The organism is Paenarthrobacter sp. NPDC091669 (assembly GCF_044756725.1).
Taxonomy (GTDB): domain Bacteria; phylum Actinomycetota; class Actinomycetes; order Actinomycetales; family Micrococcaceae; genus Arthrobacter; species Arthrobacter bambusae_C.
On sequence record NZ_JBIVTK010000005.1, the window covers coordinates 70,808 to 128,478 of the forward strand.

The window sequence follows — 57,671 nt, forward strand, 5'->3', positions numbered from 1 at the left end:
GCTGGGCTCATAACCCAGAGGTCACAGGTTCAAATCCTGTCCCCGCAACTGGAGAAAAGATCCGGATCAGTAATCACTGATCCGGATCTTTTGTTTCCCCCCGGAGACCTATTGCATTCATTGTCCCGAGGTATCCGCGAAAGTGATCACGGAGGTCGACGCGCATCCGCCGGCTCCTGGGTGTGGAAGTGATCTGCGGCACCATGGCCTCCATATGGTCAGAAGCACCCTGGATGGTGCGGTAGAGTTGATCTTGCGACGCGGGGTGGAGCAGTTCGGTAGCTCGCTGGGCTCATAACCCAGAGGTCACAGGTTCAAATCCTGTCCCCGCAACTGGAGAAAAGATCCGGATCAGTAATCACTGATCCGGATCTTTTGTTTAACCGGCCTTCGGAATGACGGGTGCTAGCATCGGATCCGGATTTACTGAGCCATGAAAGGGTATGGGACGGGCCGATGGTCAATGAAGACAGCAATCCAGGCCTCACTCGTGAAGTCCTTCAGAGGGACAGCCCCGTTGCTGTCTACCAGCAGGTGGCTGACGTTCTGGTGGACCAGGTCAGCCGGCTGGAGCCAGGATCCCGGATACCTACGGAAGAGTCCCTGATGGACGAGTACGGCATTAGCCGCACCACAGTCCGGAAGGCGATCGAGACACTCGTGGTCAAAGGCCTGTTGGTTCGCAGGCAGGGCAAGGGGACGTTCGTGATGGCCCAACGTCCGGTCAAAATGCTGAACCGCCTGGCTCCTTTCATGGAGACGTTCACGGCGGCGGGGATGAAGACCGTCAAAGGCCTTATCGAATACAAATGGATGGAAAAGGACAAGTCAGTGCCGGCAAAACTGGTCTCTGATGACAACCTTGTCCTGGTGATCCGCCGATCGTATTCAAGCGCCGGCTGGCCGTATGCCATTGCGGAGATCTTCATCCCTTCGCACATCGGGCGCCACATCAGCCTTGCGGATGCCGAACGGAATTCCATCTACCAAGTCATCCAGGACAGGACGCTGAAGCCACTCCAGCGGGCGGAAATCACTGTCACCATGCATGAGCCCCCGGAGCACCTCGCAGACGCTCTCAACGTCCGTGGCTTCGCCATGGTGCCCCGACTGGAGCGGACCACGTTGGGCCCCCACGGCGAGGTGCTGGAATGCACGGTGACCTACTTCCATCCGAAAGGGTTCGAGATCCGTGCTGAAGTGGCTACCGACGTAAGCCCCGGGCAGGAACCCATGGTTCAAACTGCGGCGGGCTAGATACACGCATTCACAGAAAATGGGCCGGATCCTTTGGAGGATCCGGCCCATCGGCTTGGTTCAGCGGTACATCGCGGGCACTTTGCCCGCTAAGTGCTAGAGCTTGTCGAAGTCAGCTTCGTCGACGGTTGAGCCGGTGGTAGCGGCTGCGCCGGCGCCGATGGCCGGCTTGGAACCACCGGACTTCAATGCTGCAAGGCGGGCCTCGATTTCCGTCTGCTCTCCAAGGTCCTCCAGCTGGTTGAACTGGGCGTCGAGGCTGGAGCTGGCGAGCTCCTGCTGGCCCAGGACCTTGGCCTCTTCGCGACGGATCTTCTCTTCGAAGCGGCCTACCTCGCTGGTGGGGTCCATGATGTCGATGCTCTTGAGGGCATCGTGAACCTGGGACTGCGCCGCTGCGGTCTTGGAGCGTGCCACGAGCTCGTTGCGCTTGGCAGTGAGCTGGTTCAGCTTGCCCTTCATCTGGTCGAGCCCGGTCTTGAGCTTGTCCACTACCTCGGTCTGGGATGCGATGCTCGGCTCAGCTGCCTTGGCCTCGGACTCTGCGGTCATCTGGCGCTGGATGGCCACCTTGGCAAGGTTGTCGAACTTCTGGGCATCGACGGGGTCGCCGGCGGAGCGGTACTCGTCGGCCTTCCGGGATGCCGCGAGGGCCTTGTTGCCCCAGTCCTGGGCGTTCTTGATGTCCTCGTTGTAGTCCGCCTGCAGCATCCGGAGATTACCGATGGTCTGGGCCACGGCTGATTCGGCCTCGGCAATGTTGTTCGTGTAGTCGCGGACCATCTGGTCCAGCATCTTCTGCGGGTCCTCAGCCTGGTCCAGCAAAGCATTGATGTTTGCCTTGGCGAGCTGTGAGATCCGACCGAAAATGGACTGCTTAACCATGGTGTTGCCTTTCGTCCTGCTCAGTGGTGCCACTGAAATCAGTGATCAGTTGTTGTACCGCTTCTATGCGGGGCATGGACCCCACCTAGTCTGTCTGGCTAGAAGCTGCCGGAGTCTCCGCCGCCGAAGTCGCCTCCGCCGCCGCCGAAGTCGCCTCCGCTACCGGAATCACCGCCGAAGAAGCCACCGCCGCCTCCGCCGTCATTCCCGCCGCCCCAGCCGCCTCCGCCGCCGTTGAAGATGGAGTTGATGAGAATGCCGCCGAGGATGGCACCGCCGAGGCCGCCACCGCCGCCACCGCCGCCGAACATGCCACCGCGTCCGTATCCTTGCCCCTGGTCCGCGTAGCCGAACTGGTCCACGTCGGACTGTGCAAGCTGGGCAGCCTGGGCAGCGAGTGAATGGGCCTGCTGCGCGTAGGTGAGAGCGGTCACGGGGTCATTCCGTGAGATGGACAGAGCGTAGTCGAGGTTGCGCTGAGCTTCGGCGAGCCGGGTCCGTGCCTCGGTACCCACGCCACCGCGACGAGCTGTGATGTAATCGGACGTCGCGCTGATCTGGGCCTGGGCAGCCATGATGGTCTGCTGCAGCGATGCTTGTGCGCGGCGGGCCTGCTCCTGCTGGTTGCGAATCCCGGAGAGGGACTGGTCCAGTGCCTGATGGGCGGACTCCACACGGCCAAGGGTGGCAATGGGGTCGATTTTTCCGCCCTGAATCTCCGTTTTGACCTGCGCAAGTGCGGCTTCCACACCAGCCACAGGGCCGGCAAGTTCCGGGTGTTCGCCGGATTGGATCATGGCCCGGGCTTGGGCAAGGTCCTGACTGGTTTCAGCCACTGCGCCTTCCAGTGAAGCCCGGGCCTCGTCCAGGCTTCCGGCTGTCTTGGAGATGGCATCGATCAACACGGTGGTCTGGTGCAGGCTTTCCTCGGCAGCACGTACTGCCACGGCCGCAAGACTGCTCTCGCCGGCGGACAACTTCTCTTGGGCTGCGGTGACGGCATTCTGCACGAACGCAAGACGCTCTTTAGCCTGCAGGATGTTGTCGGAGACCTGTGTCAATGCGGACTCGGCGTATTTGGCGCGCAGTCCCTCGAGCGATTGCTCGGCGCTGGCGATCTTCGAGTCCGCGTCCTTGGCTCCCGCGGACACCGCTGCAAGGGCCTGGGGGGCGTTCTTTTCGAGCTCCCGCAAGGAGTCGAAATCGGCTTTCTGGTCACGCAGTGAAGCCAGTGCTGCTTCCGACCGGCGGATGATCTCCCCGAGCCAGCTCCGCTGCTGTTCTTCTGTGTCAGGGATATGGTCATCGAGCTGCTGCTGGAGTTTGAAGGACTCCGTCATGTGGCCCTTGGCTTCTTCCAGAGCTTTGGTGAAGTTGCCAATCGCGGAATCACCGTACTGTGCCTGGGCAAATCCGAGTTCCTGCTCACTGGACTTGATGGCGTCATCCGCCTCGATCAACAGCGAGCCGCTCTTCTGGCGCAGTTCCGGGATGCTCAATCCGGCGAGCGGATCAAGCTGTTCTCCTTGTGGCCCATAGCTGGCGCTGACGGCCTTGGTGCCGCCCTTCTTGCGGCGGTTTCGAAGGTAGAGGTAGGTTCCGGCACCACCGGCTGCTACTACGCCGACGCCGACGAGAACACCGACGCCTGCATTTCCGCTGGGCACTGTGCCACTTCCGCCGCCTGCGGCGTCGCCGATGGCCGCAGCCGTATCAATGGCTGCCTGGGGGAAGTCCTTCTTGCCGCCTGCCAGATTCGCGGTCACAGCGTTTTGCATGATGGTGGCCTGCTTTGAGCGGATCGAACTCTCGGAGTTCAGTACAAAGGTGTACTGGCCGGCAGCGGCAATTGCCAGAATCGCATCAGCCTTGCCCATGCCCCTGTTCTTGGCAACGGCATTGGCCCAGGCGGCAGGATCGGTCGGATTCTCGAACTTGTCCACTGTGACCACGTACAGGTTGTACTTATGGTCCTTCAGTGTCTTTTGGATGGCTTCCTGGACTTCGCCTGTCCGGCCACCCAAGAGGTTGGCGTCGTCCACGATGTTCTTGCCGGACGGAATGGTCACCGGATCGGCGGCCCAGGCGGCAGTGGCCGGGAAGGCCAACATTCCAGCCAGGCCGATCACGGCGAGTACGCGTTTAACTATTGACCGCATGTGCAACCCTTCAGCACGTCTGCGACTGGAACAAGGCGTACCAATCGTCACAGAATGCTCAGCGCCCCCACGCATGGTGTAAAGCCGCAGGTCGCTGTGGCAATTCCTCTTGATTCTATGGTGCACCCCATGACCCGTCCACAGGGGTGAATATGCCACCAGCGAAATATGGAATCGGGCTGGATTGTCCAGCCGTTGAAGGTAATCCAGTAAGAGTCCGGAGAGGCCGCGTGCGCCTTTCAGGAAGCTCCCAGCGAACGTCCGCTTTTGTTCCAGTTATTGGGTCCATAGTTGTTGGAGACAAGGACGAAAGGAAGACCCATGACGGAGAACCCAGCGCAGGGCACCGCACCGGAGGATCGCGAGCCATCAGAGCCGCGGGACACCACCAGCGACCACAGTGATGCCACCGCCACCCAGCAGCAGCCTGCCTGGACGTCAGAGCAAGGGGCAGGTGCGGAGAACGCTGCACAGCCCACTACGCCGCTGCCGGCCTTCCAGTCGAATGCCTCCCCGGAGCCCCAGCCAAACCCGGAGCCCCAGCCAAACCCGGAGCCCCGGCCAAGCCAGGAGCGCCACCCCGGGCAACAGCCCCAGCCCGGCCAGGAGAACGCCCCGGCGCAACACGCCAGCCAGCACGCGGCCCCGGCCCAGCACACACCCCAGCAGTACACCGCACAGCACGGAGGGCAGCACGCCAGCCAGCACGCGGCTCCGGCCCAGCCGTCCACCCAGCACAACGCCACCACGCAGCAGCCGCAGTACTACGGCGTGCCGCAGCAGGACCCGGCCCACCGCCCAAGCTACCCCCAGCACCAGCCGTTCTACGGCGGAGGCGCCAGCCCCCAAGGCCAGCACGGTCCTGGAATGCAGCACGCTCCCGCCGACGCCAATGGTCCCACCAAGCGCAAGCCTGCGTTCGGTGTGGGAACCCTGGTAGCCAGCATGCTGGCGGCAGGACTGATCGGTGGCGGCGTCGTGGCCGGAAGCAATGTGCTCTGGGACCAGCCGGCTCCGGCCGCGTCGACGAGTGGACAGTCCAGCACGGTCATCGTCAATAACAAGGATGACGTGAACGTGATCACCGCGGCTGCCGCCAAGGCTTCGCCCAGCGTGGTGACCATCAAGGCAACCAGTGGCAATGAAGGTGGAACCGGTTCCGGCATCATCCTCGATGACCAGGGCCACATCCTGACGAACACCCACGTTGTGACGCTCGACGGCGCAACGGCCAACGCCGCCATTGAGGTGCGGACCAACGACGGTAAGGTTCTCAAGGCCACCGTGGTGGGCACTGACCCGTTGTCAGACCTCGCCGTGATCAAGGTCAGCGACGCTTCCGGACTGGTTCCCGCAACACTCGGTGACTCTTCCAAGATCAACGTGGGGGACACCGCCGTCGCCATCGGTTCGCCGCTGGGCCTCACCGGTACGGTGACGGATGGCATTGTCTCCACGCTCAACCGGACCATCAGCGTTGCTTCGTCGGCGGTGCCGGAGGGAACGCCTGACGAAAGTCAGGGCGACGACGAGGGCTTCCAGTTCGCGCCCCCCAACGGCGGCCAGAGCCAGCGCACAGCCAATGAAGGCTCCATCGCCATCAATGTCATCCAGACTGACGCGGCCATCAACCCGGGCAACTCCGGCGGGGCGCTGGTGAACAACAAGGGCGAAGTCATTGGTGTCAACGTTGCGATCGCCTCTGCTGGCAGTGGCACCTCCGATTCCTCCACCGGCAATATCGGCGTTGGCTTCAGCGTGCCGATCAATCACGCCAAGCGCGTAGCCCAGGAAATCATCGACTCAGGGAAGGCCAGCCACGGACAGTTCGGTGTGTCGGTTCGCTCCAAGTCGTCTACGGGCAGCGATTCGGGATTCTCCGTGGGTGCCGAGGTTGCCGCGGTGACCACCGGCTCGGCCGCAGCGAAGGCCGGGCTCAAGGTGGGCGATGTCGTGACCAAGTTCGGCGATTACACGGTCAGTGACCCGAACCAGCTGACGGCCGCTGTGCGCGAGCAGCCTGCCGGTGCCAAGGTCAAGGTCACCATTCAGCGCGGTGGCCAGAGCCAAGAGGTCGAGGTCACCCTCGACGCTGCCCAGCAATAGGCAGGAACAGCGTACGACGGCGGGCGTCACCTCACGGGTGGCGCCCGCCGTCGCGCCGTTCCCGGTACTCAAGCGACGACGCCGGCCAGAGGAATCTGAAACAGGGGTTAACGCGGGGAGTGGTTTTCTGCGGGCAATATGCTTAGCTAGGACGAGCCCACGCGCTGGGCAATACACGGCCACGCTGTTGCGGTTGGCCGTCCACAAGCATGGAAGGCTGCTTCGAAGACAGTGGAAGAGACATTGAAGATTGTCGTTCTGGTCAAGCACGTCCCGGACGCGCAGTTCGACCGGCACATCACCGGACCTGGCAACACAACCGACCGTGACGAGAGCATCTTGTCCGAGCTGGATGAGTACGCACTTGAGGCAGCGTTGCAGCTGGCCGAGGAACGTGGCGGACCAAAAGCCGGCAACGAGGTCATCGCGTTGAGCATGGGACCGGCCGGCGCCGTTAATGCGGTGAAGAAGTCGCTCCAGATCGGTGCGTACTCGGGCGTGCACCTGAGCGATGATGCTTTGGCCGGTTCGGATGCCGCGGCCACCTCCCTGGCTCTCGCAGCCGCCATCCGCTACCTTTCTGCTGATGGCCGCCCGGTGGACCTGGTCCTGACCGGCATGGCGTCCACTGATGGTGAGACGTCGCTGATCCCGGCCCAGCTGGCCGAGCGCTTGCAGTTCCCGCAGGTCACCTTTGCCTCAAGCCTGGAGGTTGCCGGCAGCCAGGTCACGGCCCGCCGTGATGCCGGCGCTTTCTCTGAAACCGTGGAAGCGCAGCTTCCTGCCGTTGTCTCGGTGACAGACCAGATCAACGAGCCGCGCTATCCCAACTTCAAGGGCATCCTTGCGGCCAAAAAGAAGAAGATTGCCTCCCTGTCGCTGGCCGACATCGGTGTTGACGCCTCGCAGGTGGGCTTGGCCGGCTCCTGGACCGTGGTGGAGTCTGCGGAGGCCCGCCCGCCGCGGACAGCCGGCACCATCATCACCGACGACGGCGACGCCGGCATCAAGCTGGTCGACTTCCTCGCCGCACAGAAGCTGCTCTAAAGGGGATCGCAACTATGGCAAATGCACTTGTTTTCATTGATAACCCGGGAGCAGCTCTCAAGAAGAGCAGCCTGGAGCTCCTGACCATCGCCCGCTCAGTGGGCGAGACCGCCGTCGCGTTCACCGGTGAGCTGCACGACGACGTCGCCGCCACCTTGGGTGCCTACGGCGTCGCCACCGTTTACCAGCCGTCGGCGGAGGACCTCGACAACTACCTGGTGGGCCCGAAGGCCGCCTACCTCGCCGCTGCCGTGCACGCGTCGGGAGCAACAGCCGTGCTCCTGGACAACTCGCCGGAGGGCAAGGAAATTGCGGGCAGGCTTGGTATCAAACTCAACGCCGGCGTTATTACCGACGTCGTGGGCGTGGAGGCTGATGGCACCGCGCACAAGTCGGTTCTCGCAGGCTCTTACAACACCACGGCAAAGGCCACCACTTCGGTGACGGTTCTTTCGGTCAAGGCAAACAACGTTGAGCCTGCACCGGCCGGTGCAGCGGGAACTCCTTCAACTGTCACGGTTGACGTTCCGGCGGACGCCTTGGCGAACTCTGCACGCATCGCGTCGCGGTCCGAGAAGCCGGTCAGTGGCCGGCCGGACCTCAGCGAAGCCCGGATCGTCGTGGCCGGCGGTCGTGGCGTGGACGGCGACTTCGGTCCCGTGGAAGAGCTTGCAGATGCACTGGGTGCCGCAGTGGGTGCATCCCGCGCTGCTACCGACGCAGGCTGGATCGGACACGACGCGCAGGTGGGCCAGACCGGTGTCACGGTTTCGCCCCAGCTCTACATCTCGGCCGGCATCTCCGGAGCCATCCAGCAGAAGGCCGGCATGCAGACCTCCAAGGTCATTGTGGCCATCAACAAGGACGCGGAGTCGCCGGTCTTCGAAATTGCCGACTACGGCATCATCGGTGACCTCTTCAAGGTCCTCCCGCAGGCTGCTGCCGAGATCAAGAAGCGGAAAGGCTGATCCCTTTGTCTCCTGGCGTTTCGTCAGCAAAGAGCCCGTTCGACGCCTCCTCGGAGCGCGTTGAGCGGGTGCTTTGTTTTACTGCCCATCCTGACGACATCGACTTCGGCGCCGCCGGTACTATTGCGGCGTGGACCGCGGCCGGCGTCGAGGTCAGCTATTGCATCATGACTGACGGCGATGCCGGAGGCTTTGATCCGGTGGACAGGGAACGGATCATCGAGCTCCGCGCGGAGGAGCAGAAGCAGGCAGCCGCCTTGGTGGGCGTCAGCGATATCCACTATCTGCACGAGCGCGATGGCTATCTTGAACCGACGCATGGCGTCATCAAGCAGATTGTGAAACTGATCCGGGAAATCCGTCCGGACATCGTGGTGACCATGCACCCGGAACGTAACTGGGATCGCCTCCAGAAGAGCCATCCGGATCACCTCGCAGCCGGCGAGGCCGTCACCCGGGCTGTCTATCCTGCGGTGGAGAACCCCTTTGCCTACCCGGAACTGGCCGAGGCTGGCCTGGGCGCCTTCAAGCTGCCATGGCTGTGGTTTATTTCCAGCCCGGAGGCCAGGGAGAACCACTTTGTGGATGTCTCGGGCCAGGTCGATGCCAAGCTGGAAGCCATCCGTATCCATGCTAGCCAGCATCCCGATATTGACGGCATGGAGCGTGTTGTCAGGGGCTTGATGCTGGCCAACGGAGAACGTGCGGGGCTGCCTGCCGGGACCAGCGCTGAGGGCTTCCATGTGGTGTCGGTGAACGGATCGAGCACCATCGCCGGCTTCTGACGTTGCCGTGGTGTAACCCGTGTCATATGCTTGATCTCGGTTAAATCATATTTATTCGAGGAAGGCAGACTTTGATGGCGAAGACTGCGCAACAACCCGTACTGGTGATTATGGGAGTCTCCGGGTCCGGGAAATCGACCGTCGCCGGCGTTCTGGCCGGCAAATTGGGCTGGGACCTGGCCGAAGGCGACGACCTTCATCCTGCAGCGAATGTGGCCAAAATGCAGGCCGGGCAAGCCCTCAGTGATGAGGACCGCTGGCCGTGGCTGGGTATCATTTCGGACTGGATCCGGGAGCACGTGGAGGCTGGAACGCCGGCTATTATTACGTGCTCGGCACTGAAGAAGAAGTATCGCGATGTTCTCCGCGGCGAAGGCGTAGTGTTCGTCTTCCTGCAGGGGAGCAAAGACAAGATCTCTGATCGCCTGGCATCCAGGCACGGCCACTTCATGCCGCCGTCGCTCCTTGAATCCCAGTTCGACGCCCTGGAGGAGCCCACGGAGGAGGAGGACCACATCTCGCTGTGTGTTTCCGCATCGCCGGCCGAAGAAGCCGACGAAGTCATTGAGCGGCTGGGTCTTCGGCCTGCTGGTGCCGACACCGAATCGACCGTCTCGTGAAGGTCCTGGATACCGCGACGCAAGTGCAGGAATGGACCGGGCACGACACCCAACTCCTTGTAGTCGCCGCACTGGGCATTGCGCTGATCGTGGTGCTGATCGCGAAATTGAAGCTCCACCCGTTCCTGGCGCTGGTCCTGGGATCTGCCTTCGTGGGCCTGGCCTCCGGAGTGGAACTGGGCAAGGTCATCACCAACTTCGAGGACGGGGTTGGCAGTGTCCTCAAGGAAGTCGGGCTGCTGATTGCGCTCGGAGCCATGCTCGGCAAGCTGCTGGCCGATTCCGGTGGCGCCAACCGTGTGGTGGACACCTTGCTGGCCAAAGCCAGCGGCAACAAGCTGGTCTGGATGATCACCCTGGTAGCCGTGATCATTGGCTTGCCCATGTTCTTCGAAATCGGGCTCGTGCTGCTGCTTCCGGTGATCGTCCTGGTCACCCAGCGGTCCAAGATGAAGCTGATGCGCATCGCGATCCCCGCGCTGGCCGGTTTGTCCGTGCTGCACGGACTGGTACCGCCGCACCCGGGACCGCTGATTGCCATCAGCGCCGTCAAGGCCGAGCTGGGAACAACACTCGGCTTGGGCATCCTCGTGGCGATTCCCACCGTCATCATCTGTGGCCCGCTCTTCTCCCGGCTCGCCGCGCGGTGGGTGCCCGTTGATGCTCCGGCCGTAGCCGGCGGCATCGACACCCAGCATGCGGCCGACCTGAGTGAGGTCAAGCGCCAGCCATCGTTCCTGGTGACGCTGCTGACCATCATCTTCCCGGTGGTGCTGATGCTGCTGAAGGCTTTGGGCGGCATCATCTGGCCGAACCCGGAGACAGCGCCTGCCCTCCGGATCTTCTTTGATTTTGTGGGCCAGCCTTTGGTGGCCATGACACTGGCCGTGCTGTTGGCCATCGTCACCTTCGGCTACGCTGTGGGCTTCACTGGCAGCAGGATCACGGCCAAGCTGGGCGAGAGCCTGGGGCCGATCGCGGCGATCCTCCTCATTGTCGGTGCCGGTGGCGGTTTCAAGCAGACCCTGATCGGAGCCGGAGTAGGGGACTCCGTGAAGAAATGGGCCGAGGGCGCCAATATGTCGGTTCTGGTCCTCGGCTTCATCGTTGCGGTGGCACTCCGCCTCGCCACGGGCTCTGCGACGGTGGCCACAGTAACGGCCGCCGGCATCGTGGCACCCCTTGCCAGCAGCCTGAGCCCGACGCACGCAGCCTTGCTGGCCCTGGCCATCGGGGCAGGCTCCCTGTTCCTGTCCCACGTCAACGATGCCGGATTCTGGTTGGTCAAAGAACTGTTCGGGCTCACCGTCGGGCAAACGTTCAAGACCTGGTCCGTCATGGAGACACTGATCTCTGTGGTCGGGTTCGGCTTCGTGATGCTTCTGTCGCTCGTGTTATAGCTGCGAAAGCAACTGCGTAAAGCTCGACGGCGGCCGTCCCCAAGGTGGGACGGCCGCCGTCGGGCGTTAATTCCTGTTCAGCGTCAGGCGCTCAGCGCGACCACCAGGACAGGGTCTGTGGTGGGGGCACTTGATCCGCCCGTGGGTTCCACGGTGATGGCAACCGAGGATGCCGAGGAAAGGCCCTTGACCACGGCCGGCTTGGAAAGTGTCTGGGCGTCCATGGTGCCCTGCGGAACCGGGGCAGAGCCGTCCTTGGGCAGGGTCCACAGCTGGTAGACCTTGCCCTCCGGGGCGGGGGCAACGCCATCCATCAGAACCACGAAGGAGTCCTTGGCCGACGACGCGGAGATGGTGGCCGTACCACCGCCGGGAACGGGCGCGGACTTCTGCTGGACATCCTGTGCCTGCAGCACCTGGTTGACGGGGTCGTTCTGCACCGAGACGTAGGCGCCCACACCGATGCCACCGAGTGCGATCACGGCCGCAGCGGCCGCTCCGATGATCCATCTGCGGGCGCCCCCGGTGCGCTGGCGTTCCTCGCGCTTTGCCCTGGCGGCCGCGAGGTCGTCGACGGCGGGACGCAGCGCCGGCGGGGCAACCGGCCCGGCAGGCGCTTGGGCGGCAGCATCCGTGGTGATGCGTTCCATGATGTTATCGAAGAGCCTGGCTGGTGGCGCTTCCTCCGGGGCAAAGCTGACTGCGAGGGTCTCGCGGGCTTCGCGGACCCGCTCCAGGAATTCAGGTCCTTCGGGAGCATCCTTGACGTAGTCATCGATCATGGCCCGTTCGTCGTCACTGACGGCGTCCAGAGCATAGATCTCAGCCAGCTCGAGGACGCGTCCCTCGGCGAGGTCGGTAGCGATGTCGTTGGCAAACATTCGGCGGATAAAGCCTCCACTGGTGTTCTCGCTCATATCAAGCCACCCCCAGGCAGGTCTTGAGGCGCAGCAGCCCGTCACGGATGCGGGACTTGATGGTGGGGACGGCGGCGCCCAGGTGCTCGGCGACTTCCCGGTAAGTCAGGCCGCCGTAGTAGGCAAGGCGGACGGATTCGCGCTGGGTGTCGGTCAGTGTGCCGAGGCATCGGCTGACTGCTTCAGCTTCCAGGTTGGTGTCGGCTTCCTCTGCCACCAGGTCCCGATCGGGGTCCTGGCTTGCTGCGCCGTATCTGGCCTCGCGGTCGGTGGCAGCCTGCACGGTACGGACGCGGTCAATGGCGCGGCGATGGGCGATGGTCATGAGCCACGCCAGCGGGGTTCCGGCAGCGCGATCGAATTTGCTTGCGCCCTGCCACACCTGGAGGAAAACTTCCTGGGTGGCGTCCTCGCTCAGATCCGGGTCTATCAGGACGCGCTTGGCCATGCCGAAGACGCGCCGTGAGGTCAGGCGGTAGAACTCGGCAAAAGCCGGCTGGTCACCGGCAGCCACGAGCTCGAGCAAGGCAGTCAACTGAGTATTCAAGTCTGTCGCGTTGCCTGTGGCCTCGAAGACCGGGGGTCCGGGGTTGTTGGGGATGTCCATCACTGTCCAGCATATGTCGTCCCGTTTGAAACCGGCAGCACGGCCATATGGTGTTGCGGGCGTGGCGGCGCAGCGGTCTACCGTTGTCACCCTGGTCTGCAGCGCGCTCACGAATGCTCCCTCAACGAATGTCCTGATGCAGGACCTGTCCCTGCATAAGGTATTCGGTGCCGTGGCGCCCTTGGATGGGCTACACCTTGGCGCCTGCGAACCCGTTCTGGCGCCAGGCCTCGAACACGGCGATCGAGGCAGCATTGGCCAAATTGAGCGAACGAAGTGACGGCTTCATGGGAAGGCGGACACGGGCGGTGACGTGCGGGTCCTGCTTCAGCCAGTCAGGCAGGCCAACCGACTCGGGCCCGAACATCAGGACGTCGCCCTCACGGTAGCTGATATCCGTATAGGACGTTTCGCCGTCGGACGTGTAGGCGAAGACGCGTTCCGGTTGCAGGGCCTCCCACGCGGCGTCGATGTCCTTATGAACGGTCACCACCGCAAGGTCGTGGTAATCCAGGCCGGCGCGGCGAAGCTTGGCATCGGAAAAGTCGAAGCCGAGGGGTTCCACCAAATGGAGCTCGGCTCCCGTGATGGCGGCCAAGCGGATGGCGTTGCCCGTGTTGCCCGGGATTTCAGGGGTGTGGAAGAGGATGCGGAACACTGTTCCATCTTAGCCAGCCAAGACCTGCCTCCGGTGGCACGATCGCCTAGTGCATCCCGCGCAGCAGCCGCGCCAAAACCGGAACCACCACGGTGTTGGGCGCCGGCCCCGAGCTCAGGAACTGCTTCAGACCCCTGACCAGCCCGGCCGCGTTGACTACTTCCACGGCACTGTTGCTGGACTGGCCTTTGCCATACTGGTCGATCACCGGTTCGTGCAGGTTGCCATCGGGACTGTGCAAGACAACCCATCCGGTCACATTGAGTTCAGGGAAGATGTCCTGCATATGCCGGACAATGTGGGCAAGCTGCGGGGGAGCGACGGATCGTCCGCCATGCCGCAGCGAATGTCCATCCCAGGCGTAGGCACCCTTGGGGAGGAGCATGGAACCCACCAAGGCCAGCCGGTAGCCGGACAGAACAGCGTGGTCGATGTGGTTGTTGTCCGACGGCGAGCGGAGACCGTTGATGAGCCGGGCCGCAGGAATGGCAGGCAGGACCTGCCTGCTGATGAGCTGGACGGTACGCATTTCCCGTTGGATCCGTGCTTCGGCACCAAAGATGCCACGCTTGCGCGGTAACCCATGGACCTGCTGTGCTGCTTCCGCAGCAGAAATGAGCGGCACTTCATCGGGTTCGTCGAAGGCCGGGACGTAGACAGGGGGATCACCTGCTGTGTTGCGCTGGGACTGGGGTCGTCTGACGCTGCCCGTGGCGAAAGGGCCCGGCGCTGCGGCGCCCGTGTAGTCCCCGGGCTGCGGCTGGCCGCGGCCAGAGGAGCCACTGGCGTACCTGCGATCGTATTCAGCCCTCCGCTGAGGGTCGATCAAGGTTTCGTAGGCGAGAGTGACGCGCCGGAACATTTCGGCTTCTCCGCCGTGGTCGGGGTGCGCCTTCCGGGCAGCCTTGCGGTAGGCGACCTTGATCTCCTTGTCCGTAGCTGTGACGGAAACACGGAGAACCTGATAGTGCGAACTGCTGCCGTCGGCCAAGCACGGGCCCTTCTCTAAAGGTGGTGCGCTCCAAGGAGGCGCGGTAGTGGCCAGTTTATCCAGCCACTATGTGAACGTTGGTATCGGGGCGGGTGGTTCCCGGCTGGCATAATTCACGCTGTGACCCCACCGGCAGCCATGAACCCCTCCAGCACGGCGGGCACGATCGCTGTGGCGGTAAACCCTGCGGCTTCCTTTGGCCGGACCCGCAATGCCGGGGACCACGCCGCAGCACAGTTCCGCGCCGCCGGACGGGACGTCGTCGTCCTCGAAGCGGATGGTTACGACGCCCTGCAGCGGCTTGTAGCCCAAACCCTTTCCGGTACCGCAGTAGACGCCCTGGTGGTGGTGGGAGGTGACGGCATGGTTCATCTGGGGGTCAACGCGCTCGCCGGTCGGGACGTTGCCCTGGGTATCGTTCCCAGCGGAACGGGTAACGATGTTGCCCGACTCCTGGGATTGCCGCTTCATGACACCGCCGCTGCCTGCCGCCTCATCCTGGCCGCCATGGTGTCAGGTGGACGGACCATCGACGCCGGACGGATTGCTGTGGATGGGCAGACCACCTATTTTGCCGGAGTTCTCTCGGCCGGATTCGACGCCGCAGTCAACGAACGGGCCAACTCGTGGCGCTGGCCTCGCGGAAAGGGCCGCTACAACCTGGCGATGCTCGTGGAGCTGGGTTCCTTCCGGCAGATCGACTATACGGTGACTGCCGATGACGTGACCTGGCGCCAGCCGGCGTTGCTGATTTCGGTGGCGAACGGGCAATACATCGGCGGCGGCATGCGGATCACCCCGGACGCTTCGCCCGACGACGGCTTCTTGGATCTCTTTGTGGTCAAACCCTTGTCACGGCTACGATTCCTCGCGGTATTTCCAAAAGTTTTTGCCGGCAGGCACACCAGCCACCCCGCCGTGGAGATCAGGCGCGTCCGGAAGGTGCGGTTGGAGGCGAAAGGCGTGGTGGCGTATGCGGACGGCGAGCGCATCGGTGCGTTGCCTGTCGACGTCGATATTGTTCCAGGTGCGCTGCGGGTCCTCGCCTAGGCGGGCCTGACGGCTAGACTCGATCGCGGCAGATGCCATGCCATCCGGCAGGGCAGGGGATAAGGAGCGATGGTGGCGCGAAACGTTCGACGACGGGTGGCTGGGATTGCTGCCCTGGCGGCCGTTGGCGCCGTGATGGCGGGCTGCACCGTTAACGTTCCTGATCCAGCGGCGCCCAAACCGTCGCCGTCGGAGTCCACGCTGGCGACGCCCAGCATCACGCCCGGGCATGATGCGGCCGCTGTTGCGGCGAAGGACTTGCCGTTGGCAGCTGGGAAGACGTTGGCTCCGGGGGATCCGGTGACGGTCTCCACCCGGCTGGAAGAAGTTCCGGGGTGGACTGTGGTGCATTCCGGCCTTCAGGGCGAAGTCCGGTATCGGAAGAATGATGGTTGCACCCTGGCAGCCCGCGTCAGCGTCAACCAGGGTCCCTTGACCGTCGCGGAGGATGACGCGGCCTCCACCAAGGAGCTCTTCCGTTACCTTGATCCCGGCCTTGCGGTGGATAACCTGAAGCCGGTGTCGCTGCGGTGGGGGCAGGACTCGGATAAGCCGCAGCACAACGTGGAATTCCTCGCTTTGGAATCGTCAGCCGCATCGGGCGGCAACGCGGCCGTGGTGATGGCCCGGTTGTTCAGTGTTCCGGCGTCGTCGGTGTATATCTCGGTGGCTTGCCCGGATGACGGTTCCTTGGACAAGGCCCGTGCTGAAGCGGCGGCCCAGCTTGTGGTGGTCCCGCCAAGTTAAGCAGCCTGTGCTGCATGCATCGTGGCCGCGAAAGGGACCGCTGCGTCCCCAGTCCCACCGGTAGAATGGCAAGGTGCCTGTATACCTCGATCACGCTGCCACCACGCCCCTGTCGGCTGAGGCGCTCGCTGTCATGACGCGGGAGCTGGCGCGAACCGGCAATCCGTCCTCGCTGCACGGAGCGGGACGTCGCGCCCGGCGGGCCGTAGAGGAAGCACGTGAAATGCTGGCCGCCGCAGCCGGCGCCCACCCTTCGGAGGTCATTTTCACCTCGGGTGGAACCGAAGCGGACAATTTGGCCGTCAAGGGCTTGTTCTGGGCACGCCGGGACGAGGACCCCCGCCGGACGCGGGTCCTGTGCTCCGCCGTCGAACATCATGCGGTCCTTGACACTGTGGAGTGGCTGGAGCGGCACGAAGGTGCGGACGTTGTGTGGCTGCCCGTCGATGAGTCAGGCACCGTACAGCTCGAGGTCCTCCAACGGGAGATCGAGCGGGATCCCGGATCCATTGCACTCGTCACCATCATGTGGGCCAACAATGAAGTGGGCACCATCCAACCAGTTGCGGAGATCGTTGACCTCGCAAAGCCCCATGGAATCCCGGTCCACTCCGACGCTGTTCAGGCTTTCGGTTCGGTCCCTGTGGATTTCCGGGGGAGCGGACTCTCAGCAATGTCGGTGTCCGGGCACAAGCTTGGCGGTCCGGTGGGCGTTGGCGCGCTCTTCCTGGGGAGGGCCGTGAAATTGACGCCGGTACAGCACGGTGGCGGCCAGGAACGTGATGTTCGTTCGGGAACCCTGGACACCCCGGCCATTGCGGCATTCGCCGCCGCGGCTGAGTCAGTCACCGGGAGCCTGGCCGAAGAGCGGGAACGGCTCAGCGCGTTGCGGGACCGTCTGATCGATGGCGTCCGGGCTGCCGTGCCTGACGCAGTGCTGCGGGGTGCTGTGGGAGAGGGCCGGCTTCCGGGAAATGCCCATTTCACGTTTCCGGGGTGCGAAGGCGATTCGCTTCTCTTCCTCCTTGACTTGGCAGGCGTTGAATCATCCACCGGCTCTGCCTGTACGGCAGGAGTCCCGCGCCCATCCCACGTGCTGTTGGCCATGGGCCTGGACGAGGATACTGCCCGTGGCGCCCAGCGCTTCACTTTGGGGCACAGCTCCACGGACGCGGATGTGGACTCGCTGCTGAAGGCTCTTCCCGAGGCATGCTCACGGGCACGGCAGGCAGGAATGGCCGGCCACGAGTCCAGTATCCAGACGGCGGCAACAGTGGCGCGGCAGGGATCAGCGACGTCCTTGTAGCGGTGGCCTTGGTGGGGCAGGTCAAGGAATTTAGTGGAGTCATGGTATTGCAGGCTAGAATGGATGGGCACGCCGGCTGGTCTGAGCCGGACCGTTGCCACAGCCCCCACCACAGAAAGCCAGCATGCGAGTACTTGCAGCAATGAGCGGCGGAGTTGACTCCGCCGTGGCCGCCGCCCGCGCCGTCGAGGCCGGACACGACGTCGTCGGAGTCCACCTCGCGTTGTCGCGCATGCCCGGCACCCTGCGTACCGGAAGCCGGGGATGTTGCACCATCGAGGACTCCCGTGATGCCTGGCGGGCCTGCGACGTCCTGGGAATCCCTTACTACGTGTGGGACTTCTCGGAGCGCTTCAAGGAAGACGTCGTCCAGGACTTCATTGACGAATACGCTGCGGGGCGGACGCCTAACCCCTGCATGCGCTGCAACGAGCGCATCAAGTTTGCTGCCCTGCTGGAGAAGGCCATTGCGCTTGGCTTCGACGCCGTATGCACCGGGCATTACGCCAAGGTGATCGAAGACGCCGACGGCAACCGGGAGCTGCACCGCGCGGCGGATTGGGCCAAGGACCAGAGCTACGTCCTGGGCGTCCTGACCCATGAGCAGCTCAAGCACTCCATGTTCCCGCTGGCGGACACTCCGTCCAAGGCAGAAGTGCGTGCGGAAGCTGAGCGGCGGGGCCTGTCCGTGGCCAACAAGCCGGACAGCCACGACATCTGCTTCATCTCCGACGGCGACACCCGTGGCTGGCTGGCCGAAAAGATTGAGATGACCACCGGCGACATCGTTGACGAGTCCGGGGCCAAGGTAGGCGAACATCCCGGTGCCAACGCCTTCACTGTGGGACAGCGCCGCGGATTGAAGCTGGGAACGCCGGCCGCTGATGGTAAGCCGCGCTTTGTCCTGGAGATCCGTCCCAAGGAAAACAAAGTGGTGGTGGGACCCGAAGCCTTGCTCGCCATCGACGAGATCCGGGGCATCAAGGTTTCGTGGGCAGGTTTGCCCATCTCCGAAGTTGCTACTGGTGCGGAGTTCGATTGCCACGCCCAGGTACGGGCGCACGGGGATCCCGTACCTGCACGTGCACACGTGGAAACCGTTGACGACGAATCAGGCGTTCAGCGGGCCGAACTCGTTGTCACCCTGACCGACCCGCTGCGCGGTGTGGCCCCGGGACAGACGGTGGTCCTTTACCAGGGCAGCCGGGTTTTGGGGCAGGCAACCATCGACGCCGCCCGTTCCCTTCAGCGCGTGGCTCTCTAGGAGCTCTTGCCCGCAAGACCCATTGCCTCCGGAATGGGGCGCCTCCATACTGGGCTAAGCAGCGCTTCCGCTGCGGTGTTTGGGGTCCGCATTCGGGACGGCGATGACTGTGGCATTTCCAAAAAAGAGCCCGGGAGACATCAAAGCCGGGCAGATGGTCTCGGTGACCGTTCTGGCCGAGGGGCCTATCGGTGCCCCGGGAGCACCTCCACTGACGGCACAGGTCCGTATCCCCGTTGAACGCCTCAGGCGCGGTCCTACCGGCCACCGCTACTCCATCCACATCAGGAAGTGGCGTGGAACCAGTGTGTCCCCGGTGACGTTGACGCAGCAGGGTGATCCCTGGCAGCTGATCTCGGAACCTCCGGCGGCGGGTTTGCGTGAGCTCCTGGATGACACACGTTTCCTGGCGCAGCACGTCTACGGCGTAGCCATGAGCACCTTGGACATCTTTGAAACGACGCTCGGCAGGCGCATGCCCTGGAATCCGGAAGGGCGTGTGGTCCTCAAAGCGCGGGATCTGGTCACCGCCACTGACACCGGCTACGAACGGGGAACCAACATCATCCGCTTCGGTTCCGTGGACCGGATGGGATACAAGGTCCCCACAGCCCTCTACCGGGACATCGTCGCCCACGAAGTGACCCATGCCATCCTGGACGGGTTCCGGCCGGCGTGGGCCGACCACATGGCCACCATGGAGCAGTTGGCCATGCACGAGGCCTTGGCCGACCTCGTGGCCATCCTTTCCGTCTTTTCTTCCCGCGACGTGGTGTCGCGGCAGCTTGAGGCGGCCGGTGGTGGGTTTGAGGCCGGGCAAGTAGTTGATGATGCGATCCTGATGCGGTCCCTTTTTGATTTTGCGCGTGATCTCTTTGCCCGCGGGCCACTGCGCGAGCCCTTCGTTGGCTCCGTGCCGGACGACTGGCAGTCACTGCCGGAACCGCATGCGCGGGGTGCCGTGGTGGTAGGGGCGGTGCTCCGGGCCGTCCAGCGGCTGTGGTCGGAGCGGAACGCGAGATTCGGCCACGGCCAAGGCCTGCAACAAAAGGCCGAATCAGGCTCGGTTGTGGCCACCCGGGTCCTGCGGATGGTGATCCGCGGACTTTCCTACATGCCACCCGTGGACGTCTCGTGGCGGGATCTCCTCCGCGGCATCATCGCGGCCGACCTCGACATGGTTCCCGAAGACAATTACGGATACCGCGAGGCGATCCAAACCGAGTTCTCCGCCATCGGGATACGTCGGGTCTCCTTGAACAACATCAGCGGCGTGGATAACTACCAGGGGCTCCGCTACCCCATCAGGCTTTCGGCCCTCGGCTCGGATCCCCAGGAAGTGCAGCGCTTTGTCTGGGAAAATCCCCGGCTCCTGGAGGCGGCGCGGCTGGAGCGGCGAACACCCTTGAGTTCCACGCGTGTACGTACCTCTGAGCGTGTATCCCCGGATGGATTCATCATTTCCGAGATAGGAGCCTCGTTCATCCAGACGGTCCGGATGAGCCGACGGGAAGCGTATGTGCGCCTTGGCTTGAAAACCCGGAGGGACTTCGTGGACATCCGTGGGGGAGGGCTGTTGCGCTTCGACGCCGGTGGCCGGCTGGTGTATGCGGCCCTCAAGCCCGTGATGGACAGGGAACGTCAAGGGCAGATGTTCGGTTCGGACCAGCACCACGATGCGGAGGAGGCCGCCTCCTCCGGAGTCCGGGATAAGTTCCACGGCACCGGGGACTAAGCTTCCGGCAGCCAGCGGCCCCATCCTTGCGCCCTGTTCAGGCGCCCTATCCTTGCGCCCTGTTCAGGCGCCCCACGCGGCCTTGCGTGCCGCCGTCGAGCCTTCCAGTTGGGCGATCTGATCGAATCCGCCGGACTTGAGGCCCTTGCTGACCTGTTTCAGGATCTCGGCCCGCGCCACCGTACCGTCACCCATGAGGGCCTTCACGAAGTTGTAGGTAAAGGCGCCGTTGTACCGTCCCTCTATGAAGGCGTCGGCAGCGGTCTGGTCTGAGCGGCAGGCTGCCATCAGAACCGGTGCGGAGAGCTTGGCTGTCTTGACCATGTCCCGCAGGCTGCGGGTGTCCTTGGATTCATTGGCGATGACTGCCCGGGGCGTGGGCGCCGGCAGGAAACGGGGGCGGCGTCCGGGAAGGAGGTCCAAGGACTTCAGGCCCGTTCCGCTGTGGCAGGTGTCCAGCACAACATCCATCAGGACACCCTTGGGCAGCCGGGCAAACAAGGCTGCCAGTTCGTCGTCGGTGATCACCGTGGCGGCATCCCAGCGATCACCGAGGTTGTTGATGTCGTAACACGCAAAGGCCTCGTCCAAGCGGTCGCTTTCGTCGCCGCTGGTGTCCGGCACTTGGGTTCCATGGCTGGAAAAGGTGAACACGATGTGGGTGGCGGTACCCGCCACGGCAGCGTCCACCAACGAGTTGAGCGCCGCCATGACTGTTTTTTTCACCGCTTTGGCGTCCCGCAGCACAGTGATGTTGGAACCTTCGAAGCCATAGTGTTTTTCAAGCATGGCTGCCAGGTCTTCGGCATCGTTGACGCAGCCGTTGAGCCAGCTGGCTTGGGGTAGAAACTTGAACTTGTTGATCCCTACACAAAGTGCTGCCTTGCTCATGTGCTTGTCCTTTGGGCGGTCTTTCAGTGAGTGGGGACTCGGGACCTACGATATTCCGGCGCGTCACCCGGAGCAATGGCCGGGAGGCACTCGAAGAAAGCTACTGGAAAGTAAATTTTGTGTCTCAAATCACTAAAATGAGGGTTCGCGGCCAGCGAAGTCTGGTTGAATCGAGGCACTAAGAGTGTGCGCCGTCACAAATATCCCACGGCGGCGCGCCGAATCCATCGAACAGAAGGTTCATCAGATGGCACTGAACAAGAAGGCCCTGCACGGCGCTATCGCGCTGGCGGGCATTTCCGCGCTCGCCCTGACGGCATGCACGGGACCCTCCGGCGGCGGCTCCTCGTCCGCCCCGGCCGCCGCAGGCCCCATCGCCTACGGCACCACAGACAAGGTCACGTCACTGGACCCCGCTGGATCCTATGACAACGGTTCGTTCATGGTGATGAACCAGATCTATTCCTTCCTCTTGAACTCCAAGCCCGGTGGCGCGGAACCCGTGCCCGACCTCGCGGAATCGTCGTCGTTCACGACGCCGTCCGAGTACACGGTCAAGCTCAAATCCGGATTGAAGTGGGCCAATGGCCACACCTTGGATTCCAAGGACGTCAAGTTCTCGTTTGACCGCCAGGTGGCGATCAATGACCCCGCTGGTCCGGCGTCGTTGCTGACCAACATCGAGAGCGTCACTGCGCCCGACGCCACCACCGTGGTGTTCAAGCTCAAGAACGCCAACGACCAAACGTTCAGCCAGATCCTCAGCAGCCCTGCCGCGCCGATCATCGACGACGAAGTCTTCCCGGCAGACAAAGTGCTCTCCGACGACGAGATCATCAAGGCCAACGCGTTCCATGGCCAGTACACCATTGACAGCTACAAGAAGAATGAGCTCGTCAGCTTCAAAGCGTTCGCGGACTACCAGGGCGTTCTGGGGAAGCCGGCAAACGATGCAGCCACCATCAAGTACTACGCCAGTCCCACCAACCTGAAGCTGGAAATCCAGCAGGGAGCCATTGACGTTGCTTTCCGAAGCCTGAGCGCGACCGACATCGACGATCTCCGCAAGGACTCCAAGGTCAAGGTACTCACGGGGCCCGGTGGCGAAATCCGCTACATCACGTTCAACTTCGACACCATGCCGTACGGAACCAAGGCAGCGGGCGCGGACCCGGCCAAGGCGCTGGCCGTACGCCAGGCCGTGGCCAACCTTGTTGACCGCCAGGCAATCGCCGACCAGGTTTACAAGGGCACCTACCTGCCGTTGTACTCCAACGTTCCGAGTGGATTCCTGGGCGCCAACGAGTCGTTCAAGGACGCTTATGGTGATGCCGGCAAGCCGAGCCTGGACAAGGCCAAGAAAGTCCTGGCCGACGCCGGGATCACCGAACCCGTGGCCCTGAACCTCCAGTACAACCCGGACCACTACGGCGGATCCTCGGGCGATGAGTACGCCATGGTCAAGGAGCAGTTGGAGAAGTCCGGCCTCTTCACAGTGAACCTGCAGTCCACCGAGTGGGTCACCTACAGCAAGGCCAGCCGTGCCGATGAATACCCGTTGTTCCAGTTCGGCTGGTTCCCGGACTTCAGCGATGCCGACAACTACCTGACTCCGTTCTTCCCGGAGGGTGGCTTCCTGAAGAACCACTACAACAACGCCACCGTGAACGAACTGATCAGCAAGCAGCTCACTGATGCGGACAAGACCAGCCGCGAGTCGGCCATCAAGGATGTCCAGAATGCCCTCGCCAAGGACATTTCCACGCTGCCCCTGCTCCAGGGTGCGCAGGTGGCTGTGGTGGGAAGTGGCGTGAACGGCGTCGACAAGACGCTGGATCCGTCCTTCAAGTTCCGTCTGGGAGTCATTTCCAAGTAACCGCACCACTGTGACCAGAAGGCAGGCGGGACACTGATCCGGTGTCCCGCCTCCTTTGCTGACCACCATCTTGGCCGGCACGCATGAGCCAATCCCGCGCAATCCACGGGCAGGAAATACAGGTAATAATGACAACACTTATTGAGGTACCCGAGGCCGAGCCCGGGATCGTTGCTCCGAAGAGCAAGTCCAAAGCCGGGGGAGGGCTCGGCCGATACATCGTGATCCGGTTCTTCCTGATCATCCCCACCGTCTTCATCCTGGTGACACTGGTGTTCTTCCTGATGAGGGTCATTGGAGATCCCATCACGGCATCACAAGGTGGCCGGCTTCCTCCGGATGTCCTGGCCCAGCGCATCCACGACGCCGGCTACGACCGCCCCATTCTGATCCAGTACTTCGAATACATCGGCCAGCTCCTCACGGGCAATTTCGGCACCACCATTACAGACCGGCGTCCAGTGGTGGAGGTGCTGACCACCTTCGGTGCAGCCACCCTTGAGCTTTCCATCAATGCACTGATCGTCGCCCTCCTGGTGGGTATCCCATTCGGTCTCATTGCGGCCCAGCACCGGGATAAGACTCCGGATGCACTGCTGAGGTTCTTTGCGATCCTGTGCTACGCAACGCCTGTCTTTTTCGCCGGCCTGCTTCTCAAGCTGACGTTCTCCGTGTGGCTCGGATGGTTCCCGGTGGCAGGCCGTGCCTCCACCCGCACGGAACTGACCATGAGCGGTCTGGCTGCACCATCAGGCATCTATTGGCTGGACGCGCTCCGCAGCGGCAACTTCACGGCCCTGGGGGACATCGCTTCCCATGCGGTCCTCCCTGCCCTTGCCCTCGGCCTGCTCACGGCCGGCGTCTTCCTGCGCCTGGTACGCACCAACGTTATTGGCACACTGGGTAAGGACTACGTCGAGGCCGGGCGTTCCAGGGGTGTCAGCGAGTTCCGGTTGGTGACCAAGCACGCTTACAAGCCGGCGTTGATCCCCATCATTACCGTGATGGGCCTTCAGATTGCCCTGATGCTGGGCGGCGCCATCCTGACGGAAACCACCTTTGAATGGAAGGGGCTGGGGTACCAGTTGGTGCAGTACCTGAATGCCCGCGACTTTGTGGCCGTCCAGGGAATCGTCGTGCTGCTGGCCATCATTGTGGCCGTCACCAACTTCATCGTGGACATCATTGCCGCGCTCATCGACCCCCGAGTGAGGTACTGACCATGAGCACTCCAGCACTGACCGCACCCAAGCAGCCGTTCTTCTCCCGGCTGCCCGTCGTCTCCCATTTCAAGAAGAGTGTCGGCCTCCAACGAGGCATGTTGATTGTGGGTCTCGTCCTGACCGGGCTTTTGATCCTCACCAGTACCTTCGCGCCGCTGCTTGCACCCTACGGCTACTCACAACTCAGCGATGCTTCCGGTTCTTTCCCCACCCAGGAAGCTCCGGGCGGCAAGCACCTGCTCGGAACAACCGTCAGCGGCTATGACGTCCTATCCCGGGTTATCTGGGGATCCCAGACCGCTGTCACAGTCATTGTTGTGTCAGTTGCCATGTCGATTTTCCTTGGCGTTGCCCTGGGCTTGCTCAGCGGCTACTTCGGCGGCTGGCTGGACCGGATCCTGGTGGTGGTGGCCGACGCCATCTACGCTTTCCCCACCTTGCTCCTGGCCATCGTCATCTCGATCGTCATCAGCCGGGGTCAGTCCAGCTTCTGGGGTGGCATCTTCTCCTGCGCTTTCTCCATCACCGTGGTCTTCGTGCCGCAGTACTTCAGAGTGATCCGGGCAGAGACCATCCGCCTCAAGGCTGAACCGTTTGTCGAGTCGGCCAAGGTACTGGGGGCTTCCAGCACGCGCATTATCGGGCGCCACATCTTCAAGAACGCCACGCGGACCCTGCCGCTCATGTTCACACTCAACGCATCCGAGGCGATCCTCACCCTCGCGGGGCTGGGCTTCCTGGGCTTCGGCATCGAGCCTACCTCTGCCGCTGAATGGGGGTTTGACCTGAATAAGGCGCTGGCTGATACCTCGTCCGGGATTTGGTGGACCGGTGTCTTCCCCGGCATCGCCATTGTGCTCACCGTCCTGGGCCTGACCTTGGTGGGCGAAAGCATCAACGACCTCAACGACCCCCGGATCCGTGGACGCAAGCGGGCGGGCGGGACGCCGGCAGCACCGACCCCGGCAGCCCCCGCAGCACCAACAGCAGCGTCTACGCCGGCAGAAACAGGTAAGCCATGACTACCAACCTTGGACATGTTCCGGACCAGGCCGGCAGCGACCGGCCCGTCCTTACCATCGACCGGCTCCAAGTCACCTTCGCCACCGACGGCGGGGACGTCCACGCCGTCAAGGATGTCAGCCTTGACGTGAAGGCCGGCGAGGTCGTTGCAATCGTGGGGGAGTCGGGATCCGGAAAGACCGTGACCGCCAAGACCATCCTCGGCTTGCTTCCTGAAACGGCCATCAGTTCCGGGGCTGTGCTGATCAACGGCAACAATGTGATCAGCGTCAGCAAATCCACGCTGCGCAAGATCCGTGGCCGCGATGTTGCCATGGTGTTCCAGGAACCGTCCACCGCGTTGAACCCGGTCTTTACTGTCGGCTGGCAGATTGCCGAAGGCATCCGGGCACACGCAACCGACGGCAAACACGTCTCGGCCAAAGAGGCCAAGCAGCGGGCCACCGAGGCATTGCGCAAGGTGGGCATCCCGGACCCCGAAACACGGGTCAACTATTACCCGCATCAGTTCTCCGGCGGCCAGAAACAACGTGTGGTCATCGCGGCCGCGCTTGCCCTGAACCCGGGCCTCATTGTGGCCGATGAGCCGACCACTGCCCTGGACGTCACCGTCCAGGCCGAAATCCTGCAACTCCTGCGGGATCTGCGAGACAACTACGGCACGTCGATTGTCCTCATCACCCACAACATGGGCGTGGTGGCAGACTTGGCGGACCGGGTGGTGGTCATGTACCAGGGAGACGTAGTGGAGGAAGCCCCTTCCAGGGCCCTCTTCGCGGAACCACGGGAGGACTACACCAAGAAGCTGCTGGCCGCCGTTCCACATCTGGGACGCCATTCAGCCTCCGAAGGTGCGCGGGCCAGGCTTCATCAGGACGGCAAGGTCCTGGTGGAAGCGAAAAACCTCACCATCGAATATCCGGGGCGGTTCGGCCGCCACGGCTTCAAGGCCGTGGACAACGTCAGCTTTACGGTCTCGGAGAACGAGGTCTTCGGCCTGGTGGGCGAGTCCGGTTCCGGCAAGTCCACCATTGGCCGTGCCATTGCCGGTCTGAACCGCGTGACGGGTGGCAGCTTGAAGGTGCTCGGCTACGAGATGCTGGATTTCAAGGAACGCTCCTTCCGCCCGCTCCGCAAGGAGATCGGTTTCGTTTTCCAGGACCCGGCAGCCTCGTTCAACCCACATCTCACCATCGGTGAGTGCGTCGCCGAGCCCCTGATGATCCACACCAAACCAGGCGCGGCTGAGGCGAGGAAAAAGGTAGGCGAGCTGCTCGAATCAGTCCAGCTGCCGGCGTCGTACGCGCAACGCTATCCGCACGAGCTGTCCGGCGGACAGCGGCAGCGCGCTTCCTTGGCGAGGTCGCTTGCGCTGAACCCGCGCCTCCTGATCGCCGACGAACCGACGTCCGCCCTGGACGTTTCGGTCCAGGCGAAAGTCCTGGACCTGTTCAAGGACATCCAGGAGCAGTTCGGCTTTGCAGCCCTCTTCATCAGCCACGACCTCGCGGTAGTGGACATGTTGTCCCACTGGGTGGGCGTGCTCTACAAGGGGCAACTGGTGGAGCAGGGGATCGGCAACCACGTGATGGGATCACCCCAACACGACTACACCAAGAGGCTCATCGCGTCCCTTCCGGTGCCGGACCCTGATGAGCAAGCACGACGGCGGGAGGCTCACCGCGCGCTCTTGGGCGGCTAGGCCGGGCAACTCTGGATTCCGGAAGGAAGGAAAGGCACGTTCCGTGGCCAGGGGCGTGCCTTTCCTGATGCCCCGGCCGGAAAGGTAACACCCGCGGCGCTGCCGGCCAGCACCATAGACTGGTGTGCATGACCGAGCAGAACCATGCCCTTCCCGATGACGCCGATTCCTTCAACCCGGCAGCGAGCTCCCTGGCCGGCCAAGTGGACCGCGCCGTCATGGATGAGTTGCTGTCCATCCGGTCCAGCATCGACAACATTGACGCCACCCTTGTTTTCCTGCTCGCTGAGCGTTTCAAAGCCACCCAAAAGGTAGGCATTCTCAAAGCCACGCACAAGCTTCCAGCCGGAGACCCGGGCCGGGAATCAGCACAGATTGCCCGCCTCCGCCGTCTCGCCGAAGATGCGCACCTGGATCCGGCGTTCGCCGAGAAATTCCTGAACTTCATCATCAGCGAAGTGATCCGCCACCACGAGGCAATCGCCGAGGATCACCAGATTTCACGCCGGCAGGCTTGATCCATGGCATCAGTGAATGACCTGCGCGCCAGCGCAACCGCCCTGGGGCCGTGGCCAGGCACCGATCCCGCCGAGGCACTACGGATCATCCGCGGTGAGCTCGGTGACCCGCACCTTCCGTTCCTGGCCGAACTTCCGGACCGCGGAGTAGGCTCCGACGCCGTGGGCCGTTCGGGCTCCCTGCTGCTGGACCTGGCCCTCGACGTCCAGCCGCATGGGTGGAGGCTCGTGGACCGGCCCGGGAAGGACGCCCAACGTGCCCGATCTGCATTGTCCACGGACATCAATGTCCTGGCCGACGCAGCCGGGGCCGAGGACGTTTCTGCGTCTGGGTTCAAGATCCGGGTGCTGGGTCCGCTAAGCCTTGCTGCCAATCTCTACCTCCACAATGGAGAACGTGCGCTTCTTGACCATGGAGCCCGCCGGGACATTGCTGAGTCCCTGGCCGCCGGCGTTGGAGAGCATATCCGCCGGGTCTCCGGAGCAGTGCCGGGCGCTGACATTGTGGTCCAGGTGGACGAGCCGGACATCGCATCGGTCATGGCCGGGACCATTCCGACAGCAAGCGGCTACAGAACGCTGCGGTCCGTGTCCGGTGAAGAGGTCACAGGGGCCTGGCGGTTGGTGATCGAGGCACTCAAGGCGGCCGGCGTCGTCGAGACCGTGGTTTCTGTACCAGAGATCGAAGCGCCGATCGAACGGATTCTGGCTGCTGGAGCAGACGGCCTGGCCGTCCCCCTGAGGGCGCTGACCATGCGTCAGTGGGAGCAGTTGGCCGCTGCCGTGGAAAGCGGCAAGCGTGTTTGGGCAGGCGCGTTGCCCACCCACGATCCGCAGGCACAGCTGCCGCGGACGTCGGACATCGTGGAGAGTATCTGGAAGCCGTGGCGCCAGCTTGGCCTGCCCGCTGCGGGCCTGGCTGGACTGCGTGTCACTCCCTCCACGGGACTCGCTGGCTACACGCCTGCAGCTGCCATGAACGTATTGACGAAACTCACCCAGGTGGCCGACGGGCTGGACCAGCTGGCACAAGGCTGAGGGGGCTGCTCGGCAGGAACCCGACGTGCTGCCCTGCGCTGGGCCGGCCCGTCAGATTCGCTGTTCCCAGTGCTGCGGTTCTGCATAGCGCGGGAGCGTCGTACCCGGGGCGGCCCCCGGCAGATAGGGGGCCAACCTGTAATCGAAGCGTCCGGCATAGACAAGTACCAAGCCAATCTGCGGCTGGATAACCTTGACCTGGATGCGGTGTTTGCCCTCGGCGCTGTCCCACCATTGCTCTGCGTAGGCGCGTGCGTCCAGGGCAGCGGGCAACGGAATGCGCAGCGGCCCCAGAAGGAGTCGGCTCGCGTTGGAAACACCACGAAGCCTTCCCTCGGACGTGACACTGACATCCAGATCCGTTACCAGCCGCCGATACCGTCCCACGTGGTCCACCAACCGGGCCCGCTGCTTGGTGTTGCCCTGTCCGGGGCCCGGAACGATGGCGCTGGTCGTATCGTGGAACAGCCTCGTCTTTGAGGGGAAGTAGATCTCCCGCCGTGCTGTAAGGGCCGGTCGTCCAAAGGGATCCACATGCGCGTGGTTCTCTATCCTGAACCGGATGCCTTCGCCGTATTCAGGAAAGAACGCTTCCTCACTGCCCGTGAGGGCAAGCAGCGGCCGCAACCATTTCTGCCGGCAGCCCACTACATCAAAGACGCCTTCGCCTATCCCATAGGAGCCGGAACCCGCTGCGAGCGAAAAGTACTCCTGAAGCTCGGGAGTCAGCTTGGTGAAGTCATCGCCGAGTGCCAGCTGGTAAATGGGCGCATTCATGGCAGTCCTTTCAGGACGTGGGAACTAGAGTCTTCCGGCCGCTTTGAGCCGGATGTAGGTGTCAGCAAGCAGGGGTGGGACCTCAAGTGGTTCGGCATCCACCACTTCGGCGCCCAGCTGCCGCAGCTGGGCCGTGACCGCGGCGCGTTCCAGCAGGGCGCGTTCGGCCGCTGCCGCCCGGAATACCTGGCTTGCCGTAGTCCTTTCCTCCTTCATGGCAGCGAGCAGGGGATCCCTGACTGATGCCACCACCACCACATGTTGGCGGGACAACTGCGCCACCGTGGGGAGGAGGCCCTCTTCGGGGGCGCCGCCGTCGAGCGCTGTCAACAGCACCACCAGTGATCGGTGCGCCGAGACCGCCCTCACCTGTCCAGGAATTTGTTGCCAGTCCAGCTCAATCAGTTCTGCCTCCAACGGGGCCATGGCCTGGACCAGCTGGCCCAGCATGTTGCTTTTGGAGGCCGACTCGACCCGGGCACGCAACCTGCGGTCGTACGCGAGGAAGTCAACGCGGTCTCCTCCGCGTTCGGCCAGCACGGAGAGCAGCAACGCCGCTTCAATGCCGGTATCCAGGCGGGGCTCGTCCTCGATTCGGGCGGCAGCGGTGCGGGAGGTATCCAGGACAATGACCACGCGTCTGTCGCGTTCGGGGCGCCAGGTGCGTACCACCACGGAGGTGCGGCGCGCCGTAGCCCGCCAGTCGATGGAGCGGACGTCATCACCCCGCACGTAATCGCGAAGGGAATCGAATTCCGTTCCGGCTCCACGGATCTGCACGGCGGCCCTGCCGTCAAGTTCCCGGAGCTTCCGGAGCTTGGAAGGCAGATGGCGTTTGGAGTGGAAAGGGGGCAGGACCCGCAGATGCCCGGGAAGCGCACGCGTACGCTGCCTGGCGGCGAGCCCGAGTGGTCCCAGGGACCTGATGGTGACGTGGGGGCTTTCCAGGTCACCGCGGCGCCGGGGAACCAGTGCCACCCTCATGCGTCGCCGCTCGCCAGGGGGAACAACCAGGGACTGCTCATTAGCGACGGCACCGGCAGAAGGCTGCCAGGCATCCCTGACTTTCGCACGCAGCGTCCGCCGGGTGGGGTTGGCAACAGTCACCACTGTCTCCACCTGGCCCTCCAGCGTCACGTTTCCCGGGTGCTGGCGGTCCAAGCCAAGACGTGCCGGAGAGGCAGCCAGGAGCAGGTCGAGGACAAGCAACAGCAACAAACCCACGGTGACGAACAGGACCGTGCTCCAGGCCGGAAACAGCACCAGCGGAATGAGGCCGGCCACGGCAAGCACCACGAATCGACCCGTGATGGCCATTCAGGCCGCCTCGGTCAGGCCGGCGTCGGAAATCACCCGCGTGCCCGAAGCCACCTGCGGGCCCGACCTCACCGCGGCACCGGAACGGAGGCCAGGATGCTGCCCAGGACATCATCCACCTGGATGCCGTCCATCTGGGCTTCTGGTCGAAGGCCAACACGGTGCCGCAAGCATGGCAAAGACAGGGCCTTGACGTCGTCGGGGGTGACAAAGGTCCGTCCGGACAGCCAAGCCCAGGCCTTGGACGTATTGAGCAGCGCCGTGGCGCCACGGGGGGAGACCCCGAGCTGGAAGGATGGAGCGGACCGGGTGGCGCGGACAACGTCAACGATGTACGCCAGGATTTCCGGGGCCACCGCTACGTGGGCTACTGCGGCCTGGGCTGCGGAAAGCTCGGCGGCGCCGGCCACCGGCCGCACACCGGCGGCGGCGAGGTTCCTCGGATCGAAGCCGCTTGCGTGGCGGCGGATGACCTCGATTTCCTCGGCCCTTCCGGGCAAAGGCATGGTCAGTTTGAGGAGGAACCGGTCAAGTTGGGCCTCGGGAAGGGGATAGGTGCCTTCATACTCCACCGGGTTCTGCGTCGCCGCCACGATGAACGGGCTCGGCAGTGGGCGGGAGACACCATCCACGGAAACCTGGCGCTCTTCCATGGCTTCCAGGAGGGACGCCTGGGTCTTGGGAGGGGTGCGGTTGATTTCATCCGCGAGCATGATGTTGGTGAAGACGGGGCCTTCACGGAAAGTGAACTCCGACGAGTGGGAATCGTAGACCAACGATCCCGTGACGTCACCCGGCATGAGGTCGGGGGTGAACTGGACACGTTTGGTATCCAGGCTCAAAGCCGTGGACAACGCCCTCACCAACAGGGTCTTGGCCACGCCTGGGACGCCCTCCAAGAGGACGTGGCCCCCGCAGAGCAGCGCAATGAGCATACCGGTGACGGTGGGATCCTGGCCTACTACGGCTTTGCCCACTTCGGCGCGGACGTTCAGCAGCGACTGCCGGGCGGGGTCTTCCGGCGCAGAGCGGTGCCCGTTTCCCGAGGCATCTCCTCCCTGCGGCACAGTCTGCTGCGGCAAGCCCCGGTGGGGGACGCCCTGTTGGGGCGGGACACCACCGGTGTGTTGGCTGTTGCTGTCGGTGTAGCTGTTCGGCTGGCTGCTCATCGGGCGGTCGCCTCCTGTTCGATTCGTTCGATCTGTTGTGCCCATTGCACCAGTTGTCCTTCGTTGTCCGGCCGGACGTCGAGCAGCACTGACCTGACTTCTGAGGCCGGCCGCTCCACATGTCTGGCTGAGGCATCCACAATTGCCTCCGGGGTGGCATCCACCCCCAGGTTGAAATGCCGCGCCAAGCGGGCCAAGGTGCCCGCCCGGAGGTTCTCGGCCGCACGCGCCACTGCCCGCGAGTCCTGATAAAGGCGCGCCCTGCCTTCTGCGGTCTCGGCAGCTTTCACCACGACGGGAAGTGGCTCGAAAACCAGCGGGCCCAGGCGTCGGCCCCGCCACGCGATGGCCAGGAGCGCCACGATTCCCAGCCACGGTCCCACGAACGCCAGCCACCGGGGCGCCAACTCGTTCAGGGTAGGTGTTGAATCAGTCGTGGCGAGGTCACCGACTCCGGGCAAGTACCAGACAAGGTTCTGATCCTTGCCCAGGGTACGGAGCGCGAGGGCCGCGTTGCCGTCCGACGCGAGGTGCTGGTTGTCGAGCAAGTCCGTACTGCCAAAGACCACCACCCGGCCGTCGCCGGATGCCACATAAAGACCCGAGGCCATGCCCGCGACGGGATAGCACACTACGGGTCCCGAATAGATGAAGCCTTGGGCAGAGACCGTGCCCGCCGATGCGGCATCGTCCTGGTCGCAGCGGGGTTCAAGACCCTTCGCTGCTTCAGGTACCACGCCGCCGGGCCGGAAGTCCTGCTCCAGCGCGTTGAGTGTCCTGAGGCGCGGATTGACCAGCACCACGTGGTCCGCGGCATCCGTGATGCCTTCCAGCTGTGTCCGGTCGAGGAAACCGCGGGGGTCGTAGAGGAGGACCGTGGCATCATCCCGGTCGGCCAAGGCATCCATGGTCTCCGCCAAGGTATCCGTGGCTGTCACCGCTACGCCGTGGCGCCCCAGGATTTCAGCCAACGCCATGGCGCCATCCGGGGCCGGATTCCGGGCGGACAGCTGCCGCGGATCCTTGGCGCCCGAGACACTCGAAACAGCCAGGTAGGTCACCAAGCCGGCCAGGAGCGCGCCAATGAGGATCCATGTCAGATGTTTCCGGAACCAGACGCGAAAACCTTTGCCCGTGGGCTGTTGGAGGGCAGCATCGTCGCCTTGGATCGTGGTGTCCTTCGCCAACGATGTGGTCATCGGGGCACCGCGAATCCGGTGTGGACCTGTCCGGCAAAGTCAGGTTTCATCTCCAGAAGGTCTGCATCGAGTCCGCGAACAGTCTCAAAGTCAGTGGCTGAGGCACCCTGCCCGCCATAGCGCACAGCGTCAAAAAGGCGGGCGGCTGCATCCAGCCGGGATTGCGCGGAGCCGAACACCTGTCCAAGCTGACCTGCCGCTTCATCAGCCGTCCGGCCTGCGCGCGGGTCTATGATGTCACGCTCCTCCGCGGAGCGGACCAAGGCCCGGAACTGGTCGACGACGGCGGCCGGCCAGTTGCCGTCGTCGGCCGCGGTTGCCGCACGCTTCCTGTAGCCTTCCGCATCCACGTTGTCGTCATCCCCGTAGATGTCGACTGCAGAGGCTTTTCGGCGTGCATTCAGCCTGGGACGGACCACAACAACTGCAGCGATGATGATCGCAAGGCCCACAGCGATCATCAAAGGAACGGCAAGGTCAGGTCCCTGGCCCATGTCGCCGCCATCCAACGATGACAACCAGTCGAGAAAATCACGCCACAACTGCTCCAGCCAAGCAGGTTGGGCGTCCGGGTATTGGGGTTTGGAAAGTTCTTCAGCCGCCCAACGCCGCCCCTCTTCGCGGTCCGGCGTCACGGGCGGCTCCATGGCCGCGAAGAAGGTGGATGCATCCAACAGGCCCAGTGTCATGCCGGTGGCCGTGGCCCGGACGGAGGCGCAGACGGGAACGGCCCGCCGTTCGGTGACGGAAACTGCCCGCCGTTCGGTGGCCACGTGGGGGCTTGGGGCTGGGTCGACGGGTATCCGGCTTGGGCCGGGTTTCCGGGTTGGGCCGGCGGGCCGCCCGGCACGCCATCAGGATCGGCGCCGGTTTCCATCAGTCGCATCAGTTCAACGTCCAAACCATCCCGGCGCATCCGCAGATCCATATAGATCAAAGCGAACACCGAGGCTTGGAAAGCGAACGTCACGGACCCCACCAACGCGCCGATCGCTGAAGAAATCACCGTGGTGATCACCAAGGTGGAAGCAACCGACTCAGCGTCCGGGTGGGGAGTAACCACCTCGCCAATGGCCGCTGCCGCCAGGGAAGCCGGGATTTGGACAATCTGGGCGATGACGCCCACCATTATGGCGACCACAAGGGTAATGCCGAAGATTCGCCACCAGTTGTTCCTGGTCAGCTGCCAGGACCTGAGAAGTCCGCCGAAGACACCTGTCCGCTCAACCACGATTGCGGCGGGCGCCAGCATCAACTTCAGCCCGATCCACACGAAGGCCACTACCGACCCAAGGCCCAGAGGCAAGACAAGGAGCAGGGCTCCGGGGCCCATGGCCGTGAACAACAGCACCGCAATCCCCACCACCGCAGTTGCTGCCAGGAGCCCGCCGAGTGTGAGCAGGAGAGCAACGCCCAACAGCGGCCAGATCCTTCGACCGGCAAGTTTCCACATCTGTTTGAAGCCTGTACGCCTGTTGAGGACCGAGCGCGCCACCGGCACCACCAGGACCCCTTGAAGGACCGAACCAAGAAAACCGATCAGGACCGAGACACCCAAAGTGCCGGCCATGATGGCCAGGAAGGGACCCATGGCTTCAGTGAATTCCGCCTCGGTGCTGACGGATTCAAAGGACATTGACAGCTGGAACATCCCCACGGTGACGATCCCGATGAACACCGCACCGAGTGCTTGTACGATCAGCGCTGATCCAAACATGGAAGCTGCGTTGCGACGGATCGTCTGGAAGGAGCCATCCAGGATCTCGCCGAACTGCAGTGGACGCAAGGGAATTATGCCTGGCTTGGGAGGAGCGACGTAGAGGGGTTGTCCATAAGGAGGGCCCGGCGGCCAACCGGGTGCCGGTTGGCCCTGGCCATATTGTCCACCGCCCTGGGGAGCCGCCCATGCCGGGGGACCGCCCCACTGCGGCTGGTTGCCCCACTGCGGCTGATTGCCGTGCTCTGGCTGTGACAAAATATCCTCCCCATAAGACCCGGCGCGCCGGCATCCGACGTCCCCCACACGGACCTTGGCACCCAGCCTATAGTCCCGCCGTCGTCCCTCATAGCCTGACGCCCGGCCGGCCATGACAGATGGGCCGCCGCTGTTGTGCAGTACGGTGGAAGTTGCCCTTGGGGCGCCATGCCGTGCGCCGTGCCCAACGGGACAAAGACTTGGCGATAAGGGAATATATAACTATGAAGGCACGCATTCTGGTAGTTGACGACGACGAAGCGCTCGCAGAGATGATTGGCATCGTCTTGCGCAATGATGGCTTCGAGCCGGTGTTCTGCGCAGATGGCGGCCAGGCCTTGGAGGTCTTCCGTTCTTCCAAGCCGGACTTGGTGCTGTTGGACCTCATGCTGCCGGGCTCCGACGGCATCGAGGTGTGCCGGCAAATCCGCGGCGAGTCCGACGTCCCCATTGTCATGCTTACGGCAAAGTCCGATACCTCCGACGTGGTCCGGGGGCTTGAATCCGGTGCCGACGATTACGTGCCCAAGCCCTTCAAACCCGCCGAGCTTGTGGCGCGTGTTCGTGCGCGGCTCCGCCCGGGCGACCAGAAGGCCCCCGAAACCCTGCGTATCGCTGACGTGACCATCGACGTCGCCGGCCACCTGGTCACCCGCGGCGGCGAGCGGATTTCGCTGACCCCCCTGGAGTTCGATCTCCTGGTGGCCCTGGCGCGGAAGCCCTGGCAGGTCTTCACCCGTGAACTCCTCCTTGAGCAGGTTTGGGGCTACCGCCATGCCGCGGACACGCGTTTGGTCAATGTCCACGTCCAGCGTCTGCGCTCCAAGATTGAACGTGACCCTGAGGCGCCCGAGGTCGTTTTGACGGTGCGTGGTGTCGGATATAAAGCAGGTTCCTGAGTCCCCGGTCGGCAAGTCCGGCGCGGCAGGAGAGGGCCCTGATACTCAGGGGCAGGACGGGGCCGGTGTCCACCAGATGACACCGGCTGCGTCAACGACCTCCGAACCGGCTCCTGCCCCTTCCCCAGATCCGTCGCTTGGCGGGGCCGCCCCGCTTTCCCCAGGGCAACTGTCGTCGTCCGGGCAACCGGCACGGCGCGTGCGGTCCCTGCCGTGGATTATCACCCGGGCCAGGATCTGGACGAGACGCGGACTCATCCTGGTTCTGCGGGTATCGCGGTTGGTATCCCTCGGCATCCGGCAGATCAGGCCGGGACTTCGCTACCTCTGGCGCTCAGTGCTCCGGCGTTGGCGGCGCTCGTTGGAGTTCAGGACAGTCCTCACCACCTTGCTGCTGGCAGTGACATCCTTTGCCATCGTGGGCGCCTACCTGTCCAACCAGATCGCGAACAATCTTTTCCAGGAACGTCTGGCCCAAGCGGAATCCGAGTCGCGCTACAACGTCAAGCAGGTTCAAGACACGTTCGACGGCGCGCAGGTCACCGATCAGTCCAGCGTCATCACCCTGGTTTATGACACCTTGACCGCCGTTGAGGGTCGTGGTTCGGTCATCCAACGCCGCTACGTCTTTGAAGCGAAACCTGAACAGACCAAGCCCCGCAACCGCTGGGTCGAGTCACGTGCATCTGATCAACTGACGGTCCGGGTCATACCGCCGGAGTTGCGGAAGGCCGTCCAGGAAGGTGGCAAGCAGCAATTCTGGGCCTCCACCCAGTTCCCTGTCGGCAATGAGGACCGCCCCGGCATAGCGGTCGGAAACATGGTGACGTTCAATGGCACGTCCTATGAGCTCTACCTCATCTATGACCTCAACACCGCCCAGCAGACGTTGGACGAAATCCAGAACGTCCTCTGGGCAGGCGGGGCAGCGCTGGTCCTCATGATCGGGGCCATTGCGTGGTACGTCACGCGCAATGTGGTCAGTCCTGTCAGTCACGCCGCCGTGGTCTCCGAAAAACTCGCGGCAGGACAGCTCCAGGAGCGCATGGTGGTCAAGGGCGAGGATGAGGTCGCGAGATTGGGCGCTTCGTTCAACCACATGGCTGCCAGCCTGCAAGAGCAGATCACCCAACTGGCCACTTTGTCGCAGATGCAGCAGCGGTTTGTCTCCGATGTCTCGCATGAACTGAGGACGCCGCTTACCACGGTCCGAATGGCTGCCGAAGTCCTCTTCGACGCCCGTGACGACTTTGACCCCATGAACAAAAGGTCGGCCGAGCTGCTTTACCACCAGGTCGAGCGCTTTCAGTCATTGCTTTCGGACCTGTTGGAGATCTCCCGCTTCGACGCCGGGGCAGCTGTTTTGGATGCAGAACCCCAGGACATTTTCCAAGTCATCTCCCACGTCATGGACGGCGCCGCGCCTGTCGCCGCAGAGTACGGCTCAGAGGTACGGCTCAATGCCCGGCAAAAGAGCATCGTGGTGGAGATGGACTCCCGGAGGATTGACCGAATCCTCCGTAATTTGCTGCTCAACGCACTGGAACATGGAGAAGGCAGACCGATTCACATTTCCGTGGCGGCCAACCACGACGCTGTGGCAGTCTCCGTCAGGGACCACGGCATCGGCATGACCCAGACGGAGGCCGCGAGGGTTTTCGACCGCTTCTGGCGGGCAGATCCTGCCCGCGCCCGGACCACCGGCGGCAGCGGCTTGGGCCTCTCCATCGCCGCCGAGGATACCAAGCTGCACAACGGCTGGCTTCAGGCGTGGGGCCGCAAGGGATCCGGTTCCAATTTCCGGTTGACCCTGCCCCTTCGCCAGGGCGGCACCATCGTGAAATCCCCGCTTCAGCTTGAACCTGCTGACATCGAATTCCCTGGCACCGCAAGCGAGCGGCACATGCTCATTCTGGGTACAGAGTCCGGAAGTGCCCCGCAATCGACCCACTCCGGTGCCGGAAAGCCTGCGGCTGATGATGATGACGCATTCGGGGAAAGGGACTGAACATGGTACGTCTCCGGCGTTCACGGGCGGTTGTGGCCGTCTTGGCGGTACTGATGGTGTTGCTGGCCTCCTGTGCGCAGATTCCACGGTCCGGTCCTGTAGGCAAGAGCAAGGATGAAGGGGCAGGCAATCCCAATGCGCCGGTCTTCTTTCCGGCGGCCCCGCGCGCGGGGTCGAGCCCGGAGACTGTGATCGAGGACTTCTACATGGCGGGCAGCGGATATGAGGACGATTACCCTGTTGCACGCCAGTACCTGACGCAGGCACAGTCCGTCACCTGGAAACCGGACAAGCGAGCCATCGTTTTTCGCGAGGCGCAGGTAGTCAAGGCCGCGGGGGAGAACGAGTACCTTTACGAGTTGGACCTCGCCTATTCGGTGGATGCCGATGGCGTGGCAACGCAATTCCCGCCGGGTACCAAGGAGACCATTCCGCTGACTCTTGAGCAGGTGGAAGGTCAATGGCGGATTTCCAAGGTGCCTGACGGGACGGCCATACCGGAAGAGACATTCAAGGTTATTTATGGGGCCTTTCCCATCTACTTCTACGACCCCACGTTTACCTATGCTGTGCCCGACTACCGTTGGTTCATCAAAAAGAACACGGTCAAGTCCATGACTTCTGCCGTCCTGGCCGGCCCTGCTCCATACCTTCGGGGGGCAGTTGTCAGCGCCTTCCCTTCCGGCATGAAACTCGCACGGGAATCCGTTCCGGTAGTGTCCGGGTCTGCGCAGGTGGACCTGTCTGCCAAGGAACTGTTTGATGCCTCGGCGGAGGACCGCCAGAGGATGCAGAACCAATTGGCATTGACCTTCCGTGACCAGCCCGATGTCATCAACGTCCAACTGCGGGCGGATCAGGACCTGGTACGGGTCGAGGACAACGGCACCGTGTTGCCTCCCGTCGTGGACAAGAGCGTTCCGGCCCGCCAGATTGCTGTGAGCAACGGCGATTTGGTGCGGTATGAGAACAACAGGATGACTCCGCTTCCGGACATACAACCCGTGTCCGGATTGGGCCCCCACTCGCCGGCTGAGTCCCCCGTGTCCCAAACAGCCGCGTTCCTCAACGGTGACAAGACAACCCTGTATGCAATCGAACCCGGGCAGCCCGCACGCCAGCTGACTACCAGGAGCACGCTCACTGGGCCGTCATTCAGCCCCCACGACTGGGTATGGACCGCAGGCCCGGGTGCCAACGGGGCCGCCGAAGTGGTGGCTTTCAAACCCACGGGCATTGCACCTGGCATGGCCATTCCCAATATCACCATCACCCCTGCCTGGCTGTCCGGACGGACCGTCAAGGACTTCAGGGTTTCCAGGGAAGGGACCCGTGCGCTGGTCATTTCTGAAGCAAACGGGAAGTCAACGGTACAGATCACCGGAATAGTCCGGAATGCAGACGGCGTCCCCAAAGACCTCACATCGCCCATCACCTTGGTCAGTACCGGATCTGCTGACCAGGGAGTCTGGGTCAACAGTTCAACGGTGGCTGTGATGTCCGGATCGGCGACGGGAACCGTGGTTCCTGAGCTGCTCTCCCTCGAATCGGGCGAGCCGCAACAGTTGGCCCCCTGGGACGGCCTGACCAGTCTCAGCGCGGGCAACGGCTCCGAGCAGATTTATGGGCAGTCCGAGGCCGGAGTGTTCCAACGGGTCGGCAACGGGTGGGAGCTCCAACTCAAGGGCCCCACCGAGCCCGCCTTCCCCGGCTAGGTTGCCGCTGAAAACGTCATGCCGGATGTCCACATAAGGTGCAACGCGCCTTCCGGCTTGGCCTGCGTCCGCGCAGGCTTGCACCATGATCACACCAATTGCGGGGACCACGCCGGGCATTGCCACTGACTCTTTCATGGAGGCGGGCACTGTCGTGGGGAGAGGCTCTGACCGCGGTGCTGCTTCCGAACCCAGCATCGGGACACGCTGGCGGCAGCCCCTGCGGGCACGCGACCCGGACCTCAACCCGGTGGATCCCGTCCGGGCCCGTCGTCGTGGTCCGGATCAACAAGGGTTGGGCCGGATGCTGGCGGTACTCCAAGGTACTGTTGTGGATCTGCTGAGGGTGCTGGTCCCCGTGGATTGTGTCTGCTGTTCGACGGAGGACACGGTGTTATGTGGAGGCTGCGCAAAACGCGTCCGCCAACTCTGCAGCCAACCCTTCCGCGCAGAACAAGAATCGCCGGCGTTGGTTGAGGCGGATGGCACAGTGAAGATCGGGGTGGTGGCCGCGGGCCCATACCGTGATGAGCTGGCACAGTGCCTCTTGTCCTATAAGCGCTTCGGCCAGTGGCGTTTGGCCGGGGTCCTGGCGCCGTGTCTGGGCAAAGCGGTGGAACGGGCCATCGGAGGTAAAACCGGTTTATGTCTTGTGCCGATTCCTACCAGCGGCAGGGCATACCGCATGCGGGGATTCAGTCCGCTGCACCTCTTGCTTTTCTGCTTGCGGATGCGAGGCATGCTGCCGGGATGCCCAAGCTTTGACGCGCTTGAGAAGAGACGCGATTCGCCGGCAGCGTACGTCAGCAGGGATTCGATCAGGACCCTGCTTGCCCGGGCCGCCGATTCTCTTGCCGGCTCTCTCGCCGGCAAAGGAACATGGGGCTCCGGCGCAGGCCAAAAAGGACTGGGACGTGGCGCCCGGGCCAGCAGGGTCCGCGGATCCATGCGCGTCCGAAGCCGATCCCTCAACGAGATCAGAGGCAGGCGATGCATTCTCGTGGACGATGTCCTCACTACCGGCGCCACCCTTGCGGAAGCGATGAGGGCGGTGGAGACCGCGGGTGGAGTGGTCTGCGGGGCTGTTGTCCTCGCGGCCACGAGGCCACCAGCCTATGCTTTCAACAGTGCATGGCGCGATCCCCGTTAAGTCCTTAAGACTCAATCAAAAAATAAGTGACTAAAGGATGAATAACGCGTGGCGATGAACTAACGTCGGTTGTGGGTACCAAGAACAGATGTACCTGTCGATAGCGGCTCGGAAAGGGGCTCGACTGTCCGTCAGACAAGCCCCCACCAGCGTCGTTGTCGTGTCACCTGAGTTATTTGGAGGGCACCATGGAGTTCATGATCAGCGGACGAAATCTCACAGTTTCTGACCGCTTTCGCGAATACGCCGGCGAGAAAATCTCAAAGATTGAATCGCTGGGGGACAAGGTCCAGCGAGTCGACGCCAAGGTTTCCAAGGAAACCAACCCCCGGCAGACGCCAGGCCAGCTCACCGTAGAAGTGACAGTCCTGGGCCGCGGCCCCGTCATCCGTGCCGAGGCCACAGCCGCTGACAAATTCGCTGCCTTCGATCTCGCGTACAACAAGCTTCTTGAGAGGCTTCGCCGTGCGAAAGACCGGAAAAAGGTGCACCACGGACGCCACACGCCGAAAGCCGTGCGGGAGGCCACTGCAACACTCGAGCCAGCCAGCGCGAGCGAACCGCTCTACGTCGAGGCGAGCAACCACCAAGAACCTGCTCCCGCCGCAGACGAGCGTTCTCCTTATGAGATCGAGAACGACATTCCGGCAGGCGATTCACCCGTCCTGATCCGCCGGAAAGTCTTCCCCGCAGCTTCCCTGACACTGGATGACGCGGTGGACAATATGGAACTCGTTGGCCACAACTTCTACCTTTTCCTGGACAAGGAAACCAACGCGCCGTCGGTTGTCTACCGGCGCAATGGTTGGACCTACGGTGTGATCACCCTCGATTCCACCTGCGAACCGGGTGAGGAGGCTGTGGAAGAGAAGATCCACGCCTACCGTTCCGATGATGAGGCGTCCAGGGCAAAGTAGGCCCACCTTTCCTGCATGGAGGGACTTCAATGACCGCTTCGCTGAGCCTGTCACAGGCACGGCGGATCGCATTGGCAGCTCAAGGATTGGCAAAGATCCGGCCCGCCGGCCCCGTGACATCACGGGCGGTGGGCCGGACCTTTGCCCAACTCCAGCTTGTCCAGATCGATTCCGTGAACGTGGTGGCACGAAGCCACTACCTGCCGTTCTTCTCCCGCCTGGGTGACTACGACTCCCGCATCCTCAATGCCATGGCCGGACGGAAGCCCCGCAGGATGATGGAGTACTGGGCACACGAGGCAAGCTTTATCCGCCCGGAGCACTTTCAAGACCTCCTGGTGTGGCAAAAACGGGGTTGGGTGGGCGCGCACAACCTTGAGCCCCAGGTCCGTCAGGACATGGAAGGCCGTATCCTCGCTGCACTCGCTGCCGGAGGACCCATGACGGCCTCGGAACTGACGGCCGAGCTCGGACACAACGAGGAAGCTGACCGCAGCAACTGGGGATGGAATTGGAACATCGTTAAGCGGGTCCTGGAACATCTGTTTGAACAGGGACGGATTTCTGCCGCCTCACGTACACAGCAGTTCGAACGCAAGTACACTCTGACCTCCAAGGTTGTTCCTGCCATGGCACAGCCCGTCGGAACTCCCGAAGAAGCGCTCGACCGCCTGATGGATGCGGCTGCCCAGGCACATGGCATCGGCACTGTGCGCTGCTTTTCCGACTACTTCCGTACGCCCCTGAAAGCCGGAGCGGACTCGGTCCAGCGATTGGTCCGCGCAGGGCGCCTCCATCCGGTCTCTGTACGTGGTTGGGACAGGGAAACCTACCAGCACGTCAATGCCAGGATTCCCCGCAGGGCGGTCGGGCGTGCACTACTGAGCCCCTTCGACTCGCTGGTCTTTGAGCGACGGCGTCTTGAAGAACTGTTCGGCTTCCACTATCGGATTGAGATCTACACTCCCGCGGCCAAGCGCCAGTTCGGCTACTACGTTCTCCCGTTCCTCCTCAGGGACGGTGTCGTCGCAAGGGTGGATTTGAAGGCGGACCGCGCGTCCGGCCGGCTCCTGGTGCGTTCGGCGTTCGCGGAGGTTGGCGCACCGGCGGATACCGCCGTCGAACTCGCTGCCGAGCTGGAACTCATGGCCGCCTGGCTCAAGCTGCGAGAGGTAGTGGTGTGGCCCGTGGGGGACCTCGCCGGCGTTCTCAACGAAGCTGTCGCGGACCGGGCTGATGGCCGGGGCGGGCAGTTGCAACCGGACAGTCCGCTCAGAGGTGAACCCGGCAACGTGGCGCTGGTCTCTCCCGTAGACTGAAACAGCCAGAATTCGGCAGCATGAGACTGGGAGCAATTTCACGTGGCATCACTAATCGAAAAACTTCTCCGCACGGGTGACAAAAAGACACTCAAGCAATTGCGGAACTATGCCGATTCCATCAATGCCCTGGAAGACTCCTTCAAGTCCTTCACGGACGCCGAACTCCGCGAGGAGACGGACCATCTCCGGTCCCGCCACCAAGACGGCGAGACCCTGGAGGCCCTCCTCCCGGAAGCATTCGCCGCTGTGCGTGAGGCCTCTTCCCGCACCTTGGGCATGCGCCACTTCGATGTCCAGCTGATGGGCGGTGCCGCACTCCACCTGGGCAACATCGCAGAAATGAAAACAGGTGAAGGCAAGACCCTCGTCGCTACCGCCCCCGCGTATCTGAACGCGCTGGCGGGCAAGGGTGTCCACGTCGTGACGGTCAACGACTACCTCGCCGAATACCAGTCCGAACTAATGGGCCGGGTTTACAGGTTCCTGGGACTCACCAGCGGTTGCATCCTTTCGAATCAGGATCCCGCAGTCCGCCGGCAGCAGTACGCTGCGGACATCACCTACGGAACAAACAACGAGTTCGGCTTCGACTACCTGCGCGACAACATGGCCTGGGATGGCAGCGAACTGGTTCAGCGCGGCCACAATTTCGCGATCGTGGATGAGGTCGACTCCATCCTGATCGATGAAGCCCGTACTCCGCTCATCATTTCCGGTCCTGCCCAGGGCGACACCAACCGTTGGTACAGCGAATTCGCCAAGGTCGTGCTCCGCCTGCAGCCCGAAGTCGACTATGAGGTCGATGAAAAGAAGCGCACCGTAGGCGTACTCGAAGCCGGTATCGAAAAGGTGGAGGACTACCTCGGAATCCAAAACCTCTACGAGTCAGCGAACACGCCGTTGATCGGCTTCCTCAACAACGCCATCAAGGCGAAGGAACTGTTCAAGAGGGACAAGGATTACGTCATCCTCGACGGCGAGGTCCTGATTGTTGACGAACACACTGGACGTATCCTGGCCGGCCGCCGCTACAACGAAGGCATGCACCAGGCCATTGAGGCCAAGGAAAATGTCGAGATCAAGGCGGAGAACCAGACCCTCGCCACCGTGACCTTGCAGAACTACTTCCGTATGTACTCGAAGCTTGCCGGCATGACCGGTACGGCCGAGACGGAGGCCGCCGAGTTCATGAGCACCTACAAGCTGGGTGTCGTCCCCATCCCCACCAACCGGGACATGCAGCGCATCGACCAGGCGGACCTCGTCTACAAGAACGAAGTCGTGAAGTTCGATGCCGTGGTCAAGGACATCGCCGAAAGGCACGAGAAGGGCCAGCCTGTGCTGGTCGGCACCACCAGCGTTGAGAAGAGCGAGTATCTCTCCAAGCTGCTGGCCAAGGAAGGTATCCGGCACGAGGTACTGAACGCCAAGAATCACGCACGTGAAGCGTCCATCGTGGCGCAGGCCGGACGAAAAGGTGCCGTCACTGTTGCCACCAACATGGCCGGTCGCGGTACTGACATCATGCTTGGCGGCAATGCCGAGTTCACGGCCATTGCAGAGCTGGCAAAGCGTGGGCTCGATCCCGAGGAGAACTCGGAAGAGTACGAGGCTGCTTGGCCCGAAGCGCTTTCGGCAGCCAAGCAGGCGGTCAAGGATGAACACGAAGAGGTTTTGGACCTCGGCGGGCTATACGTCCTGGGTACCGAGCGACACGAGTCCCGACGGATCGACAACCAGTTGCGCGGCCGTTCAGGACGTCAGGGTGACCCTGGCGAATCCCGCTTCTACCTGTCGTTGACTGACGACCTCATGAGGTTGTTCAACTCAGGTGCGGCCGAACGTCTCATGAACAGTTCGGTCCCGGATGATGTTGCCCTTGAATCCAAGCTCGTCTCCCGTGCCATCGCATCGGCCCAGGGCCAGGTGGAAGGGCGCAACGCCGAACAGCGTAAGAACGTTCTCAAGTACGACGATGTCCTCAACCGGCAGCGTGAAGCGATCTATGGCGACCGCCGTCGAATCCTTGAGGGCGACGACCTTCACGAGAAGGTCCAGTTCTTCCTTGAAGACACCATCAACGCCCTCATCGAGGCTGCAACTGCCGAGGGAACGGGTGACGATTGGGACTTCAACCAACTCTGGGCCAATCTGAAGACGTTGTACCCGGCAACCGTGACGGCCGAAGAAATCATTGAAGAAGCCGGCGGAAAGTCACGTGTCACTGCCGAGTTCCTGAAAGAGGAGATCCTCTCGGACGCCCGGCTGGTGTACCAGGCCCGCGAGGAGGCCATTGGCTCTGAGAGCATGCGCGAGCTTGAGCGTCGTGTTGTGCTTTCGGTTCTGGGTCGGAAATGGCAGGAACACCTCTACGAGATGGATTACCTCAAGGAGGGTATTGGTCTCCGGGCGATGGCCCAGCGCGATCCCCTGGTGGAGTACCAGCGCGAGGGTTTCGTGATGTTCCAGAGCATGATGGAAGCCATCCGTGAAGAGAGCATCGGGTTCCTCTACAACCTGGAGGTGGAGGTAACACCCGCCGAGGACGTAGTTGTGGCCGACGATACCGCCGCTGGGGCGCACACCGAACATCATGAGCCCCAGATCCGGGCGGCGGGTCTGCAGGCACCGGAAAAGCCGGCCCAGTTGCAGTACACCGCCCCTGGTGAAGATGGCGCTACCCAAACACGCATTGAGGGCCGCGCTTCCGGTCGGTCCGGCAACCCAGCGAAGGCAGCAGGCCAAGAGCAGCGTAAGCCGGCTAAAAAGAAGCGTCGCTGACCCGAAACCGTACGGCGGGCCTGGCGCTTTCATTGGTCTGCCAGGTACGAATAGCGCTCACTCAAGGAGGGTGGACTCCGGACTCAATGTCCGGAGTCCACCCTTTTTGTTGCCCGCAGATTATGTTGCCCGCGGATGGATTCGACGGGTCTAGCCGATCTCCAGTGCCGTAACCCGCCACACGCCGTCCAAGCGTTCCAGCCTCATGGCGACAGCCCGGCATCTTAGTTCTTCCGAAACCACAATGCTTGCCTCGCAAATATCCTCCGAGATGGAGCAGGTACGAACAGAGCGGACCATGGGGCTGCGATGGGGTTGCAGGTTCCCCCGTACCCTGGCGGCGTGTTTGCGGGTGAGGGCCGCCCTATGTTGCAGAGCCACATAGCAGTCGGGGTCCAGGGACCGGGAAAGTTGGCTCACCGCACGCGTTCCGGCCAAAACCTCCAAAGCTGCCTGCGCAATACTGCGCGCAACCAGCCGAACGTCGATGTCAGAACCGCTCGAACCGTAGCCGGAAAATGTTCGTTGGTTGCTCTGTCGGCCCGCGGGCCGGCTTGCAGTCGCAACGGTCATGGTCATACCTCAGGCATTCACTACATGAACAGAAGCGTGGGGACGCTCTGTTCTGGTGGCTTCTGCTGGGATGACGCTGAACTTGGTTTGATACGAGGATACGGCCCCTGAGTGGGCCAGGAATTCGGTGGGTCGCAGGACCCGTACTGTCAGTCAGGTGCGGGTGGCCGCAGGACCTGACCCGGAGTCAACACTGAAGGGTCACCGCCGATTGCGGCGAGGTTTGCGGCATGCCACTTAGGCCACATCAGGGCGACCTCCACGTCCGTTGCAAAGGGACCAAGCCGCGATGCGGCAAGCGACCACAGGGAGTCTCCCGCCTTCACGACGACGCCGGCGTCGCCATGGGCGATCTCCTGCCTGGACGAAGGGCGACTGAGAAGCCCAGGGTCAGATGCAGGTGCTTTAGGCTTCCAGCGCGGATCGCCCGCACTTGCCGTGGTGTCTGCCACGGATGTCTGTGATGAAGACGCGGGGCCGGCAACGGGCTCCGGCGTCCATGCCGGGTGGGGAGACGTTTCCACACTTGCGGGTGCCGGTCCCCAACCGGGGTCGGGTGGAGGCGTTGCTTGCGCCATAGTGACACCCAAGAGATTCAGGCCCACCACCGCTGCAGCAAGCCGCAGCATGAAGGCAGGGCTGAACTTGGCAAGGGTGTTGGCCCCTCTCACCCGTCCACTCCGATGCAACAGCGATGCGAAAACGGCGAGCAGTAGGGAAAGGACCCACCATGCCACCAACGCTATGCCGGCACCATTCGCGAGAAAACCGAGGAGGTCCTCAAACGAGAAGTTCTGATGATGGTGATTTGCTGACCGCCATTGGTCAAGGAGCATGCTGCCCACATGGACGAGCAGTAGCCCAAGCCCCAGAATTGCAGCAGCGAGGCAAGCGTCGCCCCGTAATGTTCTTGCCATTCAAAGCCCCCAAGCTTCGTCTGATGCAGTTTGATGTGTTTTGACATCCTTAGGCCTATTGTGAGCATGCCCCGGGCCATCTGTCCAATTGGGTCGCCGGATCACGCAGTATTCGCCCTGCCTACCTGTTGCAGCCTAGTCTGATTACATGAGATGGGACTCTCTCTTTGACGACTTGGAAGCACAATTTTCTGCCGAGCGTGCCCTGGAGGCGGAATCTGAGATCACGGAGCGGTCGAAGATAGAGCTTGCGGGGATCGAACTGGGTGATCGTCTCCGTGGTGCAGTCGGATCTGTGACCAAGCTCTTCCTCGCTGACGGCAACAGTATTCACGGAGTGCTGTGCCGTGTCGGCGGTGAGTGGTTGGTGTTGTCCGAGGGCTCGCGGCAATGGCTGGTGCCCTTCGCCGCAGTGCTTACTTTCCAAGGGCTGGGGAGGCTGGCGCTGAAGCCAGTATCGACGGTCCGGCAATTGCCAGGATTCGCCTCAGCCCTGAGGGCATTGGCCAGGGACAGGTCCGCGGTGGTTATTCATTTGAGCACGCGGACCGGAGGCGGCGCCAAGGTCAATGGTGTGATCGACAGGGTTGGCAGGGACCACTTCGATGTTGCTGTGGTCCGCGACGGTGAAGTGCGTCGGGCGGGCAACGTGGCGTCAGTCATGACCGTCCCGTTCAGTGCCGTTGCAGCCCTGTGTTCGACAGGCGGCGGGTAAACCCTCCGCAGCAGCCTCTAGGGCTGGTTCGCCTTGGCTTTTGCTTCTTGAATCATGCGGCTTGCCTCTGCGTAGCGCTCCTGGATGTACTGCTCAAGCATCGTCTCCTCGATGCGCCATTGTCCACGCCCTCCCACCTGGATGGCTTTCAACTCGCCGCTTCGCACCAAGGCGTAGGCCTGTGGTGAATTGATTTGGAGTTGTTCGGCGACATCCGCCAGAGTCAGGAATCGGGGCATGGCACCATTTTGCCACCGTTGGACCCCTTTGGTGTGTTTATCCACAGTTTCGGTCCCTTTGGGGTGAATGGCTTTTTGTCTTGCAGGAACGGCCGGTAAGAATGAGGTGGCGGGTCCGTCGGCCATGCCTTTAGCTCATCGGGGGTAGCAGAAACATGGGTCAACTTACAGCGGTCGCTGCAGCACGATTGAAGAAGCCATCGTGGAAGGACCCGAGGCTGCTCATCGGCATACTGCTGGTACTTGTGTCCATTGCCGGCGTCATCGCCTTGGTTGGATCGGCTGACAGGACTACGCAGGTCTACACTGCGCGCGAAGACATAGCAGTCGGCCAGGTGGTCGCCGCCGCTGACCTTTCGATTGTCAATGTGCGCCTGGACGATGTCGAGTCCGGGTACGTCACTGTGGAGGGTGGCTTGGCTGAAGGTCGGGTAGCGCTGCAGCGGGTGGCGAAAAACCAACTGGTTCCAGTGGAGAGCCTGGGAAAAGCTGATGCCCTGAACAGGAAGCCAGTGGCTATCTCCGTGGAAGGAGAACTTCCCCCACAGGCAGTCGGCGGAGCGCGCGTGGATGTCTGGGTTGCCTTGCCCGGCGCGAGCAGTGCCTTTGATGAGCCGCAACTGCTCTTGCCCGGCGCGGAAATCTCCCACGTGGTCGCAGGCGCTGCTGCCTTGGGGGCGTCGAAGTCCACTCAAGTGCTGGTCTTGGTGACGGATGAGCAGATGCCCAGGTTGTTGGGAGCTCAAGCAAATAAGGCCAGTATCTCCGTCGTGTGGAACCCTGCGGGCCTCAACCCATGAGTATTCCGGTAATCACTGTTGGTCCTGCACAGGAGGCGGTAGTGGGCGGGCTCGAGGGCCTGCACGGTCCGGTAACGGTGGTTCGCCGTTGTTCAGAACTTGCTGAGCTGATGGCCGCCTGCCAAAGCGGCCTTGCCATGGCGGCCGTCGTCGCGGAGGGCTGTGGGGAATTGACCACGACTTTGGTGGATCGACTTGGCGCTGTTGGAGTTTCGATCGTGGCCCTGACGGATGACCCGGCCGAAGTACGGCGATTGCACGCTATCGGAGTCGTTGTGGCGGCTTCCGGAATAGAACCGTCTGCACTCGCGGCAAGAATATCTGAGGCCGTGGGTCGCGAGCACGCGCGCGGACGCTTGGGCGCGGGCCAGGATGCAGGTTTCGCTGATGCGGGAGGCGGACCACTTTTGATGCCTGCCCCGGAAGCTGTGGAGGACTCGCCGGAGGGTTCAGGTCAGGTCTTTGCTGTATGGGGTCCCATAGGTTCACCCGGCAGGACCTTGCTGGCGGTCAACCTCGCTGCCGAATTGGCAGCAGAGGGTAAATCCGTCATCCTCGTGGATGCTGACAGTTATGGTGCCAGTGTGTCTGCTGTGCTCGGGTTGTTGGACGAAGCCGCAGGACTGGCCCAGGCCTGCAGGCTTGCGGACCAGGGGATGCTTGACGCCAGTGCATTGAAGGCCGCGGCGACCCCCGTCTTCACCAAAGAGGGCTCCTTTCGGGTGCTCACTGGGACCACGCGCGCGGATCGATGGACGGAACTGAGGGCGGGTGCGCTGTCGCAGGTCCTTGAGCGAGCCAAAGATGTGTCCGATGTTGTGGTGGTCGATACCGGATTCTGCCTCGAATCAGATGAGGAACTGAGCTTCGACACCATGGCCCCACGGCGGAACGCAGCAACTCTCAGGACTTTGGAGGTGGCTGACGTTGTGTTCGCTGTGGGAGCAGCCGACGCAATAGGAGTACCGAGGCTGGTCCGGGGGCTGGCGGACCTTCAAGCAGCCGTCCCACAAGCATCCCTCCGCGTGGTGCTGAACAAGGTGAAGAGGGCGGCCGTGGGGCACGCACCCAAGCAGCAACTGGCGGAGGCTTGGGATCGGTACGGCCCGGGCTTGGCGATCGATGCCTACCTCCCGGCAGATCCAGTTGCCTGCGACGCCGCCTTGCTCTCCGGTTCGGTCCTTCTTGAAACTGCGCCTGAATCTGACCTGCGGATCGCCATCGCCAACTTGGTCTGTGCGCCTGCCCAGCAAAAACGAAATTCCTTTGGCCGAAGTACCAGAGCCGTCCGCTTGCTTAAGCGCTAGGCTCAAAATGTGGGCTGCAGAGTCGCAGCAATCAACATGTGATGGAGGCGTTTGTAGATGTCGTCAGGATCCAGCGTGGAGGATCGGTCCGATGCAGCAGTTGTCCGTGAAGGGTTCTTCGGTGACTACTATGAACACCTCGCAGAGGAGGATGCCCGTGCGTATTCGCCTGAGCTGCTGATCTCGCGGGCAACGAATCACAAGAAGGTTGCGCAGTCCCGTATGCCGGGGAACGCCGTCGTCGAAATCGCCGGTGAAGCGGACCGAAGCGTCGTGTACATCGTCACGGACGATATGCCGTTCCTTGTGGACTCAGTAAATGCGGAACTTGTTCGCCAGAACTGTGCGATCCGGCTTGTCATGCACCCCTTGTTTGTGATCACCCGCGACCGCGTGTCCGGGGAGCTCCGAAACATCTCCCGGGTCCCTTCCAACGTCGGGATCTCCAGCGGCGATACCGCCGCACTGCCAAGCGTGGCGCACCTCCTGGGCGACGGTGACAACTCGTCGCACATGGAGTCGTGGATTGCAGTGGAGATTGACCGCGTCAACGACGACGCCCGTGCAGAACTGGTCGAAGGACTGCAACGTGTCCTCGGCGATGTCAGGGCAGCAGTCGAAGACTGGCCCAAGATGCGCAGCAAAGCACTGGAACTGGCAGAAGCCCTTGGCGGCATATCCCACCCGGAGCAGATCGCCGAACTCCGGCAGGCACAGGATCTCCTGCGCTGGCTGGACAACGGTAACTTCACCTTCCTCGGATACCGCGAGTACGACCTCGTGGACCAGGACGGCGAGGACGTCCTGCAACTTCGTGAAGACAGCGGTCTTGGACTTCTGCGCGCGGGGGACACCACGCGTCAGGTCCAGCACCTCACGGATGCCGGTCGGAAGCGCGCCCGGGAAAAGCGGGCATTGGTAATCACCAAAGCCAATTCCCGATCGACTGTCCACCGGCCTGCCTACCTCGACTACATTGGCGTCAAGAGCTTCGACGCCCAAGGCAACGTCAATGGGGAACGGCGATTCATCGGGCTGTTTGCAACAAGTGCCTACACCGGTTCTGTGCGCAACATCCCTATTGTCCGCGACAAGGTGGACGCCGTCCTGCGGAACGCCGGGTTCCCTATTGACTCCCACTCCGGCAAGGACCTCCTGGGTATTCTCGAGACGTACCCGCGCGACGAACTGTTCCAGATCGAGATTCCGGACCTGGCTGCTACTGCCACAGGGATCCAGCGGTTGCAGGAACGTCGCCGTACAAAGTTGTTCCTCCGGCCTGACATTTATGGTCGATTCATGTCGGCGGTGGTTTACCTGCCCCGTGACCGTTACACCACCAGCGTCCGCCTTCGGATCGAACAGGAACTCCGGGAAACGTTCCAGGCCGAGAGCATCGACTACGAGGCCCGGATCACTGAATCTGCCTTGGCCCGTGTCTTCTTCAGGATCCGCCTCCCGCGCACGGCTGAGCTGGCGGAAGTCAATGTTGCGGAGCTTGAACACCGACTGATGAGGGCGTCCCGCTCCTGGAGCGAAGGAGTCGCCGAGGTCCTCCGCGAGCACCGCCCGGCAGAAAGTGCCGATGTTCTGTCTGCCCTGTGGGCAGAGGCATTCCCCGCAGGCTACCGGGTGGACTATGAAGTTGAAGACGCCTTGGAAGACATCGAACGCTTCGAAAAGTATGGGGCGCAGGCCGAAAGAGCCGGGGAAGCAACAAAGCAGGTCAAACCCGGGGTTCACGTGTATCTTCCTGAAGGTGCCGGCGAAGCCCTGGAGGAGGACGCCCGCGTCAAGCTCTACCTCATGGAGCCCAAGAGCCTGAGCCAGATCCTCCCTTACTTCCACAATCTTGGGCTTGAAGTTCTGGATGAACGTCCCTTCGAGATCGAAACTTCAGATCACCGCGACTTCTTCCTTTATGACCTCGGGCTCAAATACCCCGCCGGCGTCGATCCCCTCGCTACCGGGGAACTCCTGGGCGATTCCTTTGGAGCGGCCGTCACGGGCTCCGTCGAGTCGGACAACTTTGACCGGCTGGTGCTGCGTGAGGGCATGCACTGGCGCCAAGTGGTGGTCCTCCGTGCCTACGCCAAATACATGCGGCAAATGGGCAACACCAATTCGTTCGGTTTCATCGCGGACACTCTTCTGGGCAACCCCGACGTTGCCCGTGGACTAAACGCCCTCTTCTCTGCGCGTTTCGATCCCGCTGTTCCGGAAGATCTTCGGCCGGAACGCCAGGCTGCAGCACGCGTAGCCCTCGCTGAGTCCATTGAGCAAGTGGCAACGTTGGACGCTGACCGCGTGCTGCGTACTTTCGTGAACCTGATCGAGTCCACGCTGCGGACCAACTACTTCCAAAACAAGGAATACCTCAGCTTCAAGTTGGATCCAACCTCGATCGACGGATTGCCCTTCCCCCGCCCCATGTATGAGATCTGGGTCTACTCACCCAGGGTTGAAGGCGTGCATTTGCGCTTCGGGAAGGTAGCCCGCGGCGGTCTCCGCTGGTCAGATCGTCGGGAAGACTTCCGTACGGAAATCCTGGGCTTGGTGAAGGCCCAGACAGTCAAGAACGCCGTGATCGTTCCTACGGGGGCCAAGGGTGGGTTCTTCGCGAAGAAGCTGCCCAACCCGGCAGTTGACCGGGCAGCATGGATGGCCGAAGGAATCGAGAGCTACAAGACCTTCATCCGGGGTTTGTTGGACATCACTGACAACCTCGTGACGTCTGCGGACGGCGAAAGGCTTGTCCCACCGTCGGACGTTGTTCGCCACGATGGCGACGATTCCTACCTGGTGGTGGCAGCGGACAAGGGAACCGCCACCTTCTCCGACACCGCCAACGGGCTCGCGGCCGAGTACGGATTCTGGTTGGGCGATGCCTTCGCCTCCGGCGGGTCGGTGGGCTACGACCACAAGGCCATGGGCATTACGGCACGCGGCGCGTGGGAATCAGTCAAGAGGCACTTCAGCGAACTTGATCTGGATACCCAGACCGAAGAGTTCACGGTAGTTGGCGTCGGCGACATGTCCGGCGACGTCTTCGGCAATGGGATGCTGCTGTCCCGGCACATCCGTCTGCTGGCCGCCTTCGACCATCGCCATATCTTCCTTGATCCCACCCCCGACGCCGCGGCATCCTTCGCGGAGCGGCAGAGGCTCTTTGAGCTGCCCCGGTCTTCATGGGATGACTATGACCGGTCACTGATCAGCGAAGGTGGAGGCGTCTACGCGCGCCAGGCGAAAACCATCCCCGTCTCTGACCAGGTCCGAAAGGCACTGGGCCTGCCCGAAGGCACCACGCAGCTGAGCCCGCCGGAGCTGCTTCGCGCGGTCTTGCTGGCTCCGGCTGATCTCCTCTATAACGGCGGCATCGGCACCTACGTCAAGGCCAGCACGGAGACCCATGCGGCCGTTGGCGATAAAGCCAACGACGCCATTCGTGTAGACGGACGCGACCTGCGGGTCAAGGTTGTGGGAGAAGGCGGAAACCTCGGATTGACGCAGCGGGGGCGTATTGAAGCCGCACTGCAAGGAGTCATCCTCAACACGGATGCGATCGACAACTCAGCCGGGGTGGACTGCTCCGACCATGAAGTGAACATCAAGATCTTCGTGGACCGAATGGTGGCTGCCGGCAAGCTTGAGGCCGAAGAACGGGCCGCTTTCCTGGCAGATATGACCGATGAGGTGGGACGACTCGTCCTTCAGGACAACATCGACCAAAATATCCTGCTCCTGAATGATCGGACGCGGGTTGCGGAATGGAGCCCAAGCTACGAGCGGCTGATGGACTGGTTGGAGAAGTCCGCCGATCTCAAGCGTGATCTCGAAGCCTTGCCCACCACTGAGACGCTTCGTTCAAGGTTGGAGCAAGGCCAAGGCCTGACGTCGCCGGAACTGGCAGTTCTGGCGGCATACGCCAAGATCGAACTCGGCGCGGCCTTGCGGGACAGCAACCTTGCTGACGATCCGTGGTTTGCGGACACCATCCGCAACTACTTCCCGAAGCAATTGCGCGAGAAGTTCGACGCCGAACTGGACACCCATCCGCTGCGACGCGAAATCATCGCCACCGTCGTAGCCAACGACATCATCAACCTGGGCGGCATCACCTTCGCCTTCCGTGCAATCGAAGAAACATCGGCGAATGAGGTAGCGGTTGCCAAGGCATTTGTGGCCCTGCGCGAAATTTACGACCTCGATCCCATGGTGGCGGAGTTGAACGCGCTCCCGGCGTCGTTCCCGACCGAACACTGGAGTGAAGTCCACCTGGACATCCGCAGACTGCTTGACAGGGCTGTGCGGTGGGTCCTGGGGCAAGGGATGGCATCGCAGCCGATTTCCACGGTAGTGGAATCGTTCAAGCCGATGATGGCCCCCTTGCGGGCAAAGCTGCTGGACTACCTCCGGGGCGAGGACAAGACCCGCATCTCAGGCTGGCTTGAGAAGGCACGTGGCTGGGACTTGCCCGAACACCTCGCCCACCGGTGGGCGGAGTTGTTCGAGAGTTACGCGCTGTTGGATATCGCGCGGATTGCCCAGACCGGTGGCGGCAGTGTCGAAGACGTGGCCCACGTCTACTACACCGTTTTCAACCGCTTCCATGTTGACTCGCTGCTGGAACGGATCAGTTCCCTGCCGCGTGACGACCGCTGGCAGGCGTTGGCCAGGGCCGCCCTTCGGGATGATCTGTACTCAACGGTCGCGGATATGACGACGTCGGTCCTGGAGTCGACGGAGGCAGGCACCTCTGCTGAAGATCGCCTGAAGGCGTGGGAGGGGCAGAACGCCGAGCAACTGGGCCGCGCCAAGACCATGTTTGACGAGGTCAACGCGCTCGAAGCCGACGACATGGCTTCACTGTCGGTAGCATTAAGGCTCTTGAGGTCAATCGTTCGACGCTAGGGGCAATCCCGGCGTCGCAAATGGAGGTGTAGTGGCAATCTTTACAGACCCCATCAGGGAACACGCTGATTTCGGGCCTGGAGATGCCGAATGGCTGCACCTCCTCGTCGGTGACTGGCAGATGGTCGCCGACTTGGCATTCGCGGACCTCGCATTGTGGTTCCCGCACCCGGAGTTCGGTTACATTGCCCTCGCCCACGTCCGTCCGTCGACATCACATACGGTGTTTCACGCGGACTTCGTGGGGGAGGGCATCCGTTCCGATCTTCGCCCGCTGGTGGAAAAGGCATGGAACAGCCGCTCGATCGAACGATCGAGCGAAACGAGCTGGAGCAGCGAGATGGCACTGCGCGTCGAAGCTGTTCCCATGGTGCGCAACGGCAGGACGCTTGCCGTAGTGACATCCCACATGGATCTGTCCAGCTCCCGGATGCCCTCAAGGCTGGAGTTGACGTATCGTCAGTGCGCCTATGACCTTCTGCGCATGGGAACTCTGGGACTGTGGCCCGACTTCGCTTCGCCCACTGGATCACGGCGTGGGGCGCCACGTGTGGGGGATGGACTCATCAGGCTGGACGCCGAAGGCATCGTGCAGTACGCGAGCCCCAACGGGGTGTCAGCCTTCAGGCGACTCGGCGAAGTTGAGTCGTTGGAGGGACGGTCCTTGGCGGAAGTAACCGCCGGGCTCCTCAAAGACCGCCGGATGGTGGATGAGACACTGCCCTTGGTTGTCACAGGTCGGATGCCTTGGCGCAGTGAGATTGAGTCCCGTGGCGTCAGTCTTTCCCTGCGGGCCATACCTTTGCGCGACGAGCAACACCGTTTCGGCGCCCTGGTCCTGTGCCGCGATGTCTCGGAACTGCGGCGCCGGGAAATGGAACTCGTTACCAAAGATGCCACAATCCGGGAAATCCATCACCGGGTGAAGAACAATCTTCAAACTGTGGCGGCACTGTTGCGAATGCAGTCGCGTCGCATGGTGAGTGACGAAGCGAAGCAGGGCCTGGAACAAGCGATGCGGCGCGTGGCCACCATAGCGCTCGTCCACGAAACCCTCTCCCAGGGGCTGACGCAGAGCGTTGATTTTGATGAGTTGATCGGACGGCAGTTCCGGTTGTCTGCCGAGGTGGCATCGCCGTCCCAGCAAGTACGAACGGAACGTTCAGGGTTGTTTGGCGAGTTGCCCAGCGACTTTGCCACTCCCTTGGCCCTGGTCATTAACGAATTGGTCACCAATGCCGTGGAGCACGGTCTTGAAGGGCGCACAGGAACGGTATGGCTCTTGGCTGATCGGGCTGACGGAGACGGAAATGACGAATTTCTGACCGTGACCATTGCCGACGACGGCGTTGGCCTGCCGGACGGGCAATACACCGAAGGCCTGGGCTTGCAGATTGTCCGCACGCTGGTGACGAGCGAACTCGGTGGGTCAATCCAGTGGAGCCCTCGCGACGGTGGGGGAACCGCCGTCGAAATCGTGTTGAATTTGGCACGCACCTAAGATGTCGGCGCGCTCCCCGATGTCACTGGGGAGCGCGCCTACGGCCATTGCTTAACAAAAAGGAAGGCCGCGGACCAATGGTCCGCGGCCTTCCTTATTTTAAGGAGGTCTAGGAAGCGCGGCGGGCGCGGGCAGCGCGACGCTTGAGAGCCCGACGCTCGTCTTCACTCATACCGCCCCAAACGCCGGCGTCTTGTCCGGACTCCAGTGCCCACTGCAGGCAGGTGTCCACTACGGGGCAGCGGCGGCAGACGCTCTTGGCTTCCTCGATTTGCAGAAGTGCTGGTCCCGTGTTGCCGACTGGGAAGAAGAGCTCCGGGTCCTTGTCGAGGCAGGCTGCGCGATTACGCCAATCCATGCTGATCAGTCACTCCATTCGTGAGAACTAGATAGGGCCTTTTGTGAAAACATTCACGAGAGGCTCCAAAGGAAAGGGGCCCGCATGGGCCCCCTTGGTCGTCTGAGTCAAGCGTTTCATGTTAACGCCTTGTAAACAAGGGGTGTTAGTGGTCGAAATGCCCGGAATCTGTGAGCGATGCATCACATCAGCCGCCAGTGCCCTCACTGCTAGATGACTATGTCCGGTAGTGTGCCAGTGTGTCAAGACCTCCCGTAAACCCTGCCCAGCCCGCCTCCGGACCAGAGCCTGGAGAACATTCCAACGCGCAGGCCCATCGAGAAAACAGCGGCCGGGCGGGCAGCC

At 62.6% G+C, this 57,671-nt stretch carries 47 protein-coding genes and 1 tRNA gene; 31 read left to right on the forward strand and 17 right to left on the reverse strand.

Features of this window, described 5'->3' with window-relative positions; all coding sequences use genetic code 11:
* Positions 1-259 precede the first annotated feature (259 nt).
* Both ACIQLI_RS10065 and ACIQLI_RS10070 read left to right on the forward strand, forming a co-directional pair.
* Positions 260-333, forward strand: a tRNA-Met gene (locus ACIQLI_RS10065).
* Between the two features lie 123 nt (positions 334-456).
* Entirely contained in the window at positions 457-1,257 is an 801-nt protein-coding gene (locus ACIQLI_RS10070) for a GntR family transcriptional regulator (RefSeq protein WP_354228127.1), read from the forward strand.
* A gap of 96 nt (positions 1,258-1,353) precedes the next feature.
* Here ACIQLI_RS10070 and ACIQLI_RS10075 read toward each other — a convergent pair whose 3' ends face one another.
* Both ACIQLI_RS10075 and ACIQLI_RS10080 read right to left on the reverse strand, forming a co-directional pair.
* A complete protein-coding gene (locus ACIQLI_RS10075; protein ID WP_089595640.1) occupies positions 1,354-2,142 on the reverse strand; it encodes a PspA/IM30 family protein in 789 nt (262 codons plus the stop codon).
* Positions 2,143-2,240: 98 nt separating this feature from the next.
* Positions 2,241-4,301, reverse strand: a complete 2,061-nt coding sequence (locus ACIQLI_RS10080; protein ID WP_400387722.1) for a TPM domain-containing protein — start codon at positions 4,299-4,301, stop codon at positions 2,241-2,243.
* 321 nt (positions 4,302-4,622) lie between these two features.
* Between ACIQLI_RS10080 and ACIQLI_RS10085 the strand changes: the two genes are divergently transcribed.
* The 6 genes from ACIQLI_RS10085 (at position 4,623) to ACIQLI_RS10110 (ending at position 11,227) form a co-directional block, all read left to right on the forward strand.
* Complete coding sequence (locus ACIQLI_RS10085) at positions 4,623-6,407, forward strand: trypsin-like peptidase domain-containing protein (RefSeq protein ID WP_400387725.1); 1,785 nt, start codon at positions 4,623-4,625, stop codon at positions 6,405-6,407.
* Positions 6,408-6,650: 243 nt separating this feature from the next.
* The gene (locus ACIQLI_RS10090) at positions 6,651-7,454 is read left to right on the forward strand and encodes an electron transfer flavoprotein subunit beta/FixA family protein (RefSeq protein WP_354228135.1); all 804 of its coding nucleotides are present in this window, start codon (positions 6,651-6,653) and stop codon (positions 7,452-7,454) included.
* A gap of 14 nt (positions 7,455-7,468) precedes the next feature.
* On the forward strand, positions 7,469-8,422 hold the full coding sequence (locus ACIQLI_RS10095) for an electron transfer flavoprotein subunit alpha/FixB family protein (protein WP_400387729.1): 954 nt from the start codon (positions 7,469-7,471) through the stop codon (positions 8,420-8,422).
* A gap of 5 nt (positions 8,423-8,427) precedes the next feature.
* A complete protein-coding gene (locus ACIQLI_RS10100) occupies positions 8,428-9,207 on the forward strand; it encodes a PIG-L deacetylase family protein (protein ID WP_400387732.1) in 780 nt (259 codons plus the stop codon).
* Between the two features lie 74 nt (positions 9,208-9,281).
* The gene (locus tag ACIQLI_RS10105; protein ID WP_354228141.1) at positions 9,282-9,827 is read left to right on the forward strand and encodes a gluconokinase; all 546 of its coding nucleotides are present in this window, start codon (positions 9,282-9,284) and stop codon (positions 9,825-9,827) included.
* Entirely contained in the window at positions 9,824-11,227 is a 1,404-nt protein-coding gene (locus ACIQLI_RS10110; protein ID WP_354228143.1) for a gluconate:H+ symporter, read from the forward strand. The genes ACIQLI_RS10105 and ACIQLI_RS10110 overlap by 4 nt, the downstream gene beginning before the upstream one ends.
* A gap of 83 nt (positions 11,228-11,310) precedes the next feature.
* Here the strand turns inward: ACIQLI_RS10110 and ACIQLI_RS10115 are convergent, their stop codons facing one another.
* The 4 genes from ACIQLI_RS10115 to ACIQLI_RS10130 form a co-directional block, all read right to left on the reverse strand.
* Positions 11,311-12,144, reverse strand: coding sequence for an anti-sigma factor domain-containing protein (locus ACIQLI_RS10115; protein ID WP_400387736.1), 834 nt, complete (start codon positions 12,142-12,144; stop codon positions 11,311-11,313).
* 1 nt (position 12,145) lies between these two features.
* Entirely contained in the window at positions 12,146-12,751 is a 606-nt protein-coding gene (gene sigK / locus ACIQLI_RS10120; RefSeq protein ID WP_400388179.1) for an ECF RNA polymerase sigma factor SigK, read from the reverse strand.
* Between the two features lie 190 nt (positions 12,752-12,941).
* A complete protein-coding gene (locus tag ACIQLI_RS10125) occupies positions 12,942-13,409 on the reverse strand; it encodes a tRNA (cytidine(34)-2'-O)-methyltransferase (RefSeq protein WP_311212760.1) in 468 nt (155 codons plus the stop codon).
* Between the two features lie 46 nt (positions 13,410-13,455).
* A complete protein-coding gene (locus tag ACIQLI_RS10130; protein WP_400387740.1) occupies positions 13,456-14,400 on the reverse strand; it encodes a J domain-containing protein in 945 nt (314 codons plus the stop codon).
* A 138-nt stretch (positions 14,401-14,538) separates the two neighbouring features.
* Between ACIQLI_RS10130 and ACIQLI_RS10135 the strand changes: the two genes are divergently transcribed.
* The 5 genes from ACIQLI_RS10135 to ACIQLI_RS10155 all read left to right on the forward strand — a co-directional run bounded on the left by ACIQLI_RS10135 (position 14,539) and on the right by ACIQLI_RS10155 (position 20,502).
* A complete protein-coding gene (locus ACIQLI_RS10135) occupies positions 14,539-15,450 on the forward strand; it encodes a diacylglycerol/lipid kinase family protein (protein WP_400388181.1) in 912 nt (303 codons plus the stop codon).
* Positions 15,451-15,519: 69 nt separating this feature from the next.
* Complete coding sequence (locus tag ACIQLI_RS10140; protein ID WP_400387743.1) at positions 15,520-16,197, forward strand: hypothetical protein; 678 nt, start codon at positions 15,520-15,522, stop codon at positions 16,195-16,197.
* Positions 16,198-16,270: 73 nt separating this feature from the next.
* Positions 16,271-17,503 (forward strand): cysteine desulfurase family protein, encoded by a 1,233-nt coding sequence (locus ACIQLI_RS10145; protein WP_354228156.1) that lies wholly within the window; start codon positions 16,271-16,273, stop codon positions 17,501-17,503.
* Between the two features lie 142 nt (positions 17,504-17,645).
* Complete coding sequence (gene mnmA / locus ACIQLI_RS10150) at positions 17,646-18,767, forward strand: tRNA 2-thiouridine(34) synthase MnmA (protein WP_354228590.1); 1,122 nt, start codon at positions 17,646-17,648, stop codon at positions 18,765-18,767.
* A 109-nt stretch (positions 18,768-18,876) separates the two neighbouring features.
* Complete coding sequence (locus tag ACIQLI_RS10155) at positions 18,877-20,502, forward strand: hypothetical protein (protein WP_400387746.1); 1,626 nt, start codon at positions 18,877-18,879, stop codon at positions 20,500-20,502.
* A 63-nt stretch (positions 20,503-20,565) separates the two neighbouring features.
* On the opposite strand, the gene ACIQLI_RS10160 is transcribed toward ACIQLI_RS10155, so the two are convergent.
* The gene (locus ACIQLI_RS10160; protein WP_400387749.1) at positions 20,566-21,393 is read right to left on the reverse strand and encodes a caspase domain-containing protein; all 828 of its coding nucleotides are present in this window, start codon (positions 21,391-21,393) and stop codon (positions 20,566-20,568) included.
* A gap of 247 nt (positions 21,394-21,640) precedes the next feature.
* Here ACIQLI_RS10160 and ACIQLI_RS10165 point away from each other — a divergent pair, with 247 nt between their 5' ends.
* The 6 genes from ACIQLI_RS10165 (at position 21,641) to ACIQLI_RS10190 (ending at position 28,773) form a co-directional block, all read left to right on the forward strand.
* Positions 21,641-23,269: an ABC transporter substrate-binding protein gene (locus ACIQLI_RS10165; protein ID WP_400387752.1), complete on the forward strand. Its 1,629-nt coding sequence runs from the start codon at positions 21,641-21,643 to the stop codon at positions 23,267-23,269.
* Between the two features lie 128 nt (positions 23,270-23,397).
* On the forward strand, positions 23,398-24,489 hold the full coding sequence (locus tag ACIQLI_RS10170; protein ID WP_354228164.1) for an ABC transporter permease: 1,092 nt from the start codon (positions 23,398-23,400) through the stop codon (positions 24,487-24,489).
* A gap of 2 nt (positions 24,490-24,491) precedes the next feature.
* Positions 24,492-25,514: an ABC transporter permease gene (locus tag ACIQLI_RS10175; RefSeq protein ID WP_400387756.1), complete on the forward strand. Its 1,023-nt coding sequence runs from the start codon at positions 24,492-24,494 to the stop codon at positions 25,512-25,514.
* The gene (locus ACIQLI_RS10180; protein WP_400387759.1) at positions 25,511-27,217 is read left to right on the forward strand and encodes an ABC transporter ATP-binding protein; all 1,707 of its coding nucleotides are present in this window, start codon (positions 25,511-25,513) and stop codon (positions 27,215-27,217) included. The genes ACIQLI_RS10175 and ACIQLI_RS10180 overlap by 4 nt, the downstream gene beginning before the upstream one ends.
* Positions 27,218-27,345: 128 nt before the next feature.
* Positions 27,346-27,735, forward strand: a complete 390-nt coding sequence (locus ACIQLI_RS10185) for a chorismate mutase (RefSeq protein ID WP_354228170.1) — start codon at positions 27,346-27,348, stop codon at positions 27,733-27,735.
* A 3-nt stretch (positions 27,736-27,738) separates the two neighbouring features.
* Positions 27,739-28,773 carry a hypothetical protein gene (locus tag ACIQLI_RS10190; RefSeq protein WP_400387763.1) on the forward strand — a complete coding sequence of 345 codons (1,035 nt, stop codon included), beginning with the start codon at positions 27,739-27,741 and terminating at the stop codon, positions 28,771-28,773.
* Between the two features lie 51 nt (positions 28,774-28,824).
* Here the strand turns inward: ACIQLI_RS10190 and ACIQLI_RS10195 are convergent, their stop codons facing one another.
* The 6 genes from ACIQLI_RS10195 to ACIQLI_RS10220 form a co-directional block, all read right to left on the reverse strand.
* Positions 28,825-29,550 carry a DUF4166 domain-containing protein gene (locus tag ACIQLI_RS10195; protein ID WP_400387766.1) on the reverse strand — a complete coding sequence of 242 codons (726 nt, stop codon included), beginning with the start codon at positions 29,548-29,550 and terminating at the stop codon, positions 28,825-28,827.
* Between the two features lie 24 nt (positions 29,551-29,574).
* On the reverse strand, positions 29,575-30,867 hold the full coding sequence (locus ACIQLI_RS10200; protein WP_400387769.1) for a DUF58 domain-containing protein: 1,293 nt from the start codon (positions 30,865-30,867) through the stop codon (positions 29,575-29,577).
* 68 nt (positions 30,868-30,935) lie between these two features.
* Positions 30,936-32,036: a MoxR family ATPase gene (locus ACIQLI_RS10205; RefSeq protein ID WP_354228178.1), complete on the reverse strand. Its 1,101-nt coding sequence runs from the start codon at positions 32,034-32,036 to the stop codon at positions 30,936-30,938.
* A complete protein-coding gene (locus tag ACIQLI_RS10210; RefSeq protein WP_400387773.1) occupies positions 32,033-33,235 on the reverse strand; it encodes a DUF4350 domain-containing protein in 1,203 nt (400 codons plus the stop codon). Before ACIQLI_RS10210 ends, ACIQLI_RS10205 begins: the two co-directional genes overlap by 4 nt.
* Positions 33,232-33,924, reverse strand: coding sequence for a DUF4129 domain-containing protein (locus ACIQLI_RS10215; RefSeq protein ID WP_400387776.1), 693 nt, complete (start codon positions 33,922-33,924; stop codon positions 33,232-33,234). Before ACIQLI_RS10215 ends, ACIQLI_RS10210 begins: the two co-directional genes overlap by 4 nt.
* Positions 33,921-35,021 carry a glycerophosphoryl diester phosphodiesterase membrane domain-containing protein gene (locus ACIQLI_RS10220; RefSeq protein WP_400387779.1) on the reverse strand — a complete coding sequence of 367 codons (1,101 nt, stop codon included), beginning with the start codon at positions 35,019-35,021 and terminating at the stop codon, positions 33,921-33,923. Before ACIQLI_RS10220 ends, ACIQLI_RS10215 begins: the two co-directional genes overlap by 4 nt.
* A gap of 413 nt (positions 35,022-35,434) precedes the next feature.
* Between ACIQLI_RS10220 and mtrA the strand changes: the two genes are divergently transcribed.
* The 7 genes from mtrA to secA all read left to right on the forward strand — a co-directional run bounded on the left by mtrA (position 35,435) and on the right by secA (position 46,002).
* Entirely contained in the window at positions 35,435-36,109 is a 675-nt protein-coding gene (mtrA, locus tag ACIQLI_RS10225; protein WP_014922244.1) for an MtrAB system response regulator MtrA, read from the forward strand.
* Positions 36,081-38,117: an MtrAB system histidine kinase MtrB gene (mtrB, locus tag ACIQLI_RS10230; RefSeq protein WP_400387799.1), complete on the forward strand. Its 2,037-nt coding sequence runs from the start codon at positions 36,081-36,083 to the stop codon at positions 38,115-38,117. Before mtrA ends, mtrB begins: the two co-directional genes overlap by 29 nt.
* 2 nt (positions 38,118-38,119) lie before the next feature.
* Positions 38,120-39,832: an LpqB family beta-propeller domain-containing protein gene (locus tag ACIQLI_RS10235; RefSeq protein ID WP_400387802.1), complete on the forward strand. Its 1,713-nt coding sequence runs from the start codon at positions 38,120-38,122 to the stop codon at positions 39,830-39,832.
* An 85-nt stretch (positions 39,833-39,917) separates the two neighbouring features.
* Positions 39,918-40,982, forward strand: coding sequence for a ComF family protein (locus ACIQLI_RS10240; protein WP_400387805.1), 1,065 nt, complete (start codon positions 39,918-39,920; stop codon positions 40,980-40,982).
* Between the two features lie 188 nt (positions 40,983-41,170).
* On the forward strand, positions 41,171-41,899 hold the full coding sequence (gene hpf, locus ACIQLI_RS10245; RefSeq protein WP_354228193.1) for a ribosome hibernation-promoting factor, HPF/YfiA family: 729 nt from the start codon (positions 41,171-41,173) through the stop codon (positions 41,897-41,899).
* 29 nt (positions 41,900-41,928) lie between these two features.
* On the forward strand, positions 41,929-43,218 hold the full coding sequence (locus ACIQLI_RS10250; protein WP_400387808.1) for a winged helix-turn-helix domain-containing protein: 1,290 nt from the start codon (positions 41,929-41,931) through the stop codon (positions 43,216-43,218).
* Between the two features lie 42 nt (positions 43,219-43,260).
* A complete protein-coding gene (secA, locus tag ACIQLI_RS10255; RefSeq protein ID WP_354228197.1) occupies positions 43,261-46,002 on the forward strand; it encodes a preprotein translocase subunit SecA in 2,742 nt (913 codons plus the stop codon).
* Positions 46,003-46,152: 150 nt separating this feature from the next.
* Here the strand turns inward: secA and ACIQLI_RS10260 are convergent, their stop codons facing one another.
* Together ACIQLI_RS10260 and ACIQLI_RS10265 are read right to left on the reverse strand one after the other, a co-directional pair.
* The gene (locus ACIQLI_RS10260) at positions 46,153-46,575 is read right to left on the reverse strand and encodes an Rv3235 family protein (RefSeq protein ID WP_354228199.1); all 423 of its coding nucleotides are present in this window, start codon (positions 46,573-46,575) and stop codon (positions 46,153-46,155) included.
* 149 nt (positions 46,576-46,724) lie between these two features.
* Positions 46,725-47,492, reverse strand: coding sequence for a LysM peptidoglycan-binding domain-containing protein (locus tag ACIQLI_RS10265; RefSeq protein WP_400387812.1), 768 nt, complete (start codon positions 47,490-47,492; stop codon positions 46,725-46,727).
* A 148-nt stretch (positions 47,493-47,640) separates the two neighbouring features.
* Here ACIQLI_RS10265 and ACIQLI_RS10270 point away from each other — a divergent pair, with 148 nt between their 5' ends.
* The gene (locus tag ACIQLI_RS10270) at positions 47,641-48,207 is read left to right on the forward strand and encodes a hypothetical protein (RefSeq protein WP_400387815.1); all 567 of its coding nucleotides are present in this window, start codon (positions 47,641-47,643) and stop codon (positions 48,205-48,207) included.
* Positions 48,208-48,224: 17 nt separating this feature from the next.
* Here ACIQLI_RS10270 and ACIQLI_RS10275 read toward each other — a convergent pair whose 3' ends face one another.
* Positions 48,225-48,446, reverse strand: a complete 222-nt coding sequence (locus ACIQLI_RS10275) for a helix-turn-helix domain-containing protein (protein WP_354228205.1) — start codon at positions 48,444-48,446, stop codon at positions 48,225-48,227.
* Positions 48,447-48,601: 155 nt separating this feature from the next.
* Here ACIQLI_RS10275 and ACIQLI_RS10280 point away from each other — a divergent pair, with 155 nt between their 5' ends.
* From ACIQLI_RS10280 to ACIQLI_RS10295, 4 genes are read left to right on the forward strand one after another with little or no spacing between them, the layout of a single operon-like run.
* Positions 48,602-49,246, forward strand: a complete 645-nt coding sequence (locus ACIQLI_RS10280; protein WP_354228207.1) for an SAF domain-containing protein — start codon at positions 48,602-48,604, stop codon at positions 49,244-49,246.
* A complete protein-coding gene (locus ACIQLI_RS10285) occupies positions 49,243-50,553 on the forward strand; it encodes a chromosome partitioning protein (RefSeq protein ID WP_354228209.1) in 1,311 nt (436 codons plus the stop codon). The genes ACIQLI_RS10280 and ACIQLI_RS10285 overlap by 4 nt, the downstream gene beginning before the upstream one ends.
* A 57-nt stretch (positions 50,554-50,610) precedes the next feature.
* On the forward strand, positions 50,611-55,467 hold the full coding sequence (locus tag ACIQLI_RS10290; RefSeq protein WP_400387819.1) for an NAD-glutamate dehydrogenase: 4,857 nt from the start codon (positions 50,611-50,613) through the stop codon (positions 55,465-55,467).
* A 31-nt stretch (positions 55,468-55,498) separates the two neighbouring features.
* Complete coding sequence (locus ACIQLI_RS10295; protein WP_354228213.1) at positions 55,499-56,968, forward strand: histidine kinase N-terminal domain-containing protein; 1,470 nt, start codon at positions 55,499-55,501, stop codon at positions 56,966-56,968.
* Between the two features lie 109 nt (positions 56,969-57,077).
* Here the strand turns inward: ACIQLI_RS10295 and ACIQLI_RS10300 are convergent, their stop codons facing one another.
* Positions 57,078-57,326 carry a WhiB family transcriptional regulator gene (locus tag ACIQLI_RS10300; protein WP_003804966.1) on the reverse strand — a complete coding sequence of 83 codons (249 nt, stop codon included), beginning with the start codon at positions 57,324-57,326 and terminating at the stop codon, positions 57,078-57,080.
* Positions 57,327-57,671: the final 345 nt, after the last annotated feature.

Excerpts from the sequence above, each read along its gene's own strand:
- ACIQLI_RS10070 (WP_354228127.1), top strand. The coding sequence starts at position 457 with ATGGTCAATGAAGACAGCAATCCAGGCCTCACTCGTGAAGTCCTTCAG.
- ACIQLI_RS10075 (WP_089595640.1), bottom strand. The coding sequence starts at position 2,142 with ATGGTTAAGCAGTCCATTTTCGGTCGGATCTCACAGCTCGCCAAGGCA.
- ACIQLI_RS10080 (WP_400387722.1), bottom strand. The coding sequence starts at position 4,301 with ATGCGGTCAATAGTTAAACGCGTACTCGCCGTGATCGGCCTGGCTGGA.
- ACIQLI_RS10085 (WP_400387725.1), top strand. The coding sequence starts at position 4,623 with ATGACGGAGAACCCAGCGCAGGGCACCGCACCGGAGGATCGCGAGCCA.
- ACIQLI_RS10095 (WP_400387729.1), top strand. The coding sequence starts at position 7,469 with ATGGCAAATGCACTTGTTTTCATTGATAACCCGGGAGCAGCTCTCAAG.
- ACIQLI_RS10105 (WP_354228141.1), top strand. The coding sequence starts at position 9,282 with ATGGCGAAGACTGCGCAACAACCCGTACTGGTGATTATGGGAGTCTCC.
- ACIQLI_RS10115 (WP_400387736.1), bottom strand. The coding sequence starts at position 12,144 with ATGAGCGAGAACACCAGTGGAGGCTTTATCCGCCGAATGTTTGCCAAC.
- sigK (WP_400388179.1), bottom strand. The coding sequence starts at position 12,751 with ATGGACATCCCCAACAACCCCGGACCCCCGGTCTTCGAGGCCACAGGC.
- ACIQLI_RS10135 (WP_400388181.1), top strand. The coding sequence starts at position 14,539 with ATGAACCCCTCCAGCACGGCGGGCACGATCGCTGTGGCGGTAAACCCT.
- ACIQLI_RS10140 (WP_400387743.1), top strand. The coding sequence starts at position 15,520 with ATGGTGGCGCGAAACGTTCGACGACGGGTGGCTGGGATTGCTGCCCTG.
- mnmA (WP_354228590.1), top strand. The coding sequence starts at position 17,646 with ATGAGCGGCGGAGTTGACTCCGCCGTGGCCGCCGCCCGCGCCGTCGAG.
- ACIQLI_RS10160 (WP_400387749.1), bottom strand. The coding sequence starts at position 21,393 with ATGAGCAAGGCAGCACTTTGTGTAGGGATCAACAAGTTCAAGTTTCTA.
- ACIQLI_RS10165 (WP_400387752.1), top strand. The coding sequence starts at position 21,641 with ATGGCACTGAACAAGAAGGCCCTGCACGGCGCTATCGCGCTGGCGGGC.
- ACIQLI_RS10170 (WP_354228164.1), top strand. The coding sequence starts at position 23,398 with ATGACAACACTTATTGAGGTACCCGAGGCCGAGCCCGGGATCGTTGCT.
- ACIQLI_RS10175 (WP_400387756.1), top strand. The coding sequence starts at position 24,492 with ATGAGCACTCCAGCACTGACCGCACCCAAGCAGCCGTTCTTCTCCCGG.
- ACIQLI_RS10180 (WP_400387759.1), top strand. The coding sequence starts at position 25,511 with ATGACTACCAACCTTGGACATGTTCCGGACCAGGCCGGCAGCGACCGG.
- ACIQLI_RS10185 (WP_354228170.1), top strand. The coding sequence starts at position 27,346 with ATGACCGAGCAGAACCATGCCCTTCCCGATGACGCCGATTCCTTCAAC.
- ACIQLI_RS10190 (WP_400387763.1), top strand. The coding sequence starts at position 27,739 with ATGGCATCAGTGAATGACCTGCGCGCCAGCGCAACCGCCCTGGGGCCG.
- ACIQLI_RS10195 (WP_400387766.1), bottom strand. The coding sequence starts at position 29,550 with ATGAATGCGCCCATTTACCAGCTGGCACTCGGCGATGACTTCACCAAG.
- ACIQLI_RS10200 (WP_400387769.1), bottom strand. The coding sequence starts at position 30,867 with ATGGCCATCACGGGTCGATTCGTGGTGCTTGCCGTGGCCGGCCTCATT.
- ACIQLI_RS10205 (WP_354228178.1), bottom strand. The coding sequence starts at position 32,036 with ATGAGCAGCCAGCCGAACAGCTACACCGACAGCAACAGCCAACACACC.
- ACIQLI_RS10210 (WP_400387773.1), bottom strand. The coding sequence starts at position 33,235 with ATGACCACATCGTTGGCGAAGGACACCACGATCCAAGGCGACGATGCT.
- ACIQLI_RS10215 (WP_400387776.1), bottom strand. The coding sequence starts at position 33,924 with ATGACACTGGGCCTGTTGGATGCATCCACCTTCTTCGCGGCCATGGAG.
- mtrA (WP_014922244.1), top strand. The coding sequence starts at position 35,435 with ATGAAGGCACGCATTCTGGTAGTTGACGACGACGAAGCGCTCGCAGAG.
- ACIQLI_RS10235 (WP_400387802.1), top strand. The coding sequence starts at position 38,120 with ATGGTACGTCTCCGGCGTTCACGGGCGGTTGTGGCCGTCTTGGCGGTA.
- ACIQLI_RS10240 (WP_400387805.1), top strand. The coding sequence starts at position 39,918 with ATGATCACACCAATTGCGGGGACCACGCCGGGCATTGCCACTGACTCT.
- hpf (WP_354228193.1), top strand. The coding sequence starts at position 41,171 with ATGGAGTTCATGATCAGCGGACGAAATCTCACAGTTTCTGACCGCTTT.
- ACIQLI_RS10250 (WP_400387808.1), top strand. The coding sequence starts at position 41,929 with ATGACCGCTTCGCTGAGCCTGTCACAGGCACGGCGGATCGCATTGGCA.
- ACIQLI_RS10260 (WP_354228199.1), bottom strand. The coding sequence starts at position 46,575 with ATGACCGTTGCGACTGCAAGCCGGCCCGCGGGCCGACAGAGCAACCAA.
- ACIQLI_RS10265 (WP_400387812.1), bottom strand. The coding sequence starts at position 47,492 with ATGGCAAGAACATTACGGGGCGACGCTTGCCTCGCTGCTGCAATTCTG.
- ACIQLI_RS10270 (WP_400387815.1), top strand. The coding sequence starts at position 47,641 with ATGAGATGGGACTCTCTCTTTGACGACTTGGAAGCACAATTTTCTGCC.
- ACIQLI_RS10275 (WP_354228205.1), bottom strand. The coding sequence starts at position 48,446 with ATGCCCCGATTCCTGACTCTGGCGGATGTCGCCGAACAACTCCAAATC.
- ACIQLI_RS10280 (WP_354228207.1), top strand. The coding sequence starts at position 48,602 with ATGGGTCAACTTACAGCGGTCGCTGCAGCACGATTGAAGAAGCCATCG.
- ACIQLI_RS10285 (WP_354228209.1), top strand. The coding sequence starts at position 49,243 with ATGAGTATTCCGGTAATCACTGTTGGTCCTGCACAGGAGGCGGTAGTG.
- ACIQLI_RS10290 (WP_400387819.1), top strand. The coding sequence starts at position 50,611 with ATGTCGTCAGGATCCAGCGTGGAGGATCGGTCCGATGCAGCAGTTGTC.
- ACIQLI_RS10300 (WP_003804966.1), bottom strand. The coding sequence starts at position 57,326 with ATGGATTGGCGTAATCGCGCAGCCTGCCTCGACAAGGACCCGGAGCTC.